We start from the raw sequence: 57671 nt of genomic DNA, 5'->3' as shown, positions 1-57671 counted from the left end.
TCGGTCAGGGGGTCGCCGTCGAGGGCGAGCTGCCAGTCGAAGCGGAGCAGTTCGCCGCTGTCGAAGAAGGCCGTGCCGTCCGTGGCGGAGCCGGGCGCGGGGCGGACCACGGCCGTGGCGGTGAGGGAGCGGGCCAGTTCGCGCGGCCAGTGGACGGTCACGCCGGCGGCGTCGAGGCGGGCGGCGGCGGGGCCGAGCAGCTCGTACAGCTCCTCCTCGGACAGGGCGAGGACGTCGGGCACCGGACGCTCCAGGAGGCGGGCGAGGGGCGGCCACACCCTGGCGGCGCGGCGCAGCGCCAGGACGGCGTCGACGCGGGCGCGCGGGCCGAGGTGCTCGTCCCCGCCGGGGGCCCACAGGGGCGCCGCGTCGACCACGAGGGCCGGGTCGGCGAGGCTGTGCACCTGCACGACGGCCGCGGCGGCCCGCCGCTCGGTGCCCGCGCCACGGCCGGAGCCGCCACCGTGGCCGTCGCCATCGCCGTCCGCGTCGCCGTGACCGTCTGCGTGGCCGTGGCTGTCCCTGTCGCCGTCGTCACCGGTGCGGTCGAAGAGGTCGTACGAGGAGAGGTCCAGGCGCAGCGAGACGCGGACGCCCGCGTCCATGCCGGCGGCGGCCTCCGCGGCCCAGGCGCGCGCCCCCGGCAGCCGCTGCGGCTCCCGGGCGGCGAACGGCGCACCCGCGGCGTACGCGGCGGCCGGCGTACGCGGGAGGGTGTCGGCGACGGCGTCGAGGAAGGCCCGGACGAGCGTCTCCGGCTCGGGCAGCCGGAGCGGGCGGCCCGGCAGGGGGACGGCGTACCCCTCGTGGGGCAGGGCGGCGGCGACGGCCCGCAGGTGGGCGATGTCCTCGGCGTCCAACGGCCCGGCCCGCCAGGCGTCCAGGTCGTCGGGGGTGAGCCCGGGCAGCAGGCGGCCGCGGGCGACGAGGTGCAGGCCGTGGAGGGCGGCGGCGCCCCAGCAGGCCGTCGCGGGGTGGGCGTGCGGGTCGTGGCGGGCGGCGGCGAGCAGGGGCAGGGCGTCCCCGACGGGCAGCAGCAGGGCCGGCACGTCGTGGCTGCGGGCACCGCCGCCCCGGGGCCGGACGACCGTGAGCGTGCCGGTCCGCGCGGCCGGCGCGGGGACCGGGCCGTCGGGCGGAGCCTGTGGCGCTCGCGCGCCGGCCTGCGGGGTCGGTTCCGTGGCCGGGGGGCCGGGGGCCTCCCGGGGGAGGGGGCCGCCGTCGGGGGACCAGAAGGCGACGCGTCCCTCCCGGGGCAGGGCCGCGGGGAGGAACACGGCGGCGAGGGCGCTCACCGCGTGCGCGCCCTGCCGGCCGGTCGTGTCCCGCATGCTCCCTCACCTCCCCCACCGGGTCCCCGTGGTCGTGGTCGTCTCCCCTGCCCACCGACCTTACGGCGGGGGTCTGACAACGGCGGCCGGCAGCGTGGCCGGCGGTGGGGTCGGGCGCGGCCGGGCGGGTACCCGCGTGACCGGAGGGTGATGACGATGCGCAGTGGAAACGAACCCGTCACCGCGCGCAGCCCGCTGCGGCTTCGCCTGGTGCTCGGGGTGTGGGGCCTGCTCTGGGCGGTGGGCGGCACGGTGGCGTTCGCGCTGCTGGGGCGGACCGGATGGGCGGTGGCCTGCGGGGTCCTGGCGCTCGTGGTCGCGACCGACCTGGTCCTGGTGGTGCGGCACCTGCGGCAGGGCGCGCGGTACCAGCCGGGCCGGGACGTGCCCCCGTACGAGCCGTACCGGCCGGAGCACCGTCCGCCGGGGACCTGAGCGGACTCCCGGACGCGGCGGGCGGCCGAGCGCGCGGGGCGACGGCGGGCTGGGCCGTGGACGCGGTGGGCCGTGGGCGGGGCCGCCGCGGCCGGGCATGCGTCAGTCGGCGGCGTCGAAGCGGGCGGCCTCGACGTACTCCGGCTTGGGGTCGAGGGCGGCGGCGAGCCGGAAGTGGCGCCGGGCGTGCTGCGGGCGGCCGGCGCGCTGGAGGGTGCGGGCGAGCCCGAAGTGGGCGAAGGCGTTGTCCGGCTCGCGCTCCAGCACCAGTTCGAACTCCAGCTCGGCGGGGCGCAGCTGGGCGGCGGCGAAGAAGGCGCGGGCCCGCAGCAGGCGCGCGGCGGTGTTCTCGGGGTGGGCCGCGATCACCGAGTCGAGCAGCTTGACCGCGCCGCGCGGGTCGCGCGCGGCGAGCAGCTGCTCGGCCGCCCGGTAGTCGATGACGTGGGTCTCGGGATTGCTGTCGGGCACGGTGAGATCCTTCCCCTCGCTCCGACCGTTCAACATCCCCGGCGGGGGGCCTATTCCTGGGCCGGGGCCGCGGCGCGTGCGGTCAGCTCCTCCCACAGCCTCCGCACCCGCGGTTCGAGGGCCTCGAAGGGGCCGTCGTTGTCGATGACGTGGTCGGCGACGGCGCGCCGCTGCTCGCGGGTGGCCTGGGCGGCCATCCGGGCGCGGGCCTCGTCCGGGGACATGCCCCGCAGCCGTACGAGCCGGTCGAGCTGGGTGGCGGGGGACGCGTCGACGACCACGACCACGTCGTAGAGGGGGGCGAGGCCGTTCTCCGTCAGGAGGGGCACGTCGTGGACGACCACGGCGTCGGGTGCGGCGGCCGCCTGGAGTTCGGCCGAACGGGCGCCGACGAGCGGGTGCACGATGCCGTTCAGCACGGCCAGGCGCTCGGCGTCGCCGAAGACGAGGGAGCCGAGCCGGGGGCGGTCCAGCGTGCCCTCGGGTGTGAGGATCCCGGGCCCGAACGCCTCCACGACGGCGGCGAGGCCGGGCGTGCCGGGCTCCACGACCTCGCGGGCGATCCGGTCGGCGTCGATGAGGACGGCGCCGTACGAGACGAGGAGGCGGGAGACCTCGCTTTTGCCGGCGCCGATTCCTCCGGTGAGACCTACGGTCAGCATGGGCGGAAGCTTAGGCGGCGCGCTCGGGCCGGCGCCCGCCGCCCCCACCGCGTCCGCGCTCGTACCGGTCCGGCACCGCGCCCGCGCTCGTACCGTCCCCGCCGCGCCCGCCCTCGTGCCCGCCGGGTGCGAGCCCGGCGTCGCCGCGCCCCCGGGGCCCGCCCGGACGCGCCGCTCCCCCGTGGCGCGGGGCGCGGCGGCCGGCCGGCGGGGTCACGGGTTGTCGCCCTCGCGCTCCGCCAGGAACCGTTCGAACTCGCGGCCGATCTCGTCGGCGGACGGGAGGTCCACCGGCTCCGCGACGAGGCTGCCGCGGGTCTCCACGCCGGCGATCGCGTCGTACTGGTGCTCCAGCCCCTTGACCAGGGCGACCAGTTCCTCGTCGCCCTCGCCGATCTGCCGCTCGATCTCCGTCTGGGTGCGCTGCGCCGCGGTGCGCAGGCCGTGCGCGACGGCCGGCAGCACCAGGCCCGTCGCTGCGGTGACCGCCTCGACGGCCGTGAGCGCGGCGTCCGGGTAGGCCGAGCGGGCCAGGTAGTGCGGGACGTGCGCGGCGATGCCGAGGACGTCGTGCCCCGCCTCGGACAGGCGGTACTCGATGAGCGCGGCGGCGCTGCCGGGCACCTGCGCCTCGTCGAACGGGCTGCGGTGGCCCGGGACGAGGTCGGCGCGGTTGCCGTGCGGGGTGAGGCCGACGGGCCGGGTGTGCGGCACGCCCATCGGGATGCCGTGGAAGTTGACGGAGAGGCGTACGCCGAGCCGCTCCACGACCTGGCGGACCGCGACGGCGAAGCGCTCCCACTCGACGTCGGGCTCCGGCCCGGACAGGAGCAGGAAGGGCGCTCCCGTGGCGTCCTGGACGATGCGGACCTCGATGGCCGGCGTCTCGTACGCGGTCCAGCGGTCGCGGCGGAAGGTCAGCAGCGGGCGGCGCGCCCGGTAGTCGACCAGCCGGTCGTGGTCGAAGCGGGCCACCACCTGGTGGGGCAGGGTCTCCAGCAGGCTCTCGACGATCTGCTCGCCGGTCTCGCCCGCGTCGATGTATCCGTCGAAGTGATAGAGCATGATCAGGCCGGCCGATTCCTGGGCGAGCGCCATGTCGGCGATCGCCAGGCCCTTCGGCTCCCATGCGTACAAATCCTGCGGATCAAGCACGATTACCGCTCCTCCTCGTGTCCTACCGGAGAACGTCGCACGGGCCACTGACATTCCCCGCGCCGCCCATGTCCCGGGCACGATCCGGCCTTTGGTCCAGACCTTGACATGCCCATAACCCGTCCATACCGTCTCGGGACACCGCGCGCGTGTTCAGCGCCCCGCCCGCCGTACACGCACGGGAACTCGACGGGAAGGCCCCCACCCATGCGCGTCTCGCCGCCGCTCCCCCGCCTGCTCGCGACCGCCCTCGCCCTGACGGCGACGGCGACGGCCACCGCGACCGCCGCACCCCCCGCGACCGCCCCCTCCTCCGCCGCCGCGCCGCGTGGCGGCGGCGCCGCGGCCGTCGTGGACGTCTCCACCGCCGCGCAGCTCAAGGCCGCGCTCACCGCCGCGCGCCCCGGCGACACGATCCGGCTCGCCGACGGCACGTACCGGGGCAACTTCAAGGTGACGGCCCCCGGCTCCCCCACGGCCCGGATCGTCCTCACCGGCTCCTCCCGCGCCGTGCTCACGGCGACAGGGGGCTACGGCCTGCACCTCGACGGCGCCTCGTACTGGACGGTGTACGGCCTGACCGTCACCGGCGGGCAGAAGGGGATCATGACGGACCGGGCGAGGGGCGTCGTCATCGACTCCGTCACCGTCCACGGGCTGACCATGGAGGGCGTCCACTTCCGCTCGTCCAGCACCGACGGCGTCATCCGCAACTCCCACATCCGCGACACGGGCCGTGACGGCCGGGGCATGGGCGAGGGCGTGTACGTGGGGACGGCGAACGACCTGTCGGACCGGAGCGACGACATCCGGATCGAGGGCAACACCATCGGTCCGGGCGTCGGCGGCGAGGGCGTCGACATCAAGGAGGGGACCACGGGCGCGCTGATCGTCGGGAACGTCTTCGACGGGCGCGGGATGACGGGCGTCCACTACGACGACTCGTGGGTGGACGTGAAGGGCAACGGCGTCCTCGTCGCGGGCAACACCGGCCGGTCCACCCTGAACAACGGCTTCGAGGTGCACAGCCAGCGGCCCGGCTGGGGGTGCGGCACGGTCTTCCGCGACAACCACGCGGACCTGACCGGTGCGACGGGCCCGGACCGGTACGCCGTCCACGCCCCGCACCACTCCTCGTCGTGCCGGACGACGGTGCACGCGGACAACACCCGCACCGGCGGGCGGGGGCTGGCCACACCGGGCGTCCCGGTCGTCGACTGATCCCGGCGGTACTCCGGAGGCGGCCCCGGGCGGAGGACGGCCAGCCGGACGAGTCCGCGGGCCCGGGCCGCGCACGGGCCCGGCCACCGACCGGAGACGCGTCGAGGCCCGTCCCTTCCGGGACGGGCCTCGATTCACCTGCTAGGAGCTAGCGGGTCGGTGCCGAGCCGTTCAGCTCTGGCCGCCGGCCAGCTTCTCGCGGAGGGCGGCCAGCGCCTCGTCCGACGCCAGGGCGCCGGAGTTGTCGTCCGACTCCGAGGAGTACGAACCACCGGAGACACCCGCGGGCGCGCCGGCCGGAGCGGCGGTGCCACCCTCGGCAGCGGCGGCCTCGTCGGCCTCGCGGGACTTGATGACCTGGGCCTGGTGCTGCTCGAAGCGCTGCTGCGCCTCGGCGTACTGGGTCTCCCACGCCTCGCGCTGGGTCTCGTAGCCCTCGAGCCAGTCGTTGGTCTCGGGGTCGAAGCCCTCGGGGTAGATGTAGTTCCCCTGGTCGTCGTACGACGCGGCCATGCCGTACAGCGTCGGGTCGAACTCGACCGACGCCGGGTCCGAGCCGAAGGACTCGTTGGCCTGCTTCAGCGAGAGGCTGATGCGGCGGCGCTCGAGGTCGATGTCGATGACCTTGACGAAGATCTCGTCGTTGACCTGGACGACCTGCTCCGGGATCTCCACGTGGCGCTCGGCCAGCTCGGAGATGTGGACCAGACCCTCGATGCCCTCGTCCACGCGGACGAACGCGCCGAACGGAACCAGCTTCGTGACCTTACCCGGGACGACCTGACCGATCTGGTGGGTCCGGGCGAACTGCTGCCACGGGTCCTCCTGCGTCGCCTTCAGCGACAGGGAGACACGCTCGCGGTCCATGTCGACGTCGAGGACCTCGACGGTGACCTCCTGGCCCACCTCGACGACCTCGGACGGGTGGTCGATGTGCTTCCAGGACAGCTCGGAGACGTGCACGAGACCGTCGACGCCACCCAGGTCCACGAAGGCACCGAAGTTGACGATCGAGGAGACGACGCCGGAGCGGACCTGACCCTTCTGCAGGGTGGTGAGGAACGTCTGGCGAACCTCGGACTGGGTCTGCTCGAGCCAGGCGCGGCGGGACAGGACCACGTTGTTGCGGTTCTTGTCCAGCTCGATGATCTTCGCCTCGAGCTCCTTGCCCACGTAGGGCTGGAGGTCGCGGACACGGCGCATCTCGACGAGGGAGGCCGGCAGGAAGCCACGGAGGCCGATGTCGAGGATGAGACCACCCTTGACGACCTCGATGACGGTACCGGTGACGATGCCGTCCTCTTCCTTGATCTTCTCGATCGTGCCCCAGGCACGCTCGTACTGAGCGCGCTTCTTGGACAGGATCAGGCGGCCTTCCTTGTCCTCCTTCTGGAGAACCAGGGCCTCGATCTCGTCGCCGACCTTGACGACCTCGTTCGGGTCGACGTCGTGCTTGATCGAGAGCTCGCGGCTCGGGATCACGCCTTCGGTCTTGTAACCGATGTCGAGCAGGACCTCGTCCCGGTCGACCTTCACGATGACGCCGTCGACGATGTCGCCGTCGTTGAAGTACTTGATCGTCTCGTCGATCGCGGCGAGGAAGGCTTCCTCGTTACCGATGTCGTTGACCGCAACCTGCGGGGTGGTGGCGGTGGTCTCGGTGCTGCTCGTCATGTGGGAAAGGGCTCCGGTTACGGACAGAAAGTCGTAGGTACTGCTACGCCGTGAGCCCGTATCGCAGCTGCAGAAGCCGGACAGCCAAGGAAGCGCCCGTTCCCGCCGACTGGGTCGGCCGGGTGGCGCCTCGACAACCGAGGGGACATACAACAGATGCGAGCGCGACCTGCTCCGTCTGAGGCGCGCAGGCCCGCAGCGCAACCTTTAGCATACGGGCGCGGCGGGGCAGGGTCAATGCGCGAAGACGCCCACCCGGGGCGGATCCCTCCATACCCGGCACAACTAAGCTTCGCCGAGGCCATCCTGGCCGCGGCGCGCCGGCGACACGCGGGGCGCGGCCTGCGGGCGGCACGCCCGGGACACCCGAAGCGATGTCCGCAAACTACAACGACGGACGAGATGAACCAAGACACCCGAGGCATCGAAGAGCCCGCGACGGAGCCGGACGCGACGCGCCGTGACGCGGACGACGCGGAGAGCAGCAGGGCCAGCCGGGGCTGGTGGGACCGGAACGCCGACGAGTACCAGAGCGAACACGGCGGGTTCCTCGGCGACGACCGGTTCGTGTGGGGGCCCGAGGGGCTGGACGAGGCGGACGCCGGGCTGCTGGGCCCGGCCGCCTCCCTGCGGGGCCTGGACGTCCTGGAGATCGGCGCGGGCGCGGCCCAGTGCTCGCGGTGGCTGGCGGCGCAGGGAGCGCGGCCGGTCGCGCTGGACCTCTCCCACCGGCAGCTCCAGCACGCGCTGCGCATCGGGGCGGACGGGCTGGCGCCGGTGCAGGCCGACGCCGGGGCGCTGCCCTTCCGGGACGGCTCCTTCGACCTGGCCTGCTCGGCGTACGGGGCGGTGCCCTTCGTCGCCGACCCGGTGCGGGTCTTCCGGGAGGTGCGGCGGGTGCTGCGGCCGGGCGGGCGCTGGGTGTTCTCCGTGACGCACCCCGTGCGGTGGGCGTTCCCGGACGAGCCGGGGCCCGAGGGGCTGACGGTGGCGTCCTCGTACTTCGACCGCACGCCCTACGTGGAGCAGGACGAGGAGGGCCGGGCGGTGTACGTGGAGCACCACCGCACGCTCGGCGACCGGGTGCGGGACGTCGTCGCGGGCGGCTTCCGGCTGGTGGACCTGGTGGAGCCGGAGTGGCCCGCCTGGAACGGCCAGGAGTGGGGCGGCTGGTCGCCGCTGCGCGGCAACCTCATCCCGGGCACGGCGATCTTCGTGTGCGAGCGCGCGTGATGCGGCTGCGGGAGGAGGCGTCGGCCCTCCCCGTGCGCACCGCCCTGCCCGCCCTGGAGCGGGCGCTCGACGGCCACGGGGCGGCGGTGCTGTGCGCGCCGCCCGGCACGGGCAAGACCACGCTGGTGCCGCTGGCGCTCGCCGGGCGCGGCGCGCGGGTCGTCGTGGCCGAGCCGCGGCGGATCGCGGCGCGGGCGGCGGCCCGGCGGATGGCGTGGCTGCTGGGCGAGCAGGTGGGCGGCCGGGTGGGCTTCACGGTGCGCGGCGAGCGGGTGGTGTCGCGCGGGACGGTCGTCGAGGTGGTGACCACGGGCGTGCTGCTCCAGCGGCTCCATCGGGACCAGGAGCTGCCCGGGGTGGACGTGGTGGTCCTGGACGAGTGCCACGAGCGGCACCTGGACGCCGACACCGCCGCCGCGTTCCTGCTGGACGTGCGTGCCGCGCTCCGGCCCGAGCTGCGGCTGGTGGCCGCCTCGGCGACGACCGACGCGGAGGGCTGGTCCCGGCTGCTGGGCGGTGCGCCGGTGGTGGAGGCCGAGGGGACGGCCCACCCGGTGGAGGCGGTGTGGGCCCCGCCGGCGTCGTCCGTGCGGCCGCCGCACGGGACGCGCGTGGATCCGGCGTTCCTGGCGCACGTGGCATCGGTGGTGCGGCGGGCGCTGGCGGAGCGCTCCGGCGACGTGCTGTGCTTCCTGCCCGGTGTCGGGGAGATCGCGCGGGTGGCGGGGCTCCTGGCGGGCCTCGCCGACGTGGAGGTGCTCCAGGTGCACGGCCGGGCCCCGGCCGCGGTGCAGGAGGCGGTGCTCTCCCCCGGCCGGGGCCGCCGGGTGGTGCTGGCGACGTCGGTGGCCGAGTCGTCGCTGACCGTGCCGGGCGTGCGGGTGGTGGTGGACTCGGGCCTGGCCCGCGAGCCGCGGGTGGACCACGCGCGGGGCCTCGGTTCGCTGACCACCGTACGGGCGTCGAGGGCGGCGGCCCGGCAGCGGGCGGGCCGGGCGGGACGCGAGGCGCCGGGTGTGGTGTACCGCTGCTGGACGGAGGCGGAGGACGGGCGCCTGCCGCGGTTCCCGTCGCCGGAGATCCAGGTGGCGGACCTGTCGGCGTTCGCCTTGCGGGCCGCCGTCTGGGGCGATCCGGACGCGTCGGGGCTGGCGCTGCTGGACGCGCCGCCCGCCGGTGCGCTGGCCGCCGCGCGATCGGTGCTGGCGGCGGTCGGCGCGGTGGACGGGGCGGGCCGGGCGACGGAGCGGGGCGTACGGATGTCCCGCCTCGGCCTGCACCCCCGGCTGGCCCGCGCGCTGCTCGACGGGGCGTCGGCGGTGGGGGCGCGGCGCGCGGCGGAGGTGGTGGCGCTGCTGAGCGAGGAGCCGCCGCGCGAGTACGGCGACGACCTGGCGGCGGCGTGGCGCGCGGCGCGTCGGGGCGGTGACGCGTACGGGGCGCGGTGGCGGCAGGAGGCGCGGCGGTTGGCGGGGCAGGACCTGGGCGGCTCCGGGACGCCGCCGGCCGACCTGCCGGACGACGCCGTCGTCGGGGCGGTCACGTCGCTGGCGTACCCGGAGCGGGTGGCGCGGGCCAGGGGCGCGGGGGCGTTCCTGATGGCGTCCGGCACGGGCGCCGAGCTGCGGGACGGCTCCCGGCTGCGGACGGCGCCCTGGCTGGCGGTCGCCGTCGCGGACCGGCCGCCGCACGCCGCGTCCGCGCGGGTGCGGCTCGCCGCGGTGGTGGACGAGGAGACCGCCCGGTCGGCCGCCCGGCACCTGCTCGCGTCGGGCGAGGAGGTGCGGTGGGAGGACGGTGACGTGGTCGCGCGGTCCGTGGAGCGGCTGGGCGCGATCGAGACGGCCGTGCGGCCGCTGCGGGACCCGGACCCGGCGCTGGTGCGCGCCGCCCTGCTGGAGGGGCTGCGGCGCGAGGGGCCGGGGCTGCTGCGCTGGTCGCGGGAGTCGCAGGAGCTGCGGCAGCGGCTGGCGTTCGTGCACCGCGAGGTGGGCCCGCCCTGGCCCGACGTGTCGGACGCCGCGCTGCTGGAGCGCGCGGAGGAGTGGCTGGAGCCCGAGTTGTCGCGGGCGCGGCGCCGGGCGGACCTGGGGCGGATCGACGCGGGGCAGGGCCTGCGGCGGCTGCTGCCGTGGACGGGCGGGGACGCCGCGCGCCTGGACGCGTTGGCGCCGGAGCGGATCGAGGTGCCGAGCGGCTCGCGGGTCCGCGTCGAGTACGGGGGTCCGCAGCCGGTGCTGGCGGTGAAGCTCCAGGAGCTGTTCGGGATGGCGCGGACGCCCCGGGTCGCGGGGGTGCCCGTCCTGGTGCACCTGCTGTCGCCGGCGGGCCGGCCGGCCGCCGTCACCGCCGACCTGGAGTCGTTCTGGCGGGAGGGCTACCGGGCGGTGCGCGCCGAGCTGCGCGGCCGCTACCCGCGGCACCCGTGGCCGGAGGACCCGGCCACGGCCGTGGCGACACGGCGCGTCAACCCGCGGCGCTGACCGCCCTGAGCGGCGGCGGGGCGTCGGGACGCGGTGGCGGCTCGGCGGGGCGTCGGGACGCGGTGGCGGCTCGACGCAGTGGCTCGGCGGCTTGCGGCTCGGCGGAGCGGGGCGGCTTGCGGCGGGACGGGGCGGTGCGGCCCGCCGTCCTGCCCGCGCGCCAGGCGCGTGCGGCGGCGGGCCGCGGGGCGCCGGTCAGGCGGCGGCGACCTGGAGTTCCACCGTCAGGGTCGCGCCGCCCTGCGCGGTGAGGCGCAGGTGGAACGTGCCGGCCAGGCCGTCGGCGTACAGCTTCGGCAGCCGCAGCACGCCGTCCGCGTCGGTCTCCAGACCGGCGAGGGCCCGCAGGGGCTCGCCGCGGCCGTCCTTGAAGAAGGGCCCTTCCTCGGCGGGCGCCAGGGTGCCGTCCGCGGCCTTCACCAGCACGGTGGCGGTGAGCGCGGCACCGGCCACGGGGGCGCCCTTGCGGGTGGCCTTCACGGTCAGCTGCTCGGCGAACTCGCCCTCGGGGACGGCCGACAGGGCCGCGCCGCCCGTACGGACGAGGGCGTCCGCCTGCCCGGTGGTGACCGTCGCCGCGAAGTCGGCGGGGCCGACGGCGGGGCGCTGCGGTACGGCCGCCCGGACGGTGAACTGCCCGGTCCGCTCGCCCGCGTCGAGGACGGGGGCGGTGGCGGTGCCGTCGGCGCGCGTGGTGACGGTGGCGACGGTCGTGCCGCCGGGGAAGCTCGCGTCGGTGTCGCCGATGACCTCGAAGCGGACCGGGACGCCGCCGAGCGCCTTGCCCCACGCGTCGCGGGCCGTGACCACGGGCCTCACCGGGAACTCGGTGCCGGCGGGGGCGGTCAGGGTGCCGGCGCCGGTGACCACGAGGCGGTGCAGCCGGTCGAGCGGGGTCGTCGGCGTGGGCGTCGGGGTCGGGGTCGGGGTGGGTGTCGGGGTGGGCGTCGGGGTCGGGGTGGGCGTCGGCTTGGTGGGCTGCGCCGGCTTGGACGGGGTCGGCTTGGGAGCCGGGGTGGACGGCGTCGGCTTCGGCGCCGGGGCGGGCTTCGGCGACGGGGTGGTGACCGGCGTGCTCGGGGCGGTGCCGGTGCCGCTCCCGACGGGCGTCGTGACGGGGTCGCTGAGGTCGCCGGGCTGCACGCCGCTGCCGTCGGGGACCTGGTGCGTGCCGCGCTTGTAGAACTCGAACCAGGACAGCACCGTGCGCAGGTACTCGCGGGACTGGTTGTAGCTGAGGATGGCGCGGTCCAGGTCCGCCTTGACCGCCAGGTCGCGGTTGTTGGCGCACAGGTACATGCCGGCGGCCCGCGCGGCGTCGAAGATGTTGTTGGGGTCCTTGCGGCCGTCGCCGTTGGCGTCCTGGCCCCACGACGCCCAGGTGGAGGGGATGAACTGCATCGGGCCGACCGCGCGGTCGTGCCGGGCGTCGCCGTCGTAGGCGCCGTCGTCGGTGTCGGTGATGTTGGCGAAGCCGTTGCCGTCGAGGACCGGGCCGAGGATCGGCGACGGCGTGGTGCCGTTGGCGTCGACGCGGCCGCCGCGGGCCTGGCCCGACTCCACCTTGCCGATGCCGGCGAGGAGCTGCCAGGGGAGGTTGCACCCCGGCTTGGTGGTCCTCAGGTGCTGCTCGGCCTGCTTGTAGGCGGCGAGGACGGTCGCCGGTATGCCGGCCTCCGCGGGGCCGGTGCCCAGCAGGCCGTCGGGGGAGCTGCCCGGCGGGAGGGGGTGGGGGGTCTTCAGCGGCGGCAGGTCGGTGTAGTAGGGCGAGTCTCCGGTGGCGGTGGCGCCCGAGGGGGGCGGCGGCGTGGAGCCGCCGGCCGTCTGGCCGCCCGCGACCGGAACGGCGCCCGGTGCCTGCGACGCGGAGAGCGCCGCCACCGCCGCGGCGGCCACCGCGGTGGTGGTGGCGCCCTTGCGCAGTCGACGGCCGATGTGCGCTGCCATGCTCGTTGTCCCTCCCCGATGGCGCCCGTCGGCGCCGAAGACCTCGGCCGCGCGCCCCGGTGCGCGGCTCAGGCGACCCTACGTCAACTCGGCACTCCGCCACACCGAGGACTGACCGCTTTTCACGCTTTCGTCACCGGTCGTCTGCGTACTGCCCCACACCGGTGCGCCGGATGTGACCACAGCATGATTGATACTGACCGCTGTTGCCGATTCTCATGTGCCGCGCCGGGGGGCCGCATTCATGCCGTTCACACTGAGCCATGCCGCCGCGGTGCTGCCGGGACTGCGGAGGTCCGGTGCCGCCCGGGGGCCGTTGGTGGCGTCGGCCCTCGTCACCGGGTCGTTCGCGCCGGATATGACCTACTACGCCGACAGTGTCCTACCCGGCGCCATGGCCTTCGGCGAGCTGACGCACGGTGTCCTCGGCGTCCTCACCGTCGACGCCGCCACCGCGGTGCTCCTGACGGCCCTGTGGCTGATGGTGCGTGAGCCGCTCGTCTCCCTGCTGCCCGTGCGGTGGCGGGGGCGGGTGTACGCGGTGCTGCGGGGCCGGCCCTGGCGCGGGCGGCACCCGGCGGCGCTGGCGGTGTGGTTCTACCTCTCGGCGGTGCTCGGCGCGGCGACCCACGTGGTGTGGGACCTGTTCACGCACCCCGACCGGTGGGGCACGCGCGTCCTGCCGGTGCTCGCCGAGGTGGTGGCGGGCTTCCCGGTGTACCTGTACGCGCAGTACGGCGGTTCGGCGCTGGCGCTGGTCGTGCTCGTGTGGTTCTGCCGGGGCGCCCTGCGCCGCGCGCCCGCGCCGGAGGCCGGTGCGGGAGTGCCGTGGCCGGCGCCGACCCGGAGCGGCCGGTGGCTGGCGGCCGGGGTGCTCGCCGGCTGCGCGGCGGCGGGGCTGCTCCACCGGTGCCTGCGCTGGTACGCGTACTGGGGGCGGATCGAGACGCCGCTCGACGTCATCCCCACGGCCTGCTTCGGCGCGGGTGCGGGGCTGGTCGCGGGCCTGGTCCTCTACGGCGCCGGGGCGCGGCTGCGGAGCGCGGCGCTCCGCCCCTGACCGGCGCCGCCGCACCGCCCGCCCACGGCGCGGGAGCCGCGCACGACCCCGGCGCAGCCCGCCGCACACAGCTCACCCTCGGCACGGGCCGTACGTACGGCGGCGCGGCCCCGGCAGCCCCGGGGCGCGGCCGTGACCGCCGCGCCCCGGGGCCGGCCGGTCAGTGCGCGGCGGACTCCCAGTCGGGGCCGACGCCCACGGAGACGTCGAGCGGCGCCCGCAGCTCGACCGCCGACGCCATCTCCCGGCGCACGATCTCCTCGACCCGCTCCCGCTCGCCCGGCACCAGCTCCAGCACGATCTCGTCGTGCACCTGGAGCAGCAACCGGGAGGCCAGGCCCGCCTCGGTGAGGGCGCGGTCCACGTTGAGCATGGCGACCTTCACGATGTCGGCGGCCGTGCCCTGGATCGGGGCGTTCAGCGCCATCCGCTCGGCCATCTCGCGGCGCTGGCGGTTGTCGCTGTTCAGGTCGGGCAGGTAGCGGCGGCGGCCGAGCATCGTCTCGGTGTACCCCGTCGCGCGGGCCTCGTCGACGACCCGGCGCAGGTAGTCCCGCACCCCGCCGAAGCGCTCGAAGTAGGTGTCCATCAGCCCGCGCGCCTCGGCGGCCTCGATGTTCAGCTGCTGCGAGAGGCCGAACGCCGACAGGCCGTACGCCAGCCCGTACGACATGGCCTTGATCTTGCGGCGCATCTCGGCGTCGACGGCGGACTTGTCCACGCCGAACACCTGTGAGGCGACCGTGGTGTGCAGGTCCTCGCCGGAGGTGAACGCCTCGATGAGGCCCTCGTCCTCCGAGAGGTGGGCCATCACGCGCAGCTCGATCTGGCTGTAGTCGGCCGTCATCAGGGCGTCGAAGCCCTCGCCGACGACGAAGCCCCGGCGGATGGCGCGGCCCTCGTCCGTGCGGACCGGGATGTTCTGCAGGTTCGGGTCGGTGGACGACAGCCGTCCCGTCGCGGCGACGGTCTGGTTGAACGTGGTGTGGATCCGGCCGTCCGCCGCGACCGTCTTGATCAGGCCCTCGACCGTCACGCGGAGCTTGGCCTGCTCGCGGTGGCGCAGCATGATCACCGGCAGTTCGTGCTCGGTCTGCGCGGCCAGCCACGCCAGGGCGTCGGCGTCCGTGGTGTAGCCGGTCTTCGTCTTCTTCGTCTTCGGCAGGTTCAGCTCGCCGAAGAGGACTTCCTGGAGCTGCTTGGGCGAGCCGAGGTTGAACTCGTGGCCCACCGAGGCGTGCGCCTCCTTCACGGCGTGCTGCACCGCGCCGGCGAACTGCTGCTCCATCGCCTCCAGGTGCGGCCGGTCGGCGGCGATGCCGTGCCGCTCCATCCGGGCGAGCAGCTCGGAGGTGGGCAGCTCGACCTCGTGCAGCAGGCGGGTCGCGCCCACCTCCTCCAGTCGCGCGGTGAAGGCGTCGCCCAGGTCGAGGACCGCGCGGGCCTGCGTCATCAGCGCGTCGGCCTCCGCCGTCTCGTCCGCGCCGAACGCCAGCTGGCCGTCGGCGGCCGACGCCGGGGCGAGCTCCCGGCCCAGGTACTCCACGGAGAGCGCGTCCAGCGCGAAGGAGCGGCGGCCCGGCTTCACCAGGTACGCCGCGAGCGCGGTGTCCATCGTGACGCCCGCCACGCTCCAGCCGTGCTCCGGCAGGACGCGCATGGCCGCCTTGGCGTTGTGCAGGACCTTCGGGCGGGCGGGGTCGGCGAGCCACGCGGCGAAGGCGCGCTCGTCGGCCTCGTCCAGCCCCGACGGGTCGAACCACGCCGCCGCGCCGTCCGCGGCGGCGAGGGCGACCTCCGCGACGCTGCCGACGCCGAGCGCCCAGCTGTCGACCGTGGCCATGCCGAGCGGTCCGTCCCCGTGGCGCTCCAGCCACGGCGCGACCTCGCCGGTGCCGAGGACCGCGCCGTCCAGCTCCACCCCGGCGGCCGGGGCCGGGGCGGACTCCTCCTCGGCGCCCGGGTCCACGGCGAGCAGCCGCTCGCGCAGACTGGGGTTGCGGATCTCCAGGACCTCCAGGAAGCCCTTGAGCGCCGTCCGGTCGTAGGGGGCGCGCTCCAGGTCGGCGACCGCCTTCGGCAGCTCCACGTCGCGCACCAGCTCGGTGAGGTGGCGGTTGAGCTTGACGGACTCCAGGTGGTCGCGCAGCGCCTGCCCGACCTTCCCCTTGACCTCGTCGGCGCGCTCGACCAGCTCCTGGAACGACCCGAACTGGGTGATCCACTTCGTGGCGGTCTTCTCGCCGACGCCGGGGATGCCCGGGAGGTTGTCCGACGGGTCGCCGCGCAGCGCGGCGAAGTCGGGGTACTGGCTCGGGGACAGGCCGTACTTCTCCTGCACCTTCTCGGGCGTGAAGCGGGTGAGCTCCGAGACGCCCTTCGTCGGGTAGAGCACCGTGACGTGGTCGGAGACCAGCTGGAAGGAGTCCCGGTCGCCGGTGACGACGAGGACCTCGAACCCGGCGGCCTCCGCCTGGGTGGCCAGGGTGGCGATGATGTCGTCCGCCTCGAAGCCCTCCACCGCGAAGCGGACGGCGTTCATCGTGTCGAGCAGCTCGCCGATCAGCTCCACCTGGCCCTTGAACTCGTCGGGGGTGGAGGAGCGGTTCGCCTTGTACTCCGGGAAGTCCTGCGAGCGCCACGTCTTGCGGGACACGTCGAACGCCACGGCGAAGTGCGTGGGCGCCTCGTCGCGCAGCGTGTTCGCCAGCATCGACGCGAAGCCGTACACGGCGTTGGTCGTCTGCCCGCTCGACGTGGTGAAGTTCTCCGCGGGCAGCGCGAAGAACGCCCGGTACGCCAGGGAGTGCCCGTCCATGAGGAGCAGGCGCGGACGGTCTTGCGCGGTCTTCTTCGATGCTGTCTCAGCCACGGACACGATCCTGCCACGCCGCACCGACAACGGCTGACGGGCGGGGTCGCGCCGTCGGTGCCGCGTGACAGGATCGGAGGGACACGGCACGTACGGCGAGACGAAGAGACGAAGACGAAGGAGCGCGCACCATGGTCAGCGAACCGCCCGCAGGTGACCCGGTACAGGACGCTCCGCGGGTGACCGGCGTCCGGCACTCGGCGGCCGGGCTGCCGGGCGTGGTGCACGGCCTGCGCGCCTCGCAGCGGCAGATGGGGCTCGGCCGCACCGCCCGCACGCTCCTCAAGGTCAACCAGAAGGACGGCTTCGACTGCCCCGGCTGCGCCTGGCCCGAGGGCGACAAGCGGCACGTCGCCGAGTTCTGCGAGAACGGCGCGAAGGCCGTCGCCGAGGAGGCGACGCTGCGCCGGGTGACGCCGGAGTTCTTCGCCGCCCACCCGCTGTCGGACCTGGCGGGCCGCAGCGGCTACTGGCTCGGCCAGCAGGGCCGCATCACCCACCCCGTGTACCTGCCTCAGGGGGCCGACCGGTACGAGGAGGTCAGCTGGGAGCGGGCCTTCGGGATCATCGCGGAGGAGCTCACCGCGCTGGACTCCCCGGACGAGGCCCTCTTCTACACCTCGGGCCGCACCAGCAACGAGGCCGCGTTCCTGTTCCAGCTCTTCGCCCGCGAGTTCGGCACCAACAACCTGCCGGACTGCTCGAACATGTGCCACGAGTCGTCCGGGTCCGCGCTCACCGAGACGCTCGGCGTCGGCAAGGGCAGCGTCTCCCTCGACGACCTCCACCAGGCCGACCTGATCATTGTCGCCGGGCAGAACCCCGGCACCAACCACCCGCGCATGCTGAGCGCCCTGGAGAAGGCCAAGGCGGCCGGTGCGCGGATCATCTCGGTGAATCCGCTGCCCGAGGCGGGCCTGGAGCGGTTCAAGAACCCCCAGACCCCGAAGGGGCTGCTGAAGGGCACCGTCCTCACCGACCTCTTCCTGCAGATCCGCATCGGCGGCGACCAGGCGCTCTTCCGCCTCCTCAACAAGCTCGTCATCGAGACCGGGGGCGCGGTGGACGAGGAGTTCGTCCGCGAGCACACCCACGGGTACGAGGAGTTCGCGGCGGCCGCGCGCGCCGCCGACTGGGACGAGACGCTGGCCGCCACGGGCCTGACCCGCGCCGAGATCGAGCGGGCGCTGCGCATGGTGCTCTCCTCGCGCCGCACCATCGTCTGCTGGGCGATGGGGCTCACCCAGCACAAGCACTCCGTGCCCACCATCCGGGAGGTCGTCAACCTCCTCCTGCTGCGCGGCGCCGTGGGGCGGCCCGGGGCGGGCGTGTGCCCGGTCCGCGGCCACTCCAACGTGCAGGGCGACCGGACCATGGGCATCTTCGAGCGCCCCTCCGACGCCTTCCTGGACGCCCTGGACGCTGAGTTCGGCATCACCTCCCCGCGCCACCACGGCTACGACGTGGTGCGGGCGATCCGGGCGCTGCGCGACGGGCGCGCCAAGGTGTTCTTCGCGATGGGCGGGAACTTCGTCGCCGCCACCCCGGACACGGAGGTCACCGAGGCCGCCATGCGGCGGGCCCGGCTGACGGTGCACGTCTCCACCAAGCTGAACCGGTCCCACGTGGTGACCGGCGCCCGCGCGCTGATCCTGCCCACGCTGGGCCGCACCGACCGGGACGTCCAGGCGTCGGGCCGGCAGTTCGTGACCGTCGAGGACTCGATGGGGCTGGTCCACGCCTCCCGCGGCAACCTCCCGCCGGCCGGCCCGCTCCTGCTCTCCGAGCCGGCCATCGTCGCGCGCATGGCGCGGGCCGTCCTCGGCCCGTCCTCCCGCACGCCGTGGGAGGAGTTCGAGAAGGACTACGCCGCCATCCGCGACCGCATCGCGCGCGTCGTCCCCGGCTTCGAGGACTTCAACGCCCGCCTCGCGGCGAACCCCGGCGGGTTCGCCCTCCCCCACGCCCCGCGCGACGAGCGGCGCTTCCCGACGGCGACGGGGAAGGCGAACTTCACCGCCGCGCCCGTCGAGTACCCGAAGGTGCCCGAGGGCCGGCTGCTGCTCCAGACCCTGCGCTCGCACGACCAGTACAACACCACCGTCTACGGCCTCGACGACCGCTACCGCGGCATCGAGGGCGGGCGGCGGGTCGTCCTGGTCCACCCGGACGACGCGGCGCGGCTCGGCCTCGCGGACGGGGCGTACGCGGACCTGGTCGGCGAGTGGACCGACGGCGTGGAGCGCCGCGCGCCGCGCTTCCGCGTCGTGCACTACCCGACGGCCCGCGGCTGCGCGGCCGCCTACTACCCCGAGACGAACGTCCTGGTGCCGCTCGACGCGACCGCGGACGTCAGCAACACCCCCGCCAGCAAGTCCGTCGTCGTCCGTCTGGAACAATCACCGGCCGACTGAGCGTTCGCTCAGCCACCGGCACCACCAGGACAGCCGTACGACGACGAACGGAGTTCGGGCCCCATGGGCGAGCAGACCGCAGTGAAGTTCCCGCAAGAGGTCATCGACGAGTACGCCGCGCTCGGCGTCGACCTGCCCGCCCTGTTCTCCGCGGGTCACCTCGGCGAGCGCATGGGGCTGCGGATCGTCGAGGCGGCGCCCGACCGCGTCGTCGGCACCATGCCCGTGGAGGGCAACACCCAGCCCTACGGCCTGCTCCACGGCGGGGCGTCGGCCGTGCTGGCCGAGACGCTCGGCTCGGTGGGCGCCATGCTGCACGGCGGCTCGAAGAAGATCGCGGTCGGCGTCGACCTCAACTGCACCCACCACCGCGGCGTCCGCCAGGGCCTGGTCACCGGCGTGGCGACCCCGGTGCACCGCGGGCGGACCACCGCCACGTACGAGATCGTCGTCACCGACGAGCAGGACAAGCGCGTGTGCACCGCGCGCCTGACGTGCCTGCTGCGGGAGGTCACCGCGCAGGACGCGGGGAGCGTCCCGGGCGTCGTCTGACGGCACGGGTGAGCGCCGGGCGCCCCGCGGAGGGGCCGCCCGACGCCGTCACGTGCCGCCGCCGGTCAGGCCGCGCCCTCGCCGAGGTAGGCGGCGCGGATGCGGGAGTCCGCGAGCAGTTCGCCCGCCGGGCCGGCCATGGCCACCGAGCCCGTCTCCAGGACGTACCCGCGGTGGGCGAGGCCCAGGGCCTGCGTGGCGTTCTGCTCGACCAGCAGCACCGTGGTGCCCTGCTCGTTGATCTCCTTCACGATCTCGAAGATCTGCTGGACGATCAGCGGCGCCAGGCCCATGGACGGCTCGTCCAGCAGGAGCAGCTCCGGCCGGCCCATCAGGGCGCGGCCGATGGCGAGCATCTGCTGCTCGCCGCCGGAGAGGGTGCCCGCCTGCTGCGAGCGCCGCTCGGCGAGCCGGGGGAAGAGCGTGAACACCCGGTCCAGGTCGCCGGCGTCCACCGACGAGAACCGGTACGCGCCCATCTCCAGGTTCTCCAGCACCGTCATCGTCGCGAACACCCGCCGGCCCTCGGGCACGTGCCCGATGCCGAAGCGGACCAGTTCGTGCGACTTGATGCCGTCGATCCGCTCGCCGCGCAGCAGCACCTCGCCGTGGCGGGGCTGGAGCATGCCGGAGATCGTCCGCAGCGTGGTCGTCTTGCCCGCGCCGTTGCCGCCGAGCAGGGCGACGATCTCGCCCTTGCCGACCGTCAGGTCGATGCCCTTCAGCGCCTCGATGGCGCCGTAGAAGACCCGCATCCCCTTCAGTTCGAGCAGCGTCCCGGCCGGGGCGCCGGTCCCGCCGGGCTCCGTCCGCGCCTGTGCCGTCGTGCTCACTGGCCGCTCTCCTCGTCGCTCCGCGCACGGCTCGCGCCGTCCGCCCGGACCTCGTCGCCACGCCTGCCGGCCGCACCGTCGGTGTCGTCCGCTCCGTCCGCTCCGCCCGCGTCATCCGCGTCGTCCGCGTCGTCGTCGTCGGCAGCGGCAGTGGTGTCAGTCGTGGTTCCCGCTTCGTCCGCGGCGCCGGCGTCGTCGCCGGTGGCGCCGGTGGTGGCGCCGGTGTCCGCGTCCCGCGCGGCGGCGGGCTCCCGCGCACCGGCGTCGTCAGCCGTACCGGTCCCGCCGTCGCCGGCCTCCTCCGCATCACCCCCGGTGGCCTCCGCGGCCCCGGTGGAGGCGGGGGCGGCGGCCGGGGCGGTCTCCGCGTGCCGGTCCTCGACCGCGTGCCGGACCGCCTCCGCGTCCTCCGCGGAGCTGCCCAGGTACGCCTCGACCACCGCCGGATGCTGCTGGACCTCGCTCGGCGTGCCCTCGGCGATCTTCTTGCCGAAGTTGAGGACCATCACGCGGTCGGCGACCGACATGACCAGCCGCATGTCGTGCTCGATCAGGAGCACGCTCACGCCCAGCTCGGTGTTGATCCGGCGGATCAGCCGCTCCAGCTCCAGCTTCTCCGTCGGGTTGGTGCCCGCCGCCGGCTCGTCCAGCAGCAGCACCTGCGGGTCGGTCGCGAGGGCACGGGCGATCTCCAGGCTCCGCTGGTCGCCGTAGCTGAGGCTGCCGGCGATCTCGTTGAGCTTGTCCTCCAGGCCGACGAACGTCAGCAGCCGGTGGGCGCGTTCGTCGCTCTGCCGCTCCGCCCGGCGCGCGCCGGGCAGGCCCAGCATGATCGACACGGGACCGGCCTTGAGCCGGGTCTCCGCCGCGATCTTCACGTTCTCCAGCGCCGTGAGCGCCGCGAACAGCCGGATGTTCTGGAAGGTACGGGCCACCCCCACCCGGTTCACCAGGTGGGGCTTGCTGCCGAGCAGGGACTTCCGCCCGCCGTCCTTCGAGACGAAGACGATCTTCCCTTCCTGCGGGGTGTAGGCGCCCGTCAGGGAGTTGAAGAAGGAGGTCTTGCCCGCGCCGTTCGGGCCGATCACGGCCAGGACCTCGCCCCGGCGCATCGACATGTCGACGTTGTCGAGGACCGTCAGCCCACCGAACCGCAGCGTCACGCCCGTCACCTGGAGCACCGGCTCCGCGGCCGGCGCACCCGTCACCTCAGGGCTCGTCACGTCAGTGCTCATCGGATCTTGCCTCCCGCCGGCTCGGACATCGCGTCGGCGTCGCCGAGGCCCTCCTCCGCCAGCTTCAGCTCCCGCTGACGCCGCCGGGACGGCCAGATGCCCTGGGGCCGGTAAATCATCATGATCACGAGCAGGGCGCCCAGGTACATGTACCGGTCGGACGGGTCCACGTAGTCCTTCAGCGCCTCGGGGAGCCACACCAGGGCGGCCGCGCCCATCAGCACGCCCGGGATCGACCCCATGCCGCCGAAGATCACGTACGCCAGGATCAGGATCGACTGGAGCAGCGGGAACACCTCGGGGTTGATGTAGCCGTACTTGCTGGTGAAGATCACGCCGGCGACGCCCGAGGTGGACGCGCCGATCGCGAAGGCCATCAGCTTGAACCGCACGGTGTCGACGCCGTTCGCGGCCGCCGCGATCTCGTCCTCGCGGATCGCGGTCCACGCCCGGCCGACCCGGGAGTGCTCCAGCCGCGAGAAGAGGATGATCACCAGCACGATGAAGAACACCAGCAGGTACCAGTACGGCAGCGGCTTGATCGACCACGAGTACTGGATGCCGGCGAAGTCGAACGAGAAGTCCGGGATGAGGCGGGCGCCCTGCGGGCCGCCCGTCACGCCGTCGGCGTTCTTCGCCACCAGGTAGATGATCTCGTGGAAGCCGAGCGTCACGATCGCCAGGTAGTCACCCCGCAGCCGGAGCGTCGGCGCGCCGAGCAGCAACCCGGTGACCAGGCAGGTGACCACCGCGATCGGGATGACCCAGAACGGGTTCAGCACGACGGGCGGTTCGATGGGCAGGCGCCCCGTCCAGAACGCCGTCGAGTAGGCGCCCACGGCGAAGAAGGCGAAGAAGCCCAGGTCCAGCAGGCCCGCCCAGCCGATCACGACGTTGAGGCCGATGGCCAGCAGCGCGAAGATCGCGATCTGGTCGACCAGGACCGTCTGCCACGTCCGCGACAGCGTCGACGGGACGACGAGGGCCAGCACCAGCGCGAGGCCCATCAGGCCCCAGCGCAACCGCCGGTCGCCCTGGAACCGCTCGCGCAGCGCGCCGACCGGACCGCCCGCGGCCGAACGGGCCTGGCCCACGGCGCCCCTGATGGGCTCGCCCGCGAACTCGCGCAAGCCCCACACGCCCACCGTGAGGGCGAGGCACACCCACAGGTGCGAGCCGGTCAGGGAGCTCTCGATCGAGAAGAAGATGTCCCGCGTGTTGCCCTGCTCACCGGTGACCAGCGCCAGCAGGACGCCGAGCGCGAGCAGCGTCCACAGCCGGGTGAACCGGGGCTGCTGGTACCACGCCGTACGACGGAGCCTGCTCGCCGCGGAAGCCACGTCCTTCGTGGAGGATTCCACCGTGCTCACGCCGCCCTCCCCACTTGCTTGCCGAGGATGCCCATCGGACGGAACATCAGCACGAGAATCAGGACGACCATGGCGGAGACGCTCCGCCACTCGTCGCCGAGGAGCGGCACGGTCATCGTCTCGACCACACCGATCAGCACCCCGCCGGCCATCGCGCCGCGGATGTTGCCGATGCCGCCGACGACGGCCGCCGCGAACGCCGTGATGCCGGGGATGAAGCCCATGGTGTACGAGACCTGGTTGAGGTTGGCGAAGAGGAAGCCGGCGACACCGCCGAGCACGCCGCCGATGACGAAGGTCCGGGAGATGACCCGGTCGATGTCCACGCCCATGAGGGAGGCGACCTCGGCGTCCTGGGCGACGGCCCGGATGCCCTTGCCGAGCTTCGTGCGGTTCACCAGCAGGTCGAGGCCGACCATCATCACGACGGCGGTGAGGAACTGGAGCAGCTGGGTGACGTTGACGCCGGCGCCGAAGAGGCTGAACACGGCGTGGTTGTCGTACATCTCCGGCAGCGTCACGGGGTCGCGCCCGAAGAGCTTGCCGGCGAGGTTGTAGAGGAAGAAGGAGGCGCCGATCGCGGTGATGAGGAAGATCAGGCGGGGCGCGCCCCGGCGGCGCAGCGGCCGGTAGGCCACCTTCTCCAGGCCGTAGGCGGTGACGCCGCCGAAGAGCGCGGAGCCGGCCATGGCCAGGGCGACGAAGCCGATGGAGGCCAGCGCCGAGGGGTTGTCCCCCGGGCTGACCAGCTGGAGGACGATGAGGCTGCCGTAGGCGCCGAGCATGAAGACCTCGCTGTGCGCGAAGTTGATCAGCTGGAGGACGCCGTAGACGAGGGTGTAGCCGATGGCGATGACGGCGTACAGCGAGCCGAGCATCACACCTAGGACGAGGTAGTCCCAGAAATCCTGGAGGGACATGGGAACGAACTTCCTTGTGGGAACCGGGCGGAGGCCGTGGCGCTCATGGCGGCAGCGGTCCGCGGCGGGACAGGCGAATCAGACACGTGCGGGGTGGGAGGGGGGACCCCGGTGCCGGACGGGGGCCGGGAGAAGCGCGCCTCCCGGCCCCCGTCACCCGGCGTCAAGCCGCTCGCGGCCTCAGCCGACCAGCTGGTTGACGTTGCCCTGGTAGGCGATCTTGCCGCCCTTCACCTGGTACAGGTACACGTCCGTACCCTTGAACTCGCCGTTCTCGTCGAAGGAGAAGGTCTTGGTCAGGCCCTTGTAGCTGGCCTTGGCCAGCGCGTCGCGCAGCGCCTGGCGCTGGACGTCGCCCTTCAGGCCCTTGATCTGCTCGATGATCATGTTGGTGATGTCGTACGACTCCGCGGAGTACGTACCGGGGGCCCGATTGAACGCCTTCTGGTAGTCGGCGGCGAACTTCTTCGTGCCGGCCTCGACGGTGGCGTCCGTGCAGGGGCAGGTGAGGAACCAGTTCTCCGACGCGTCGCCGGCCAGCTCGATGAACTTGGCGTCGTTGGTGCCGTCACCGGAGATCGCGGCGCCCTTGTAGCCGGCCTCCTTGAGCTTCTTGGCGAACGGCGCGGCGTCCTGGTAGTAGCCGGCGTAGATGAGGGCGTCGGCCTTGGAGTTGACGACGTCCTTCGCGGTGGCGCTGTAGTCCGGCGTCTTCTGCGGGACGGCCTTGCGGACGACCTGGACGCCGGCGGCCTTGAGGTTCTTCTCGGCGACGGCGGCGAGGCCGGTGCCGTAGTCCGTCTTGTCGTCGAGCAGGTAGACCTTCTTCGCCTGGAGCTTCTTGGCGTAGTAGGTCGCCATCGCGGCGCCCTGCTGGCTGTCGTTGGGGACGCCGCGCAACAGGCTCTCGAAGCCGTTCTTCGGGTCCGTGAGGTTCGGGTTGGTCGCCGACGGCGACACCGTCACCAGGCCCGCCTCGGTGTAGAGGGGGGAGGCGGTGTTCGTGGGGCCCGAGAAGGCGGGGCCGACGACGGCGACGACGCTCTCGTCGTCGATGGCCTTCTGCGCGGCGGCCGTGGCCTTGTCGGGAAGCCCCTGGTCGTCCGCGGCCACGTACTCCAGCTTGACGTCGAGGTCACCCTTGGCGTTCGCCTGGTCGATGGCCAGTTTCACACCGTTCTGCATGTTCTCGCCGAGGGCGACGTTGTCGCCGGACAGCGGCCCCTGGAAAGCGATCTTGAGGGTGTCACCGTCACTGCCCGAATCGCCGCAACCGGTCAACGCGAGGGCGCCGACGACCACTGGAACAGCAATTCTGACGAGGGTTCTGTTCAGCACAACGCACTCCCTGGAGCCGCCCGAACGATCTTGTGTGAGCTGGAAGTTCGAACAACTTCCTCACATGACACCGCTTGTCCGTGCGGTGTGCGGGGAATGTAATCGTCTGTTCGGCTCATCGGATAGGTGGCCGACCGATGTGTGATCCCCCTGTGACCTGGGTCATGTGCCGGAAACAGAACACTCCTTACCGGCCAGCGGACATCACGGCGACCGGCACATGATCTTCACAACCCCGCACGTCCCGGCTGAAAACCGCCCCTGAGCTGCGCCGGTCCGGGAACGGCGGAAGCCCCCGGCCCGTTGTCCACCTCCCACAGGAGCGGACGACGGGCCGGGGGCTTCCCCGGAACCCGGCCGACGGCCGTCGGCCCACCGCCGTACCGGGGCGGAGGCCCCGGTACGACCCTCACTGGCCCTTGGCGGCCTTCTTCTCCTCGCCGTCCTCGATGACGGCCTCCGCCACCTGCTGCATGGACATGCGGCGGTCCATCGACGTCTTCTGGATCCACCGGAACGCCGCCGGCTCCGACAGCCCGTACTGGGTCTGCAGGACACTCTTCGCGCGGTCCACCAGCTTGCGCGTCTCCAGCCGCTGCGCGAGGTCCGCGACCTCCTTCTCCAGCGCCCGCAGCTCCGCGAACCGCGACACCGCCATCTCGATCGCCGGGACGACGTCGCTCTTGCTGAACGGCTTCACGAGGTACGCCATCGCCCCCGCGTCCCGCGCCCGCTCCACCAGCTCCCGCTGGGAGAAGGCGGTCAGCATCAGCACCGGGGCGATCGACTCGCCGGCGATCTTCTCGGCGGCCGAGATCCCGTCGAGCACGGGCATCTTCACGTCGAGGATCACCAGGTCGGGGCGGTGCTCGCGGGCGAGCTCCACGGCCCGGGCGCCGTCCCCGGCCTCGCCGACGACGGAGTACCCCTCCTCCTCCAGCATCTCCTTGAGGTCGAGGCGGATGAGGGCCTCGTCCTCGGCGATGACGACGCGGGTCGTCAGCGGCGGGACGTGCGACGTGTCGTCGTCGGCGACGGGCGGCTGGGGCGACTCGGGGGCGGTCACGGAGGCTCCTCGTTACGGGGCGGTACAGCTCCCCATGAGCCTACCTAGCTGCGGTATGGTGGACTCGCAGCGGGTCGGGGGAAACCTTCGATTCTGCGAGCCCCGGTAGCCCAATTGGCAGCAGGCAACGGATTCAAAACCCGTACAGTGTCGGTTCGAGTCCGACCCGGGGCACTTTTCCTTTGTTTCCATGGTCACGCTACTGGCCTTTTCGCCGTTCGGCGCCCCTCCCCCGCAGCCCCCGCCGGGCGCCCCGCCGTCCGTGCGGCGGACGCCCGTCGAGCCGTGGCGTACGGACGGGTGGAACGCGCTCTCAGCGGACCGCCTCGCCGATGCGGTGCACGCGGACCAGGTTCGTGGACCCCGCCACCCCGGGCGGCGAACCCGCCGTGATCACCACGACGTCGCCCGGCCGGCAGCGGCCGATCTCCAGCAGGTGCTCGTCCACCTGCGCCACCATGGCGTCCGTCGACTCCACGTGCGGGCCGAGGAAGGTCTCGACCCCCCACGTCAGGGTGAGCTGCGAGCGCGTCGCCGGGTCGGGCGTGAAGGCCAGGAGCGGGATCGGCGACCGGTAGCGGCTCAGCCGCTGCACCGTGTCACCGGACTGGGTGAAGGCGACGAGGTACTTCGCGCCGAGGAAGTCCCCGATCTCCGCCGCCGCCCTGGCCACCGCGCCGCCCTGCGTCCGCGGCTTGTTGCGCTCGGTCAGGGGCGGCAGGCCCTTGGCGAGCACGTCCTCCTCGGCGGCGGCGACGATGCGGCTCATCGTGCGGACCGTCTCGACCGGGTGGCGGCCGACGCTGGTCTCGCCGGAGAGCATCACGGCGTCCGTGCCGTCGATGACGGCGTTGGCGACGTCGCTCGCCTCGGCGCGAGTGGGGCGGGAGTTGTCGATCATCGAGTCGAGCATCTGGGTGGCGACGATGACCGGCTTGGCGTTGCGCTTGGCGAGCTTGACGGCGCGCTTCTGGACGATCGGCACCTGCTCCAGCGGCATCTCCACGCCGAGGTCGCCGCGGGCCACCATGATGCCGTCGAAGGCGGCGACGATGTCGTCGATGCTCTCCACGGCCTGCGGCTTCTCGATCTTCGCGATGACCGGGACGCGGCGCCCCTCCTCGTCCATCACGCGGTGGACGTCCTCGATGTCGCGCCCACTGCGCACGAAGGAGAGCGCGATGACGTCGGCGCCGGTGCGCAGCGCCCAGCGCAGGTCCTCGACGTCCTTGTCGGAGAGGGCGGGGACGGAGACGGCGACTCCGGGGAGGTTGAGCCCCTTGTGGTCGGAGACCATGCCGCCCTCGAGCACCCGGGTGCGGACGCGGGGGCCGTCGACCGCGGTGACCTCCAGGGCGACCCGGCCGTCGTCGACGAGGATCCGCTCGCCGACGGTGACGTCCGCGGCGAGGCCGTCGTAGGTGGTGCCGCACAGGGCGCGGTCGCCCTCGACGGGCTCGGTGGTGATGGTGAACTCGTCGCCGCGTTCAAGGAGTACGGGCCCCTCGCGGAAGCGGCCGAGACGGATCTTCGGACCTTGAAGGTCGGCGAGGACCCCGACGCTGCGGCCGGTCTCGTCGGACGCCTTGCGGACGCGGGCGTAGCGTTCTTCGTGGTCGGCGTAGGTGCCGTGGCTGAGGTTGAAGCGGGCCACGTCCATCCCGGCCTCGACGAGGGCCTTGATCTGGTCGTACGAGTGGGTGGCGGGTCCCAGGGTGCAGACGATTTTCGCTCGGCGCATGGTGCGAGCCTAGGGCTTACCGATGGGTAGAGGTTTTGCTCCGGATGACGGGTCAACCTCCTCTGGGTGGCCGGGCGTTGACAAGTGTTGAAGTGGGCGGGGGGCCGCTCCGATGAGCGGGCCGGCGGGAGGTTCAGAGGGTCGGCGGGCGGAGCGTGAACCCGGCCGTGACGTGCGCGCTCACCGTCTGCCGCTGCGGCTGGAGGTCGAGGGGCGGCACGTCGGCCGCCTCGGCGGCGAAGGCCATGCGGGGGGCGCCCGCGCCGAAGGGGGCGAATCCGTCCGACGGCGTGTCGTCCAGCGTCAGCAAGGCGTCCAGGTCGGTGCCGAGGGCTCGGGCGTAGTCGCGGGCGCGCCGCACCGCGTCCGCCACGGCCTCCTCGCGGGCGCGGGCGTACGCGGGTGAGGTGGGGCGCAGCGACCACCACGGGCCGTCGACGCGGGTGAGGTCGAGGTCGGCGAGGCGGGTGACGAGTTCGCCCAGGGCCGTGAAGTCGGTGAGGGTGGCGGTGAGCTGGACGGTGCCGTGGTGGGTGCGGACGTGCTCGCCCCGCCCGCGGCGGCCCAGTTCGGGGGTGAGGACGAGGGCGCCGGTCTCCAGGCGGTCGAGGGCGTCCGCGTACCCCTTGACGAGGTCGACCGCGGCGGCGTTGCGGCGGGTGAGGTCGTCGAGGGTCGCGCGGCGGTCGGTGCCGCGGGCGGTGACGGTCACGGCGATGCGGGCGAGGTCCGGGTCGGTCTCGACGTGGGCTTCGCCGCGGACGGTGATGCGGGGCGCTTCGGGGGTGGCCATGTGGTGTCTTTTCGCACCCGGACACCGGATCGAAACCTCGCGGGGGTGTTCGAAGGCATGGCCCCTGGTCCAGAATCTACGCGCGTCGTGTCTACGCGCGTTGTACAGAAGGACGAAGGGGAGTACGCATGCCGCTGAACCGTAGGTCTTTCCTCGGGCGGTCCGCCGCCGTGGGAGCCGGTGTGACCGTGACGGCCGCGGCCACCACCGCCACCGCGCCCGCCGCGCAGGCGAAGCCCGCGCCGAAGCGGTACTCCTTCACCGTGATGGGCACGACGGACCTGCACGGCCACGTCTTCAACTGGGACTACTTCACCGACCGCGAGTTCGACGACAAGGCGCACAACGACGTCGGCCTGGCGAAGATCTCCACGCTGGTGGACCGGGTGCGCGCCGAGAAGGGCCGCCGCAACACGCTGCTGATCGACGCGGGCGACACCATCCAGGGCACCCAGCTGTCGTACTACTACGCCAAGGTCGACCCGATCACCGCCGCGCGCGGCCCCGTCCACCCGATGGCGCAGGCGATGAACGCCATCGGGTACGACGCCGCGGCGCTCGGCAACCACGAGTTCAACTACGGCATCCCGGTGCTGCGGAAGTTCGAGGAGCAGTGCGACTTCCCGCTGCTGGGGGCGAACGCGCTCGACGCGAGGACGCTGCGGCCCGCCTTCGCGCCGTACAGCATGCACCGGATGCGCACGCCGTGCGGGCGGGACGTGCGGGTGGCGGTGCTCGGGCTGACCAACCCGGGCATCGCCATCTGGGACAAGGCGAACGTCTCCGGCCGGATGGTCTTCCCCGGGCTGGAGGAGCAGGCGGCCCACTGGGTGCCGAAGCTGCGGTCGATGGGCGCGGACGTCGTCATCGTCTCCGCGCACTCCGGTTCGAGCGGAACCTCCTCGTACGGGGACCAGCTGCCGTACGTGGAGAACGCCGCGGCGCTCGTCGCGCAGCAGGTCCCCGGCATCGACGCGATCCTGGTCGGCCACGCGCACACGGAGATCGCCGAGTACCGGGTGAGGAACGAGCGGACCGGCCGCGACGTCGTCCTCTCCGAGCCGCTGAAGTGGGGCCAGCGGCTGACGCGGTTCGACTTCGAGCTGGTGTGGTCGAAGGGCCGCTGGCTGGTCGAGCGGGTCGGCGCCCGGGTGCTCGACGCCAACACGGTCGAGGAGGACCCCGCGATCGTGCGGCTGCTCGCCGACGAGCACGAGAAGGTCGTGGCCTACGTCAACCAGGTGATCGGCACCTCACCGGTGGAGATGTCGACCGCGCGGGCCCCGTGGCGGGACGAGCCGATCATCGACCTGATCAACCACGTGCAGGCCGAGACGGTGCGGGCGGCGCTCGCCGGCACGCAGCACGCGGCGCTCCCCGTGCTGTCCCAGGCGTCCTGCTTCTCCCGGTCGGCGGCCATCCCGGCGGGCGAGATCACCATCCGGGACGCGGCGGGCCTCTACCCGTTCGAGAACACCCTGGAGGCCCGGATCATGACGGGTGCCCAGCTGAAGGAGTACCTGGAGTACTCGGCGCGGTACTACGCGCGGACGGCCCCCGGCGAGCCGGTCGACACCGCGAAGCTCACCAACGCCGGGGGCACGCCGGACTACAACTACGACGCGGTGTACGGCCTGTCGTACGACATCGACATCGCGCAGCCGGTGGGCTCGCGTATCACGGGCCTGTCCTTCGAGGGCGCCCCGGTCGACCCCGCCGCGCGGTTCGTGCTGGCGGTGAACAACTACCGGGCGAGCGGCGGCGGCGCCTTCCCGCACGTGGCGGACGCGCAGCAGGTGTGGGCGGACTCGGACGAGATCCGCAACACCATCATCCAGTGGGTGAAGGCGAAGGGCACCGTGGACCCGGCGGAATTCGCCTCGGTCGGCTGGCGGCTGACGCGGGCGGGCACGCCCGTCTTCTGACGGCCGGCGGCCGGCCGGAGGGGCCGGTCCGGGACTTCCCGGACCGGTCCTACGGCCGGCCGCCGAGCGGGATCAGCCCGCGGTCGGGAGCGGGGACGGGGACGCGCGGCGGGCCGGCCGGCTCCAGGCCGAAGCCGGTGAAGGCGGTGCGGCCGGGCAGCGGGTAGGGCTCCTTGCCCGTCAGGTGGTTGAGGACGGCGGCGCTCCGCCAGGCCGTCAGGCCGGGGTCGGCGGCGCCCGGGCCGTGCGTGTGGGCCGCGGGGTTCACGACGTACACGCTGCCGGTGACCGACGGGTCGAGCACGAGCCGGTGGTGCTCGTCGACGCGCGGCCGGTCGCGGGCGTCGCGGCGCAGGTAGGGGTCGAGCGCGGCGAGCATGCGGTGCAGGGGGCTCGCCCGGTAGCCGGTGGCGAGGACGACCGCGTCGGTGGTCAGGCGCGAGCGGCTGCCCTGGCGGACGTGTTCGAGGTGGAGCTCCACCTTGGTGGTGGCCAGGCGGCCCGCCGTGCGGACGTGCACCCCGGGGGTGAGGACGGCGTCCGGCCAGCCGCCCCGGACGGTGCGGCGGTACAGCTCGTCGTGGATGGCGTCGAGGGTGTCCCGGCTGACGGCCCGGTGGCGCCGGCCGCCCGGGAGCAGGTCGTCGCGTGCCTGCTCGGGCAGGGCGTGGAAGTACCGGGCGTGGTCCGGGGTGAGGTGTTCGAGGCCGAGCCGGGCGCGCTCCGCGGAGGCGAAGGCGTCGGTGCGGGTGATCCAGTGCATCCCCTCGCGGCCCTGGGGGCGGTGGCGCAGGAGGTCGAGGAAGACGTCGGCGCCGGACTGCCCGGAGCCGACGACGGTGACGTGCCCGGCGGCGAGGAGCGCCTCGCGGTGGGCCGGGTAGTCGGCGGAGTGCAGCACGGGGACGGCGGGCGCCGCGACGAGGGGCTTGAGCGGTTCGGGGACGTCCGGCTCCGAGCCGACGCCGAGGGCGACATGGCGCGCGTACGCCCGGCCGAGGGCCTCCGTCTCCCCGTCGGCGTCGAGCCGGGCGTGGTCGACCTCGAACAGGTCCAGCTCGGGGTTCCACCGGACCGCGTCCACCTGGTGCCCGAAGTGCAGGCCGGGGAGGTGGTCGCTGACCCAGCGGCCGTAGGCGTCGTACTCCGCGCCGTGCACGTGGAGGCGCTCGGCGGCGTAGAAGGGCAGGAGCCGGTCGCGGACGCGCAGGTAGTTCAGGAACGTCCAGGGGCTGGTCGGGTCGGCCAGCGTGACCAGGTCGGCGAGGAACGGGGTGTGCGCGGTGGCGCCCTCGAAGGGCCGGCCCGGGTGGGAGTGGAAGGCGGGGGCCCGCTCGTAGAAGACGGTGTCGAGGCCGCCGGGGAACCCGTGGGCGAGCGCGGCGAGGGAGAGGTTGCCGGGGCCGATGCCGACGCCGACGAGGTCGTGCGGCCGCTCCGGCCCGGGGTGGCGCCGGGGCGCCGGGACCGGCTCGGGGGCGGTGGGGGTGGGGGTCATCCGGGGGCTGCCTTCCACGCGTGCGTGACATTGCGTGAGTCAGCGTGTACCGGTGGTGCGGGCCGCGTGCGGGGTGTGCGGGGATCGCTACCCGAACGGGGGACGGCGCGCCCGGGCGTACGGGCCGCGGCGTACGCGGCGTACGCGGCGGGAGACGCGCAACGCGGCGGGAGACGCGCAACGGGGCGGGGCGCGCGCGGGACGGCGTACGCGACGGGGCGGGGCGCGCCGGCGGGGCCGCCGGCGCGCCCGCGGGTCAGCCCTCCCGGACGCGCAGGGCGCGGCGCAGGTCGTCGAGGCGGTCGACGAGCTGGCGGCGCAGGGCCGGCGTCAGGTCGGGGCGGGCGAGCTGCTCCTCGCCGAGCTTGAGGTTCTCCGGGGTGACGGCGTACCCGGGGAACCCGTGGCGGCCGGCGGCGGTGGCGATGGCCGGGCCGCGCCGGGCGGCGAGGGCCGCGGCCTCCGGGTAGTAGCGCGCCACGTACGGGGCGAGGAGGTCGGTCTGCTCGGGCTGCCAGAAGCCCTCGGCGGTGGCGTTGAACAGGTAGTTGGAGAGGCCGTCGTCGTGGAACATCGCCTCCCAGGCGGCCTCCTTGGCGGCGGCCGAGGGCAGCGCGGCGCGGCAGCGGGCGGCGCCCTCCTGCCCGGTGGCGCTCGGGTCCCGGTCGAGCTCGGCGGCGATGGCCGCCTCGTCGGTGGCGCCGAGCACGGCGAGCCGCCGCAGGATCCGCCAGCGCAGCTCCGGGTCGAGGTCGGGCCCGCCGGGCACGGCGCCGTCGGCGAGCCAGCCGTCGAGGGTGCCGGTGCGGTCCGCGCAGTCGATGAAGTGGCGTACGGCGGTGAGGCGCAGGCCGGGGTTCTCGCCGTCCTCGGTGCGGCGGATCAGGTCGCGCGTGAGGTCGGTGAGCGTGGACCGGACGCCCGCGCGGTCGGCGGCGGGGACGTAGCGGTCGGCGATCTGGTGGATCGCGAAGCCGAGGACGCCGTCGACGATGGCGATGTCGGCCTCCTCCGGCAGGTGGGCGTGGGCGGTGGCGACGTAGTCGGCGGGGGCGAGGTCGCCGTCGCGGACCATGTCGCGCAGGGTGTTCCACAGGACGGCGCGGGTGAGCGGGTCCGGCACGCCCGACAGGCAGCGCAGGGTGGTCTCCAGGGAGTCCCCGTCGAGGCGCACCTTGGCGTAGGTGAGGTCGTGGTCGTTGGGCACGACGAGGGCGGGGCGGCGGCCCGGCCGGCTCCGGGGGGCGCCGTCCCCGGGGACGTCCGTCTCGTACCGCTCGCGCACGACGAGGCTCCCGCCGTCGGCGAGGTCGCGGTCGTAGACGCCGACGGTGGCCCGGTGGGGCCGGCTGCCGTCGCGCTGGAGGGCGAGGGTCCAGCGGCCCTGCTCGGCGGTGACGCCCGCGGTGAGGGTGTCGATGCCGGTGGTGCGCAGCCACGCCTCCGCCCAGGCGTGGACGTCGCGGTCGGTGGCGGAGGCGAGGTTGTCGATGAAGTCGGCGAGGGTGGCGTTGCCGAAGCGGTGGCGGGCGAAGTGGTTGTTGATGCCCGCGAGGAACTCCTTCTCCCCCATCCACGCGACGAGCTGGCGCAGCGCGGAGGCGCCCTTGGCGTAGGAGATGCCGTCGAAGTTGAGAAGGGCGGAGGCGGTGTCGGGCACCGCGTCCGGGTCGGGGGCGACGGCGTGGGTGGAGGGGCGCTGGTCGGCGTCGTACCCCCAGGACTTGCGGGCGATGCCGTAGCCGATCCAGGTGTCGGGGTAGCGGGTGGTCGCCTCGTTGACGGTCTGGTAGCCCATGTACTCGGCGAAGGACTCGTTGAGCCAGATGTCGTCCCACCACCTGAGGGTGACGAGGTCGCCGAACCACATGTGGGCCATCTCGTGGGCGATGACCATCGCGCGGGTCTGGCGTTCGGAGACGGTGACGGCCGAGCGGAAGACGAACTCGTCGCGGAAGGTGACGAGCCCCGGGTTCTCCATGGCGCCGGCGTTGAACTCGGGGACGAACGCCTGGTCGTATGAGTCGAAGGGGTAGGGCTCGGTGAACTTCTCGTGGTACCGGTCGAAGCAGCGGCGCGTCACGTCGAGGATCTCGTCGGCGTCCGCGTCGAGGTGGGGCGCGAGCGAGCGGCGGCAGTGGATGCCGAAGGGCAGCCCGGCGTGCTCGGTGCGCACGGAGTGCCAGGGGCCGGCGGCGACGGCGAGGAGGTAGGTGGAGATCGGGGGCGTGGTGGCGGCCTTCCAACGGCCGTCCTCCTGCCGGGTGGTGACGCCGTTGCCGAGGACGGTCCAGTGGTCCGGGGCGGTGACGGTGACGTCGAAGGCGGCCTTCAGGTCGGGCTGGTCGAAGGCGGCCAGGACGCGCTGGACGTCGTCGAGGAAGAGCTGGGTGTAGGTGTACGTCTCCCCGTCGGAGGGGTCGGTGAAGCGGTGCATGCCCTCGCCGGTGCGGGAGTACCGCATGGCGGCGTCGACGCGCAGGACGTGGGGGCCCTCGGTGAGGCCCGTCAGGGGGAGCCGGTTGTCGTCCAGTGCGGTGGGGTCGAGGGGCTGCCCGTCCAGGGTCGCGCCGCGCAGTTCCGCGGGCTTCAGCTCGACGAAGGTGTCACCGGCGGCGCGGGCGGTGAACTCGATGACGGTCGTCGAGTCGAAGGTGTCGTCGCCGGTGGTCAGGTCGAGGTCGATCGCATAGCGCTGGACGTCCAGCAGCCGGGCTCGGGTCTGCGCCTCTTCGCGCGTCAGTACGGGCATGGGCCCATGCTGCCCGATGGCGCCGGGGCGGGGCAGGGGGTTCCGCTGTAAGCGTCAGTCGTGCCGCCGGTTCACCCGGAGTGCGCTCCGGCGCCTCCGGCGCCCGCGTCGTCGCCGGTCCGGGGCTCGACCGCGATGCGCTCGTGGTGCCGGATGACCTCGGCGATGATGAAGTTCAGGAGCTTCTCGGCGAACGCCGGATCGAGGTTGGCGGCCTCGGCGAGTTCGCGGAGCCGGGCGATCTGGCGGGCCTCGCGGGCGGGGTCGGCGGGCGGCAGGTGGTGGCGGGCCTTGAGGAGGCCGACCTGCTGGGTGCACTTGAAGCGTTCCGCCAGCATGTGGACGACGGCCGCGTCGATGTTGTCGATGCTCTCGCGGAGGCGGGTCAGTTCCGCGACGACGGCGCCGTCGATGTCTCGCATGTCGCTCGTGCTCATGACCGCGAGCTTAGACGGCTCGCGGCGGACGGCGCAGAGGTGTTCGGGATGCGGTCGCCCGCAGGTGGGAGGGCAGGCCCGCGGTGCGGCGGGCCTGCCCGGGGGTCAGCGCGTCACAGGGTGGCGGCCGCCGACTTGATGGCGGAGGCGAAGGTCGACACCTCGGTGTAGACACCGGGGTAGTTCGGCCGGGCGCAGCCGTAGCCCCAGCTCACGATGCCGACCTGGATCCAGGCGCCGTTCGCGTCCCGGCGGAACATGGGGCCGCCGGAGTCGCCCTGGCAGGTGTCGGTGCCGCCGCTGGTGTAGCCGGCGCACAGCTCCTCGCTCGGGACCAGCTCGCGGTACGCCTGGCGGCAGGTGGCGTCGGAGACGAAGGGCACCTGGGCCTTGAGCAGGTAGCGCTGCTGGCTGCCGCCCTCGCGGTTCGCGCCCCACCCGGCGATGGTGAAGGTGCCGGAGTTGTACGCGGTGGTGGTGGCGATGTCGAGGGTGGGGAGGTTCATCGGCTGGGCCAGCTTGATCAGGGCCCAGTCCTTGCCGGTGCCGTTGTAGCCCGGGGCCTGGAGGACCTTGGTGGAGCGGACCTTGATGGCGGAGGAGCTCTGCAGGTCCACCACGCCGGCGGTGGCGGTGATGCCGGTGTTGTTGCCCGAGCCGCTCACGCAGTGGGCGGCGGTGAGGACGATCTGCTGGGTGAGCAGGGAGCCGCCGCAGCCCATGGAGAGCCGGACCATCCAGGGGAACTCGCCCTGGGCGGCGCGGGTACCGCCGACGACCGGCGCGGGGGCGGCCGAGGCGGAGGTGGGCTGGAGGCTGACCGCGGCGAGCACCACCGCGCCGGCCGCCGCGAATCTCTTGAGGGCACGAACGAGTGTCTTCTTCACGTCTCTGCCTTCCGTGGGGGGTAGGGCCTCGCGCACAACGACCGCACATCTGTATGACATGCGCCCGTCAAGGCATGGACGGGATTATCCGGAGGTCGCCGAGCACCCCACAAGGCCGTGTTTTCGGCCACGCGCACGCGCGGGCGGCCGCGCACGCGGGAGGAGGGCCGCCGGCCGTACTGTGGAGGAGGCTCCGGCGGACCCGCGAGCGGTCCACGCGCCCGCGGCGGTCCCCACGCGCTCGGCGGGCCGAGCGGACGCGGCGGGCCGAGCGGACGCGGCGGGCCGAGCGGACGCGGGCCCGGCACCGACCGGAAGGGGGCGGGGAGCATGGCGTACGGCAGGCCCCGCGGGGGCGGCGGCGACGTCGCCCACGGCTTCCCGCACCTCGCCACGGTCCACGCCGCCCTCACCGCCCTGTACCGGCGGGTCTCCCCCGAGGGGCTGTACGCGTACGCCGCCAGCGTCGCCCCCGGCGACGTGGCCTTCGCGGACGCCGACGACCTGCACCTGGGCGCGCACCGGGTGGCGGGCGCGCTGGTCCGGCAGCTGCGGCTGCCGGAGGCCCGGATGATCGTGGGCTTCCGGGCGATGGAGCACGCGGCCGCCGTCGAACTCGCCGCGGGTCCGGAGTACTTCGTCGAGCTGAACGACCGCTTCCGGACGCACCGGCGGGACATCGGCGCGGCCCTCGCCCACGAGATCACCCATGTGCTCCTGCACCGGTGGGGGCTGGCCTTCCCCGACACGCGCGACAACGAGATCCTCACCGACACGGTGACCACGTACCTGGGCGCCGGCTGGCTGCTGCTCGACGCGTACCGCGAGGACGCCCTGACGAGCCAGAAGCTCGGCTACCTGACCCCCGAGGAGTTCGGCTACGTGCTCGCCAAGCGGGCGCGCGTCTTCGGCGAGGACCCCTCCCCGTGGTTCAGCAGCCCGCAGGCGTACACGGCGTACGAGCGAGGCCGGGCCCAGGCGCTGCGCGACGAGCGCCGGCCGCCCCTCGCGGCGGCGGACCGCGCCGGGCGCCGCCGGTACGCCAGGGAGCGGCGCCGGTACGCGGAACCCGGCGGCGGCCCCGTTCCCGGCGGCGCGGCGGGCGGGGACGGGTACGCCTTCGAGGGCTCCGGGGCCGGGCTGCGGGTGTCGTTCCCCTGCCCCACCTGCCGGCAGCGCGTCCGGGTGCCGGTGCGCGGCCGGGTGCGGGCCCGGTGCCGGCTGTGCCGCACGGTGCTGGAGTGCGACACGTAAGGGGACTGTTTGCTTGCGGCCGGGCGGCCGGCGGGTGAGGGTCGGGGTATGACGATGGTGCCGGCGCCTGTATACGAGGATCTGTTCGAAGCCGTGCACGGCGGCGCGGAGGACGCCGTGGTGCGGCTGCTGCGGTCCGGTGCGCCCGCCGAGGCCACCGACGAGGACGGCGGTACCGCCCTGTACACCGCCGCCGTCAGCGGCCACACGGGGATCGTGCGGCTGCTGCTCGCCGCCGGGGCCGACCCCGGGCGCGGCAGCGGCGCGACCGGCGGCGACCTGCCGCTGTGCGGCGCCGCCTGCAACGGCCACACCGGCGCCGTCCGGGCCCTGCTGGCCGCGGGGGCGTGGCCGGACCAGCGCGAGGAGTTCGGGTACACGGCGCTGGCCTGGGCGGTGCGCCAGGGCTTCGCCGACACGGTGCGCGTCCTGCTGGAGCACGGCGCCGACCCGGGCGCGGCCGTACCGGACGGCGCGCCACCGCTGGTCGCCGCGGCCCGGCGCGGGTCGCTCCCCGTGGTGCGGGCGCTGCTGGAGTACGGGGCGCCCGGTCGGGCCGAGGCGCTGGCGGAGGCCCGGACGTGGCTCGGGCGGGACGCGGAGCAGGTGGTGCGCCAGGCGCTGGCGGAGGCGTACGGGGACGGCGTGGAGACCGTCACGCGGCGCGTCCGGGAGGAGGGCGGCGTGACCGTGGTGGTCGAGGTGGTGCGCGACGGGCTGCCGAGCGCCGGGCGGGAGCAGCAGACCGGCCACGCGGCGATCGCGACCCTGCTGGAGGAGGCGCTCGGTGAGCACCCGCCGTACGAGGAGCTGGCGGGGCGGGCGCTGCGGTGCGGCGACCCGACGCTGGACGACTGGACGGAGGCCGCCGACGCGCTGGGCCGGCGCGGGGACGAGGCGACGTTCACCGAGGCGCTCGGCGCGTGCGCGGACGCGGAACCACTGCGGCAGGCGTTCGGGGCCGACGTGCTGGCCCGGCTCACCGCGTCGCCCGGCGGGGGCGGGCCGTACGCGGTGCGGGCCCTGCCGGTGCTGCGGGAGCTGGCCCGCGAGGTGCGGGAGGCGGACGTGGTGCTGGCGGTGGTGCGGGCGCTGGGCGCACAGGGCGACCCGGCGGTCCTGCCGGACGTGCTGCGGCACGCCGTCCACCCGGACGCGCGGGTGCGGCGCGGCGTCGCCGTCGCCGTGACCGGGATCGTCCCGCCGGGGCAGCGCGAGGGCCTGGCGGCCCTGGTGGCGCTCGCCCGCGACGGGGACGCGGCGGTGCGCGCCGCGGCGGCGCACGCCCTGGCGGTGGCCCCGGAGGACTCCCCCACCGTGCGGGAGGCCCTGGCGGCCCGCCTCGACGACGACGCGCCGGATCCGACCGTGGCGGCGGAGGCGGCCCGCGGGCTGGCGATCCGCGGGGACCGGCGGGCCGTGGCCGCGCTGGAGCGGCTGCTCGCGACGGCGGACCCGGACGGACCCGCGTACGCCGTCGCCCGCGCGGCCGTGGAGCACGTACGCGACGAACCGACCCGCCGCCGCCTGGAGTGGACCCCGCCCCGCCGCCGCTGACCGGCACCCGGCGTCCGGCACCCGGCCGCCGCCCCGCGCGCCCCGCCCCCGGGCCGGCCCGCCCCCGGGGGCGGCCCCCGGGTCCGCCCCGGCCCCCCAAGCCGCACCGACACCCGCACCGACGCCCGGACCGGCCCGCCCTCGGCCGCACCGGCCGCGGGTCAGGCCGCGGTGGCCCCGGCCGCCCGCTCGGCGGCGCTGCGCTCCACGCAGAACTCGTTGCCCTCGACGTCCGCGAGGACGGCCCAGCCGGTCCCGTCGGGCCGGCGCCGGTCGGAGAGGAGGGTGGCGCCGAGCGCGAGCAGCCGCTCGACCTCCTCGTCGCGGGTGCGGTCCTGCGGCTGGAGGTCGAGGTGCAGCCGGTTCTTGACGCTCTTCCCCTCCGGCACCGCGATGAACAGCAGTGCCACCCCGGGGGCCAGCACCGTGGCCTCCGGGTCGCCGGGGTGGTCGTCGTCGGCGAGGGGCGCCCCCAGCGCGCCCGCCCAGAAGGAAGCCAGCCGGTAGGGGTCGGAACAGTCGATCGTCACATGTCGCACCAGAGAACTCATCCGCCCAGACTGCCACTTGAGGTGCTCGGGGCCGACCGGATTACGCCCGTGGCGCGCGCCGCGGCGAGCCAGCGCGGGAACCCGCCGACCAGCCGGTCGTACAGCACGTCGTCGGGCACCGCGCGGGGGTCGCGTCCCGCCGGGAAGAAGCCGGCGTTGTCGACGGGCCGCCTGGCGGGGACGGGGAGTTCGTCCAGACGCCGCAGGAAGTCGAACTGCCGGCCGGCCGGGTCCCCGAACCCGACGAACTGCCAGAACAGCGGGAGCCGTGCCGCCCTGCACAGGTACCTCTCGGCGGCGAGGCGGTCGGACGGGCCGCCGTCCGTCTGGAAGACGACGAGCGCCGGGTCGGTGGCGCCGCTGTCCAGGTAGTGGTCGATGACGGCGTCCATGGCGTGGTGGTACGCGGTCCGCCCCATGTGGCCGAGGCCGGCGGCTATCCGCTCGACGTACCCGCCGTGGTTCGCGAGGTCGATCTCGACGAGGGCGTCCACGTCGGTGGAGAAGAAGAGGACCGGCACCCGGCCGTCGTCGTCGAGGTGGGCGGCCAGGCCCGGCACCCGGTCGGCGAGGGCCTGGACGCTGCCGTCCCGGTGGAAGCGCCGCATGGAGCCGGAGTGGTCGACGACGAGGTGGACCGCCGCCCGTCGCCCCTCCAGCCCGTGCTTGCGGAGCGAGATGCCCGCCCGCTTGTACAGGTCGACCAGCGCCGGTGCCGTCCGCTGGACCTTCTGGAGGTCGATGGCCATGTGTGCTCCCCGGGTGACCGGCATGGTGCGCACGGACGTCGCCCGCGGCATGGCGCAGCGCCCGCCAGGTGTCCGGTCGGGGACGTGGCGGGCGCTGCTGTGTTCCGTACGCCGTTGTACGGGACGACTGTGGCACGGATGGCGCGCCGGCGGCAGAGGGCCTGCGCGGGCGCCCGCCCCTCCGGGGGCGGGCGCCCGGCGCGGGGCTCAGACCGTCAGCGCGCGGTCCGTGGGGCGGATCGGGGCCGGCAGGTCGCTGGCTCCGGTCAGGTAGCGGTCCACGCCGCGGGCGGCGGAGCGGCCCTCGGCGATGGCCCACACGATGAGCGACTGGCCGCGGCCCGCGTCGCCGGCGACGAACACGCCGGGGACGTTGGTCTGGTACTCGCCGTCGCGGGCGACGTTGCCGCGCTCGTCCAGGTCCAGGCCGAACTGCTCGACCAGGCCGTTCTCGCGGTCGGTGCCGGTGAAGCCCATCGCGAGGGTGACGAGCTGGGCGGGGATGCGCCGCTCGGTGCCGGGCTTCTGCGTCAGCTTGCCGTCGACGAACTCCACCTCGACCAGGTGCAGCCACTGGACGTTGCCGTCCTCGTCGCCCTCGAAGTGGGTGGTGGAGACGGAGTAGACCCGCTCGCCGCCCTCCTCGTGGGCGGAGGTGACCTTGTACAGCATGGGGAACGTCGGCCACGGCTGGTGCGGTGCGCGGTCCTCGCCCGGCCGGGGCATGATCTCCAGCTGGGTGACGGAGAGCGCGCCCTGGCGGTGGGCGGTGCCCACGCAGTCCGCGCCGGTGTCGCCGCCGCCGATGACGACGACGTGCTTGCCCTCGGCGGTGACGGGCGGGGCGACGAAGTCGCCCTCCTGGACCTTGTTGGCGAGGGGCAGGTACTCCATCGCCTGGTACACGCCGCGCAGTTCGCGGCCCGGCACGGGCAGGTCGCGGGCGGTGGTGGCGCCCGCGGCGATGACGACCGCGTCGTACCGCTTGCGCAGGTCCGTGGCCTTCAGGTCGCGGCCGATCTCCACGCCGGTGCGGAAGCGGGTGCCCTCCGCGCGCATCTGCTCGATGCGCCGGTTGATGTGGCGCTTCTCCATCTTGAACTCGGGGATGCCGTACCGCAGCAGCCCGCCGACGCGGTCGGCGCGCTCGTACACGGCGACGGTGTGGCCGGCCCGGGTCAGCTGCTGCGCGGCGGCGAGGCCCGCCGGGCCGGAGCCGATGACGGCGACGGTCTTGCCGGAGAGCCGCTCCGGGGGCTGGGGGGCCACGATGCCGGACTCCCACGCCTTGTCGATGATCGAGACCTCGACGTTCTTGATGGTGACGGCCGGCTGGTTGATGCCGAGCACGCACGCCGCCTCGCAGGGCGCGGGGCACAGCCGCCCGGTGAACTCCGGGAAGTTGTTGGTGGCGTGCAGCCGCTCGTACGCGGCGCCCCAGTCCTCGCGGTAGGCGAAGTCGTTCCACTCGGGGATGAGGTTTCCGAGCGGGCAGCCGTTGTGGCAGAAGGGGATGCCGCAGTCCATGCACCGCGACGCCTGCTTGCTGATGATCGGCAGCAGGGAGCCGGGGACGTAGACCTCGTTCCAGTCCTTGACGCGCTCCTCGACCGGACGGGTCCTCGCGCCTTCGCGGCCGGTGTTCAGGAAGCCCTTGGGATCAGCCATGGGTCGCCGCCTCCATCATCTTCTCGGTGGTCTCCCGCTCGGAGAGACCGGCGAGCTCAGCGGCGTCCTTGGCGGCGAGCACGGCCTTGTACGTGGTCGGGATGATCTTGCTGAATCGGTCCGCCGCGGCGGTCCAGTCGGCAAGGAGCTTCTCGGCTACGGTCGAGCCCGTCTCCTCGTGGTGGCGGCGCACGACGTCGTGCAGCCAGGCCCGGTCGGCGTCGTCGAGGGCCTCGACGGCGGCGAGGTTGCCGGCGTTGACGTTGTCCCGGTCGAGGTCGATGACGTACGCGACGCCGCCGGACATGCCGGCCGCGAAGTTGCGGCCCGTCTCGCCGAGCACCACCGCGTGGCCGCCGGTCATGTACTCGCAGCCGTGGTCGCCCACGCCCTCGGAGACGACGGTGGCGCCGGAGTTGCGGACGCAGAAGCGCTCGCCGGTGCGGCCGCGCAGGAACATCTCGCCGCCGGTCGCGCCGTAGCCGATGGTGTTGCCCGCGATGGTCGAGTACTCGGCCAGGTGGTCGGCGCCGCGGTCCGGGCGGACGACGATGCGGCCGCCGGAGAGGCCCTTGCCGACGTAGTCGTTGGCGTCGCCCTCCAGGCGGAGGGTCACGCCGCGCGGCAGGAACGCGCCGAAGGACTGGCCGGCGGAGCCGGTGAAGGTGATGTCGATGGTGTTCTCGGGCAGGCCGGCCCCGCCGAACCGCTTCGTCACCTCGTGGCCGAGCATGGTGCCGGCCGTGCGGTTGATGTTGCGGATGGGCAGCTGGGCGCGGACCGGCCGGGCGTCCTCGGCGGTCGCGGCGCCGAGCGCGTCGGCGGCCAGCTCGATGAGCTGGTTGTCCAGCGCCTTCTCCAGGCCGTGGTCCTGGGTGGTGACCTGGTGGCGGACGGCGCCCTCGGGCAGCTCGGGGACGTGGAAGAGCGGGGCGAGGTCGAGGCCCTGCGCCTTCCAGTGGTCCACGGCGCGCTCGGTGTCGAGGAGTTCGGCGTGGCCGACCGCCTCGTCGAGGGTGCGGAAGCCCAGCTCGGCGAGGAGCTCGCGCACCTCCTCCGCGATGAACCGGAAGAAGTTGACGACGTACTCGGCCTTGCCGGAGAACCGGTCGCGCAGCACCGGGTTCTGGGTGGCGATGCCCACCGGGCAGGTGTCGAGGTGGCAGACGCGCATCATGACGCAGCCGGAGACGACGAGCGGCGCGGTCGCGAAACCGAACTCCTCAGCGCCGAGCAGCGCGGCGATGACGACGTCGCGGCCGGTCTTGAGCTGGCCGTCGGTCTGGACGACGATCCGGTCGCGCAGACCGTTGAGCAGCAGGGTCTGCTGGGTCTCGGCGAGGCCGAGCTCCCAGGGGCCGCCGGCGTGCTTCAGCGACGTCAGCGGCGAGGCGCCGGTGCCGCCGTCGTGGCCGGAGATGAGCACGACGTCCGCATGGGCCTTGGACACGCCGGCCGCGACCGTCCCGACGCCGACCTCGGACACCAGCTTCACGTGGATGCGGGCGGCCGGGTTGGCGTTCTTGAGGTCGTGGATCAGCTGGGCCAGGTCCTCGATGGAGTAGATGTCGTGGTGCGGCGGGGGCGAGATGAGGCCGACGCCGGGCGTGGAGTGGCGGGTCTTGGCGACCCACGGGTAGACCTTGTGGCCGGGCAGCTGACCGCCCTCGCCGGGCTTGGCGCCCTGCGCCATCTTGATCTGGATGTCGTCCGCGTTGACCAGGTACTCGCTGGTGACGCCGAAGCGGCCGGAGGCGACCTGCTTGATCGCGGAGCGGCGCGCCGGGTCGTACAGGCGCTCCGGGTCCTCGCCGCCCTCACCGGTGTTGGACTTGGCGCCCAGCTGGTTCATGGCGATGGCGAGGGTCTCGTGCGCCTCCTGGGAGATGGAGCCGTACGACATGGCGCCGGTGGAGAACCGCTTGACGATCTCCGAGGCGGGCTCGACCTCGTCGAGGGGGATCGAGGGGCGGTCGGACCGGAAGCCGAACAGGCCGCGCAGCGTCATCAGCCGCTCGGACTGCTCGTTCACGCGCTCCGTGTACTGCTTGAAGATGTCGTAGCGCTTGGAGCGGGTGGCGTGCTGGAGGCGGAAGACCGTCTCCGGGTCGAAGAGGTGCGGCTCGCCCTCGCGGCGCCACTGGTACTCGCCGCCGATGTCCAGGGCGCGGTGGGCGGGCGCGATGCCGCTGGCCGGGTACGCCTTGGCGTGGCGGGCGGCGACCTCCTTGGCGATGACGTCGAGGTCGGCGCCGCCGATCTTGCTGGAGGTGCCGTTGAAGTAGGTGTCGACGAAGGTCTGGTCGAGGCCGACGGCCTCGAAGACCTGGGCGCCGCGGTAGGAGGCGACGGTGGAGATGCCCATCTTCGACATGACCTTCAGCACGCCCTTGCCGAGGGCGTGGATGAGGTTGCGGATGGCCGTCTCGGGCTCGACGCCCTCGATGAACGTGCCGGCGCGGGCGAGGTCCTCGACGCTCTCCATGGCCAGGTACGGGTTGACGGCGGCGGCGCCGTAGCCGATGAGCAGGGCGACGTGGTGGACCTCGCGGACGTCGCCGGCCTCGACCAGCAGGCCCACCTGGGTGCGCTGCTTGGTGCGGATGAGGTGGTGGTGGACGGCCGCGGTGAGCAGCAGCGAGGGGATCGGCGCGTGCTCGGCGTCGGAGTGCCGGTCGGAGAGGACGACGAGGCGGGCGCCGTCCTCGATGGCGGCGTCGGCCTCGGCGCAGATCTCCTCGATCCGGGCGGCCAGGGCGTCGCCGCCGCCGGAGACCCGGTAGAGGCCGGAGAGGGTGACGGCGGTCATGCCGGGCATGTCGCCGTCGGCGTTGACGTGGATGAGCTTGGCCAGCTCGTCGTTGTCGATGACCGGGAAGGGCAGGGTGACGCTGCGGCAGGACGCCGCGGTCGGCTCCAGCAGGTTGCCCTGGGGGCCGAGCGAGGAGAGCAGCGAGGTGACGAGCTCCTCGCGGATGGCGTCCAGCGGCGGGTTGGTGACCTGCGCGAACAGCTGGGTGAAGTAGTCGAAGAGCAGGCGCGGCCGGTCGGAGAGCGCGGCGATCGGCGAGTCGGTGCCCATGGAGCCGATCGGCTCGGCGCCGGCGCGGGCCATCGGCGCCAGGATGACGCGCAGTTCCTCCTCGGTGTAGCCGAAGGTCTGCTGGCGGCGGGTGACGGAGGCGTGGGTGTGGACGACGTGCTCGCGCTCGGGCAGGTCGCCGAGCGTGATGGTCCCGGTCTCCAGCCACTCCTGGTACGGGTGCTCGGCGGCGAGCTTCGCCTTGATCTCGTCGTCCTCGATGATGCGGTGCTCGGCGGTGTCCACGAGGAACATGCGGCCGGGCTGGAGGCGGCCCTTGCGGACGACCTTCGCCGGGTCGACGTCGACGACGCCGACCTCGGAGGAGAGGACGACGAGGCCGTCGTCGGTGACCCAGTAGCGGCCGGGGCGCAGGCCGTTGCGGTCGAGGACGGCGCCGATCTGGGTGCCGTCGGTGAAGGTGACGCAGGCGGGGCCGTCCCACGGCTCCATCATCGTCGCGTGGTACTGGTAGAACGCGCGCCGGGCGGGGTCCATGGAGTCGTGGTTCTCCCACGCCTCGGGGACCATCATCAGCACCGCGTGGGGCAGCGAGCGGCCGCCCAGGTGCAGCAGTTCCAGGACCTCGTCGAAGGAGGCGGAGTCGGAGGCGTCCGGGGTGCAGATCGGGAAGATCCGCTCCAGGCCGTTGTCGTCCCGCCGGTCGCCGGCGGGGGCGAACAGGTCCGAGGCGAGCTGCGACTCGCGGGCGCGCATCCAGTTGCGGTTGCCCTTGACCGTGTTGATCTCGCCGTTGTGCGCGACGAAGCGGTACGGGTGGGCGAGCGGCCAGCTCGGGAAGGTGTTGGTGGAGAACCGCGAGTGGACCAGGGCGAGGGCGCTGGCGATGCGCCGGTCGGAGAGGTCGGGGAAGAACGGCTCCAGCTGCCCGGTGGTGAGCATGCCCTTGTAGACCAGGGTGCGGGCGGAGAGCGAGGCGAAGTACACGCCCAGCTCCAGTTCGGCGCGCTTGCGCAGTACGAACGCCCTGCGGTCCAGCGCGATGCCCGTGCTGGTGCCGTCGGCGACGAAGAGCTGGCGGAAGGCCGGCATGGTCGAGCGGGCGGTGGCGCCGAGCAGCCCCGGGGTGACCGGGACCTCGCGCCAGCCGAGGACGGTGAGGCCCTCCTCGGCGGCGAGCGCCTCGACGCGCGAGACGGCCTCGTCCGCGGTGTCCTCGGGGAGGAAGGCGGTGCCGACGGCGTACGCGCCGGCGTCGGGGAGCGCGAATCCGGCGACCTCGCGCAGGAACGCGTCGGGGACCTGGATGAGGATGCCCGCGCCGTCACCGGAGTCGGGTTCGGAGCCGGTCGCGCCGCGGTGCTCCAGGTTGCGCAGTACGGTCAGCGCCTGCTCGACCAGCTCGTGGCTGGGGACACCGGTGAGGGTGGCGACCAGCCCGACGCCGCACGCGTCGTGTTCGTTGCGGGGGTCGTACATCCCCTGCGGAGCGGGGCGACTGTCCATGGGCGACCAGGCGTCGGAACGCATCGGCTCTCCCGTCGTCGTCGTGGCATGTTGCGAGTGCCGAAGGGACGACGTTGGCCCTCCAGGAAATTTCGTGCAGGTTACATGATGGAGCGTTTCTCGGGAACCGGATAGCGCATTCCAGCATGCGGACACTGCGGGCGGTGGCGCCGGCGGTGCCGGAGGGGGCTCCTCGTCGGTGGACGGGGCGGGACCGGGCACACGGATGGTGTTCGCCGGTCCGTCGGGGGGCGCGGGCCTCGTTGCCCGCGGCGTTCACGACTCATGCCCTGTGGCGAGGCAGCCGAAACCGCTGGATTCGGCCGGCACTGACTACCTATGTGGAGCCCCGCATAGTGTCCCACCCCACCGGCCGATCCGGCTAGCGGTCGTTCGTCACAGCGCCCTCCTCCGCAGCTCAGGGCGACGCCCCGAGCTGCGGAACGCCTCGCGGGCGGCCGGTGACCGGCCGCCCGCGAGGCGTGAACTCCGTGCGGGGGCCCGCGCGGGGCCGCCCGACGGCGAGGCACCGCCTAGAGCGCCGCGCCGAACGCCGCCCCCAGCGCGTAGGTGACGGCCGCCGCGGCGCCGCCGAGGACGAGCTGGCGCAGACCGCTGTACCACCAGCTGCGCGCCGTCACCCGGGCGACGAGCGCCCCGCAGGCGAACAGGCCGAGCAGCGCCAGCAGGACCGCGGGCCACAGCGTGGCGGCGCCCAGCAGGTACGGCAGGACGGGCAGCAGCGCGCCCAGGGCGAAGGAGCCGAACGACGACGCGGCGGCCACCAGCGGCGACGGCAGGTCGTCGGGGTCGATGCCCAGCTCCTCGCGAGCGTGGATCTCCAGCGCCTGCTCCGGGTCGCGGGACAGCTGCATCGCCACCTCGCGGGCGAGCGCGGGCTCGACACCGCGGGCCGCGTAGAGCGCGGCCAGCTCCTCCATCTCGTCGACCGGGTGGCGGCGCAGCTCGCGGCGCTCCACGTCCAGCTCCGCCTGGACCAGCTCACGCTGCGAGGCGACCGAGGTGTACTCTCCCGCGGCCATCGAGAAGGCTCCGGCCGCGAGGCCCGCCAGACCGGTGATGACGATGGTCTGCTGCGAGACGGAACCGCCCGCCACACCGGTCATCAGCGCCAGGTTGGAGACGAGGCCGTCCATCGCGCCGAACACGGCCGGACGCAGCCAGCCGCCGTTGACGTCGCGGTGCGTGTGGTTGTCCCGGTGCGCCACGTGCAGCGCGGCCTCGGTCTCGATGATGGACACAGCTCTCCCCTTGCTCTGCGCGGGTCCCGCCCGGGCCCCTCGTCTCCCTTCGAAACTACGCTCGATGTAAGGGTCGCGCCAGCAAGCCAGGCTTTACTAAGTTAGGCCCTCCTCACCTGCGACGGCACCCTCGGAACGCTCCACCGGGCGCCCCTTACAGGCTGCCGCCCCATATGACGAAGCGGCCGCCCCGGCCGTGGTGGCCGGGGCGGCCGCTCGCGTGCGGCGGTCGCCGCTACGGCTTCTTCGTCGCCCCGGCCCCGGCGGCGTCGGTCTTCCCGGTGGTCGGGGTCTCCCCCGCGGCGTCGGTCTTCCCGGCGGCGGTCTTCCCGGCGTCGGAAGCCTCGGCGGCCGTGCCGGGCTTCTGCGCGCCGGCGTCCGTACCCGGCTCGTCCGCGCCGGCGTCCGTACCGGGCCTGTCCGCGCCGGCGTCCGTGCCGGGCTTCTCCGCCGTGGCGTCGGCGGTCTTCGCGGTGGCCTTCGTCGTGGTCCTCGCGGGCTCCACGACCTCCTCGCGACCCGGCCGCTTCCGCGCCGACACCACGATGTAGGTCACGGCCAGGAGGAAGACGAGGATCGCGGTCCACACGTTCAGGCGCAGCCCCAGGATGTGGTGCGCGTCGTCGACACGCATGTACTCGATCCAGCCGCGCCCCGCGCAGTACGCGGCGACGTACAGGGCGAACGCCCGCCCGTGGCCGAGGGTGAACCGGCGGTCGGCCCAGACCACCAGCACGGCCACCCCGACGCACCACAGCGACTCGTACAGGAAGGTCGGGTGGTAGAGCCCGGCCTCGCGGTTCACGCCCCCGCTGATCTCCAGCGCCCACGGCAGGTCGGTCGGGCGGCCGTACAGCTCCTGGTTGAACCAGTTGCCCCAGCGGCCGATCGCCTGGGCGAGGACGATGCCGGGCGCGATGGCGTCGGCGTACGCGGGGAGGGGGATGCCCCGGCGGCGGCAGCCGATCCAGGCGCCCACCGCGCCGAGCGCGATGGCGCCCCAGATGCCGAGGCCGCCCTCCCAGATCTTGAACGCGTCGACCCAGTTCCGGCCCTCGCTGAAGTACAGCTGGTAGTCCGTGACGACGTGGTAGAGACGGCCGCCGACGAGTCCGAAGGGGACCGCCCAGACGGCGATGTCGGCCACGGTGCCGGCGGTGCCGCCCCGGGCGATCCACCGCCTGTTGCCGTACCAGACGGCGACGAAGACACCGATGATGATGCAGAAGGCGTAGCCGCGCAGCGGGACCGGTCCGAGGTGGAGGACACCGGTCGACGGGCTGGGAATGTAGGCAAGGTCCATGGCACCACCGACGCTACCCTGCCGGACCGGGGGCGGGGCCACCCGCCCGGCAAAGACTGCATAACGCCCTCCACCCGCCCCCGCCGTGCCCCGCACCGGGCGGACGGGCCGGGCTGGGGGGCCGGGCGGGGGCGCGGACGGGGCGGAGGCGGGGCGTCAGCGGGCGGCGTCCAACCCGGAGGCGGGTCCGAAGGCGTCCTGCGGGTCGGCCCCGCGGACGCCGCTCGGGGAGGCCGGGCCCGCCTCGGAACCGGCGTCGGAACCCGAGTCGGTGCCGGACTCCGCACCCGAGTCGGTGCCGGTGCCGGAACCGGAGTCCGAGGTCGAGCCGGAACCGGACGCGGAGGCGGAGGCGGAGGCGGAGGCGGAGGACGCGGAGGTCGGGGTCGCCGTGCCGGGCTTCTTGCCCTTGTTCGCCTCGGCGACCCACTTCTTCAGGTTCGCCGGGGAGATCTGCTCGTTCCCCTTCGTCGGGAAGATCGACTCGCCGTTCAGCAGGATCGTCGGCGTACCGCGGAAGTCGCCGGCGCGGAAGGCCTCGTTCGACGCGTTCACCCAACTGTTGTGCGTACCGTCGGCGACGCAGCTGCGGAAGGCCGGGGTGTCGAGGCCCGGCACCTTGCGGGCCAGCTCGAAGAGCTTCTCGTCCTTCGCGAAGGCGTCGTCCGTCTCCTCCGGCTGGTTCATGTAGAGGACGTCGTGGTAGGCGGTGAACTTCCCGGCGTCCTGTGCGCAGGCCGCGGCGTTCGCCGCGTCGAGCGAGCCGCTGCCGCCCATGTTCCCGTCGATGATCGTGGCGAGCCGGTACTCCGTGCGCAGCTGCCCGGCGGCCTCCAGCTCGTGGATGGTGTCGCGGAAGGTGTTCTCGAACATGGCGCAGGCCGGGCAGCGGAAGTCCTCCCACACGGTGAGCGTGGAGGGGGCGTCGGCGGCGCCGGTCGGGATGACGAGCTGGTCCTCGCCGGTGGCGCCGGACGGCGCGGTGACCGGGCCCTTGCCCGACTCCTCCCCCTTGCCCCCGGTGTTGGCGGCGATGACGCCGACGACGGCGGCGAGGCCGAGCACGCCGACGACGGCCGACGCCACGAGCAGTAGCCTGCGTCGCTTCTCGCGGGCCTTCTCGCGCTCGCGTTCCTGCTGGAGCCGCTCGCGGGCGCTCCGGTTCCCTGCGCTGTTCTTCTCGTTCACGCCCAAGCAACGAACCGGGGAGGCGCGTGCGCTCCTCCCCGGTTCCACATCCACCCGTACGAGCTACCCGCCCGTCCTCGCCCCCTGGACGCCGCGGGCCAGTTCGCCCGCCAGTTCCCGTACGGCGGCCAGCCCGGCCGCCTCGTCGGGGGCGTCGAGGATGCGCTTGACGAAGGCGGAGCCGACGATCACGCCGTCGGCGAAGCCGGCCACCTGCGCGGCCTGGGCGGCGTCGGAGACGCCTAGCCCCACGCAGACCGGCAGGTCCGTGGTGGCCCGGGTGCGCCGGACCAGGTCCGCGGCCTGCTCGCCGACGGATTCGCGGGTCCCGGTGACGCCCATGAGCGACGCCGCGTAGACGAAGCCGGAGCCCGCCGCGGTGATCTCGGCGAGCCGGGCGTCCCGGCTGCTGGGGGCGACCACGAAGACCGTGGCGAGGCCGTGCTTCTCGGCGTGCTCGCGCCACAGCGCGGACTCCTGCACGGGCAGGTCGGGCAGGATGCACCCGGCGCCGCCCGCCTCGGCCAGCTCGGCGGTGAACCGCTCGACGCCGTACCGGTCGATGGGGTTCCAGTACGTCATGACGAGGACCGGCTTGCCGGTCGCCGCGAACGCCTCGCGGACCGTGCGCATGACGTCGGCGATCCGGACGCCGCCGCGCAGGGCGATGTCGTCGGCGGTCTGGATGACGGGGCCGTCCAGCACCGGGTCGCTGTGCGGCAGTCCGACCTCGACGACGTCCGCGCCGCCGTCCAGGACGGCCTTGACGGCGGCGATGCCGCCCTCGACCGTCGGGAACCCGGCCGGGAGGTAGGCGATGAGCGCGGACCGGTCCTGCGCCTTCGCCGCGGCGAGCGTGTCGGTCAGCAGCCGGATGTTCCCGCTCACTTGGCGTCCCCCTCGATCTCCGCGACGTCCGTCTCCGCGTCGGCGGCCACGGCGGCGTCGGTGTCGTACAGCCCGAAGTACCGGGCGGCGGTGTCCATGTCCTTGTCGCCGCGGCCCGAGAGGTTGACGAGGATCAGCCCCTCGGGGCCGAGCTCCCGGCCCACCTCCAGGGCGCCGGCCAGCGCGTGCGCCGACTCGATCGCCGGGATGATGCCCTCGGTGCGCGACAGCAGGCGCAGGGCCCGCATGGCCGCGTCGTCGGTGACGGCGCGGTACTCGCCGCGGCCGCTGTCCTTGAGGTGGGCGTGCTCCGGGCCGATGCCCGGGTAGTCCAGGCCGGCCGAGATGGAGTACGGCTCGGTGATCTGGCCCTCGTCGTCCTGGAGGACGTACGAGCGCGACCCGTGCAGGATGCCCGGCTCGCCCGCGGTGAGGGTGGCGGCGTGCTCGCCGGTCTCGACGCCGTGCCCGGCCGGCTCGCAGCCGACGAGGCGGACGGAGGCGTCGGGGATGAAGGCGTGGAAGAGGCCGATGGCGTTCGACCCGCCGCCGACGCAGGCGACGGCGGCGTCGGGCAGCCGCCCGGTCCGCTCCAGGACCTGGCGGCGCGCCTCCACGCCGATGACCCGGTGGAAGTCGCGGACCATGGCGGGGAAGGGGTGCGGGCCGGCGACGGTGCCGAACAGGTAGTGGGTGGTGTCGACGTTGGCGACCCAGTCGCGGAACGCCTCGTTGATGGCGTCCTTCAGGGTGCGGCTGCCGGACTTCACCGCGATGACCTCGGCGCCGAGCATGCGCATGCGGGCGACGTTGAGGGCCTGGCGCTGCGTGTCGATCTCGCCCATGTAGATGGTGCAGTCGAGTCCGAAGAGGGCGCAGGCGGTCGCGGTCGCGACGCCGTGCTGGCCGGCGCCGGTCTCGGCGATGACGCGGGTCTTGCCCATGCGCCGGGTCAGCAGGGCCTGCCCCAGCACGTTGTTGATCTTGTGTGAGCCGGTGTGGTTGAGGTCCTCGCGCTTGAGGAGGATCCGGGCGCCGCCGGCGTGCTCCGCGAAGCGGGGCACCTCGGTCAGCGCGCTGGGCCGGCCGGTGTAGTGCTTGAGCAGGTCGTCGAGCTCGGCGGCGAACGCCGGGTCGGTCTTGGCCTTGTCGTACTCGACGGCGACCTCGTCGACGGCGGCGACGAGCGCCTCCGGGATGAACTTGCCGCCGAACGCGCCGAAGTACCCCCGGGCGTCGGGGACCTGTCCTGCGGGGTCGGGAACGAAGAACTCGCTGGGCATACGGATGACTCCTACGGGGGCGCTCGCCCCCGGCGTGTCCGGGATGACGTGGTGGGAACGTGGTGGTGACACACGTGTGCGCCGCGTCGGCCGGGGAGCCCCGGGACCGCCTCGGCGGCGGCCCGGTGGAGGGTTCTCAGTGCTCCCCGCGGCGCGGGGCGCGCCATCGCATGCCGTTGACCTGGCCCGGCTCGTCACCGATGACGTACCGCACGCGGCGGCCGTGGACGCGCCGTGCCGGGGCGCGGCAGCCGCGGGGGCGACAGCCGGGCGCGAGCCGGGCGTACGCCCCGGAGGGTGCCCGCACCGCCGTCACGCGCGCACGCGCGGCCAGGCCCGGGAGGGGCCGGGCCGCGGGGCGGGTGGCGGCGGCGGACACGGCGGGTCAGTCCCGTCCGTGCCGCAGGGCCGGGTGGGCGCCGGCGGCGACCAGGTCGGCCACGGCGGCCTTGGGGTCGCGTCCGGTGACGAGGGACTCGCCGACGAGCACGGCGTCGGCGCCCGTGTTGGCGTAGGCGATGAGGTCGTGCGGGCCGCGGACGCCGGACTCGGCGACCTTGACGATGCCGGCCGGGATCTCCGGGACGACCCGCTCGAACGTGGAGCGGTCCACCTTGAGCGTCTTGAGGTCGCGGGCGTTGACGCCGATGATGCGGGCGCCGGCGTCGACGGCGCGCTCGACCTCCTCCTCGTCGTGGACCTCGACGAGGGGGGTCAGGCCGATGGACTCGGCCCGCTCGATGAGCGAGACCAGCGCGGGCTGGTCGAGGGCGGCGACGATCAACAGGGCGAGGTCGGCGCCGTAGGCGCGGGCCTCCCACAGCTGGTAGGCCGTGACGATGAAGTCCTTGCGCAGGACGGGGATGTCCACGCGGGCGCGGACGGCTTCCAGGTCGGCCAGGGAGCCGCCGAAGCGCCGCTCCTCGGTGAGGACGGAGATGACGGCGGCGCCGCCCGCCTCGTAGTCCGCGGCGAGCGCGGCGGGGTCGGCGATCGCGGCCAGCGCGCCCTTGGACGGGCTGGAGCGCTTGACCTCGCAGATGACCTGGACGCCCTCGCCCCGCAGGGCGGCGGCGCCGTCCCGGGCCTGGGGGGCCTTGGCGGCCCGCTCCTTGAGCTCGTCGAGGGAGACCCGCGCCTGTCGCTCTGCGAGGTCGGCGCGGACGCCTTCGATGATCTCGTCGAGCACACTCACGCGAGAGGCCCCCTTCCGGGAGGGTGGTGATTGATCAAGCCGGACACCTCGATGGTATCCGCAGGAGGGGCCCACGTCCGCATCCGGTCCGCACCACGACGCTGACCAGCCTCTTCACCAGGTCCGTCCGAGGGCTTCACAGGTCGTGCGGCGGCTTTCACGAGTCCTGCGGCGGCCGCGCGGGCCGTTTGGCGCCTCACGGGGCGAGCGCGGAGCCGAAGGGCAGGTTGCGGACCACGGTGAAGACGGCCCACACACCGCCGAGGAGCCACAGCTGCCAGGGCGCCGGGTCGAGCCGGAAGGGCCGTCCGCGCACCGCCCGGACCAGCCACCACACCAGGAGCGCCGCGAAGGCGACGTAGCCGGCGACGGCCATGGCGTTGGCCCCGAGGGCCCCCGCGAGGTCGCCGTGGACGAAGGCGTGGGCGCTGCGCAGTCCGCCGCAGCCGGGGCAGAACAGACCGGTGTACCGCAGGAGCGGGCAGGCCGGGTAGTGGCCCGGTTCGTTGGGGTCGACGGCACCGACGTACGCGAACGCCCCGGCCACCCCGGCGAGGGCGCCCAGCGGCGGCAGGAGCCGGCGCGGGAGCGGCGGCGGGGGCCCCGCCGGGCGCGGGGCGCGGGCCGGGCGCGTCGGGTCGGCGGGCGGGGGCGGCACCTCGGCGTGCCGCGGGTGCGGCCCACCGTCGCCCGCGTGCCCGGCGTCCGGCGCGTGCCCGCCGTCCGGGGCGTGCGGTCGGCCGGGGCGTGGCGGGCCGTGCGGGTCGGCGGGGTGGGGCGGGGGCGAGCCGGGCGGGTGCGTCCCGGCCGGGAGCGGGGGTGTCGTGGCGTCCACGCGCCGATTGTCACCGCTCGTACGGGACGGCGCAGCCCGGCCGGGGCCGGGCCGCGCCCCGTGTCGGACCGGGCCGGGCCGGACGGCTCAGGCGTCGGCCGCCGCGCGGCGGCGCGCCTCGGCGTGCTGCTGCGTCTCCTTGGGCATCCCGAGGCCGGCGGCCTTCATCACGGCACCGACGACACCGCCGAGCAGGACGACGCCGATACCGGCCCAGAAGCCGAGCGGGTTGGCCGCCACCATGAAGGCACCGGCGATGCAGAAACCGATGAAGGAGATGGTGACGCCGGTCCAGGCGGCCGGGGTGTGTCCGTGGGCGCTGCCCGCCATGAGTTGCTCCTCGTTGCTGTCGCTCTGTGGTGAGGCCCCGCCGGGTGCGGACGCTCGCCGCCATTCTTCCGCACGCGCGCCCACCGGGTGACCCGGGGGTGGGCCGCACGCGCCGACCGGCGAGGTCAGGTGCCGTCGGTGGGGTCCTCGCCCCGGTCCAGGGCCTTCCACAGCTCCTCGGGCCGCTCGGGGTCGGCCGCGCGCCGGGCGCTCCGCGCGCCGGGGCCGCCGTCGCGCTCGTACCGGCCGGACATCGCCGGCCAGGAGGAGCCGTGGCGCAGGGCGAGGAGCCCCGCGGCGAGGATCAGCAGGGCGGCGACGGCCGTGACGTAGGGCCAGGCCGTCTGGGTGAGGGCGGCGGCGCGCGCGGCGGTGTCGCCGGTGGCGCGGGCGGCCGCCTCGTCGAGCGCCGCGCGGTCGTACGCGCCGGCGACGGCCGCGGCGGCGGCGCCCGCGCCGCTCAGGGCCAGCAGCAGGGCGACGAGGCGCCGGCCGGTCCCGCGCGCGGCGAGGACGGCGACCAGCGCGGCGAGCCCGACGACGGCCAGGGCGGTGGGCGCCCCGGTGATGTCACCGCCGGCCGCCTCCAGGGTGACGGTCCCGCCGGGGCCGGCGACCCGCCCCTCGGTCCAGGTCCGGCCGGAGGCCAGCAGCACGACGGCGGCCCCGGCACCGCCGAGGAGCAGGGCCGCGGCGAGGCTGCGGCGGGCGCCGGCGGGCGCCTCGCCCTGGCCGGTGGCACGGGGCTGGGGTTCGGGTGCGGCACTCACGTACCCCACTATCCCCCATGCCCTCGGACGTGGTTCATCCGGTTGGCCGTGTGCACGGCGCGGAGCACCGCCGCCGCCTTGTTGCGGCACTCGGTGTCCTCCGCGACCGGGTCGGAGTCGGCGACGACGCCGGCGCCCGCCTGCACGTAGGCGGTGCCGTCGCGCAGCAGCGCGGTGCGGATCGCGATGGCGGTGTCCGAGTCGCCGGCGAAGTCGAGGTAGCCCACGGCCCCGCCGTACAGGCCGCGCCGGCTGGGCTCCAGCTCCTCGATGATCTGCATGGCGCGCGGCTTGGGCGCGCCGGAGAGGGTGCCCGCGGGGAAGCAGGCGGTGAGCACGTCGAAGGCGGTGCGGCCCTCGGCGACCCGGCCGGTCACGGTGGAGACGATGTGCATGACGTGCGAGTACCGCTCGATGGACATGAAGTCGACGACCTCGACGGAGCCCGGCTCGCACACCCGGCCCAGGTCGTTGCGGCCGAGGTCGACGAGCATGAGGTGCTCGGCGCGCTCCTTCGGGTCGGCGACGAGCTCGTCGGCGAGGGCCTGGTCCTCCTGCGGGGTGGCGCCGCGCGGCCGGGTGCCGGCGATGGGGTGGACCATGGCCCGCCCGTCCTCGACCTTGACCAGGGCCTCGGGGCTGGAGCCGACGACGTCGAAGCCGTCGAAGCGGAACAGGTACATGTACGGGGAGGGGTTGGTGGCGCGCAGCACCCGGTAGACGTCCAGGGCGCTCGCCGTGCACGGCGTCTCGAACCGCTGCGAGGGCACCACCTGGAACGCCTCGCCGGCGCGGATGCGCTCCTTCACGTCGTCGACGGCCCGCTGGTACGCCTCGCCGCCCCACAGGGCGGTGTACTCGGGGAGCTCCGACGGCGGCAGGGCGGCGGGGGCGGACTCGGCCGGCCCGGTCAGGTCGGCCTGCATGGCGTCGAGCCGGGCGACGGCGTCCGCGTACGCCTCGTCGACGCCGGTCTCCAGGTCGTTGTGGTTGATCGCGTTGGCGATCAACAGCACCGTGCCGTCCCAGTGGTCGAGCACCGCGAGGTCGGAGGTGAGGAGCATGGTCAGCTCGGGCAGCCGCAGGTCGTCCGTGCCGTGGTCGCCGATGCGCTCCAGGCGGCGCACCACGTCGTAGCCGAGGTAGCCGACCATGCCGCCGGTGAAGGGCGGCATCCCCGAGGCCAGGTCGCGGGGGGTGTGCAGGGCCTCGACGGTGGCGCGCAGGGCCGTCAGCGGGTCGCCGTCGACGGGGACGCCGACGGGCGGGGTGCCCAGCCAGTGGGCCTCGCCGTCCCGCGCGGTCAGGGTGGCCGAGCTGCGCACGCCGACGAACGAGTAACGGGACCAGGAGCGGCCGTTCTCGGCGGACTCCAGGAGGAAGGTGCCGGGGCGCTCGGCGGCGAGCTTGCGGTACAGCCCGACCGGGGTGTCGCCGTCCGCGAGCAGGCGGCGGCTGACGGGGATCACTCGGCGGTCGGCCGCCAGCTTGCGGAAGGTCTCGAGGTCCATGGCGCCCGACCCTACTCGCCCAGCGGCAGCACGTCGGCGTCGAAGCACGTGCGGGCGCCGGTGTGGCAGGCGGCGCCCACCTGGTCGACCTTGACGAGGAGGGTGTCGGCGTCGCAGTCGAGCGCGACGGACCTGACGTGCTGGACGTGGCCGGAGGTGTCGCCCTTGACCCAGTACTCCCGGCGGCTGCGCGACCAGTAGGTGCAGCGGCCGGTGGTGAGGGTGCGGTGCAGGGCCTCGTCGTCCATCCAGCCGAGCATGAGCACCTCGCCGGTGTCGTACTGCTGGGCGATGGCCGGGACCAGCCCGTCGGGGCTGCGCTTGAGGCGGGCGGCGATGGCCGGGTCAAGGTTGCTGGTCATGCGGCCATTGTGCCGCGCGGCGGGGGCCGGTTCCGGCCTCGTCCACTGGGCGGACCGGGGGCGGTCCCCTTACCCTTGCGGACATGTCCACCCATGCCAAGCGCGAACGAC

At 74.0% G+C, this 57671-nt stretch carries 45 protein-coding genes, 1 tRNA gene and 1 pseudogene (2 of these 47 running past the window's edge); 12 read left to right on the top strand and 35 right to left on the bottom strand.

Annotation, left to right across the window (positions count from 1 at the left end):
- Positions 1 to 1331 carry the beginning of a DEAD/DEAH box helicase gene (locus tag LPA54_RS15480; protein ID WP_228977942.1) on the bottom strand. It extends 1669 nt beyond the left edge of the window, so only the first 1331 of its 3000 coding nucleotides appear in the window; its start codon is at positions 1329 to 1331; its stop codon lies off the left edge, out of view.
- Between the two features lie 156 nt (positions 1332 to 1487).
- Here LPA54_RS15480 and LPA54_RS15475 point away from each other — a divergent pair, with 156 nt between their 5' ends.
- A complete protein-coding gene (locus tag LPA54_RS15475) occupies positions 1488 to 1766 on the top strand; it encodes a DUF6343 family protein (protein ID WP_228977940.1) in 279 nt (92 codons plus the stop codon).
- A gap of 102 nt (positions 1767 to 1868) precedes the next feature.
- On the opposite strand, the gene LPA54_RS15470 is transcribed toward LPA54_RS15475, so the two are convergent.
- The 3 genes from LPA54_RS15470 to LPA54_RS15460 form a co-directional block, all read right to left on the bottom strand.
- On the bottom strand, positions 1869 to 2237 hold the full coding sequence (locus tag LPA54_RS15470) for a tetratricopeptide repeat protein (protein ID WP_228977938.1): 369 nt from the start codon (positions 2235 to 2237) through the stop codon (positions 1869 to 1871).
- 50 nt (positions 2238 to 2287) lie between these two features.
- Positions 2288 to 2899 (bottom strand): dephospho-CoA kinase, encoded by a 612-nt coding sequence (coaE, locus tag LPA54_RS15465; RefSeq protein ID WP_228977937.1) that lies wholly within the window; start codon positions 2897 to 2899, stop codon positions 2288 to 2290.
- Between the two features lie 213 nt (positions 2900 to 3112).
- The gene (locus LPA54_RS15460) at positions 3113 to 4054 is read right to left on the bottom strand and encodes a PAC2 family protein (protein ID WP_228977935.1); all 942 of its coding nucleotides are present in this window, start codon (positions 4052 to 4054) and stop codon (positions 3113 to 3115) included.
- 207 nt (positions 4055 to 4261) lie between these two features.
- Between LPA54_RS15460 and LPA54_RS15455 the strand changes: the two genes are divergently transcribed.
- Entirely contained in the window at positions 4262 to 5275 is a 1014-nt protein-coding gene (locus LPA54_RS15455; protein ID WP_228977933.1) for a right-handed parallel beta-helix repeat-containing protein, read from the top strand.
- Positions 5276 to 5446: 171 nt separating this feature from the next.
- Here the strand turns inward: LPA54_RS15455 and rpsA are convergent, their stop codons facing one another.
- Complete coding sequence (gene rpsA / locus LPA54_RS15450) at positions 5447 to 6949, bottom strand: 30S ribosomal protein S1 (RefSeq protein ID WP_228977930.1); 1503 nt, start codon at positions 6947 to 6949, stop codon at positions 5447 to 5449.
- 402 nt (positions 6950 to 7351) lie between these two features.
- Between rpsA and LPA54_RS15445 the strand changes: the two genes are divergently transcribed.
- Both LPA54_RS15445 and hrpB read left to right on the top strand, forming a co-directional pair.
- Positions 7352 to 8182 (top strand): class I SAM-dependent methyltransferase, encoded by an 831-nt coding sequence (locus LPA54_RS15445; RefSeq protein ID WP_228977929.1) that lies wholly within the window; start codon positions 7352 to 7354, stop codon positions 8180 to 8182.
- Entirely contained in the window at positions 8182 to 10665 is a 2484-nt protein-coding gene (hrpB, locus tag LPA54_RS15440) for an ATP-dependent helicase HrpB (protein ID WP_228978008.1), read from the top strand. The genes LPA54_RS15445 and hrpB overlap by 1 nt, the downstream gene beginning before the upstream one ends.
- A 195-nt stretch (positions 10666 to 10860) precedes the next feature.
- On the opposite strand, the gene LPA54_RS15435 is transcribed toward hrpB, so the two are convergent.
- Positions 10861 to 12612, bottom strand: a complete 1752-nt coding sequence (locus LPA54_RS15435) for a lytic transglycosylase domain-containing protein (RefSeq protein WP_228977927.1) — start codon at positions 12610 to 12612, stop codon at positions 10861 to 10863.
- 244 nt (positions 12613 to 12856) lie between these two features.
- Here LPA54_RS15435 and LPA54_RS15430 point away from each other — a divergent pair, with 244 nt between their 5' ends.
- Positions 12857 to 13672: a DUF4184 family protein gene (locus LPA54_RS15430; RefSeq protein WP_228977925.1), complete on the top strand. Its 816-nt coding sequence runs from the start codon at positions 12857 to 12859 to the stop codon at positions 13670 to 13672.
- A 160-nt stretch (positions 13673 to 13832) separates the two neighbouring features.
- Here LPA54_RS15430 and polA read toward each other — a convergent pair whose 3' ends face one another.
- Entirely contained in the window at positions 13833 to 16490 is a 2658-nt protein-coding gene (polA, locus tag LPA54_RS15425) for a DNA polymerase I (RefSeq protein ID WP_228978005.1), read from the bottom strand.
- A gap of 185 nt (positions 16491 to 16675) precedes the next feature.
- On the opposite strand from polA, the gene LPA54_RS15420 reads away from it, so the two are divergent.
- Both LPA54_RS15420 and LPA54_RS15415 read left to right on the top strand, forming a co-directional pair.
- Entirely contained in the window at positions 16676 to 18958 is a 2283-nt protein-coding gene (locus LPA54_RS15420; RefSeq protein ID WP_228977923.1) for an FdhF/YdeP family oxidoreductase, read from the top strand.
- A gap of 63 nt (positions 18959 to 19021) precedes the next feature.
- Positions 19022 to 19510 (top strand): PaaI family thioesterase, encoded by a 489-nt coding sequence (locus LPA54_RS15415; RefSeq protein WP_228977920.1) that lies wholly within the window; start codon positions 19022 to 19024, stop codon positions 19508 to 19510.
- A gap of 65 nt (positions 19511 to 19575) precedes the next feature.
- Here LPA54_RS15415 and LPA54_RS15410 read toward each other — a convergent pair whose 3' ends face one another.
- The 6 genes from LPA54_RS15410 to LPA54_RS15385 all read right to left on the bottom strand — a co-directional run bounded on the left by LPA54_RS15410 (position 19576) and on the right by LPA54_RS15385 (position 26272).
- Positions 19576 to 20265, bottom strand: coding sequence for an ABC transporter ATP-binding protein (locus LPA54_RS15410; protein WP_228978002.1), 690 nt, complete (start codon positions 20263 to 20265; stop codon positions 19576 to 19578).
- A 74-nt stretch (positions 20266 to 20339) separates the two neighbouring features.
- The gene (locus tag LPA54_RS15405) at positions 20340 to 21578 is read right to left on the bottom strand and encodes an ABC transporter ATP-binding protein (protein WP_228977918.1); all 1239 of its coding nucleotides are present in this window, start codon (positions 21576 to 21578) and stop codon (positions 20340 to 20342) included.
- Complete coding sequence (locus LPA54_RS15400) at positions 21575 to 22948, bottom strand: branched-chain amino acid ABC transporter permease (RefSeq protein ID WP_228977916.1); 1374 nt, start codon at positions 22946 to 22948, stop codon at positions 21575 to 21577. Before LPA54_RS15400 ends, LPA54_RS15405 begins: the two co-directional genes overlap by 4 nt.
- Positions 22945 to 23868: a branched-chain amino acid ABC transporter permease gene (locus tag LPA54_RS15395; RefSeq protein WP_228977913.1), complete on the bottom strand. Its 924-nt coding sequence runs from the start codon at positions 23866 to 23868 to the stop codon at positions 22945 to 22947. The genes LPA54_RS15400 and LPA54_RS15395 overlap by 4 nt, the downstream gene beginning before the upstream one ends.
- A 180-nt stretch (positions 23869 to 24048) precedes the next feature.
- A complete protein-coding gene (locus LPA54_RS15390; protein WP_228977911.1) occupies positions 24049 to 25206 on the bottom strand; it encodes a branched-chain amino acid ABC transporter substrate-binding protein in 1158 nt (385 codons plus the stop codon).
- A 409-nt stretch (positions 25207 to 25615) separates the two neighbouring features.
- Positions 25616 to 26272, bottom strand: a complete 657-nt coding sequence (locus LPA54_RS15385; RefSeq protein ID WP_228977908.1) for an ANTAR domain-containing response regulator — start codon at positions 26270 to 26272, stop codon at positions 25616 to 25618.
- Between the two features lie 99 nt (positions 26273 to 26371).
- Between LPA54_RS15385 and LPA54_RS15380 the strand changes: the two genes are divergently transcribed.
- Positions 26372 to 26446 (top strand) — tRNA-Leu (locus LPA54_RS15380).
- 139 nt (positions 26447 to 26585) lie between these two features.
- On the opposite strand, the gene pyk is transcribed toward LPA54_RS15380, so the two are convergent.
- Together pyk and LPA54_RS15370 are read right to left on the bottom strand one after the other, a co-directional pair.
- A complete protein-coding gene (gene pyk, locus LPA54_RS15375; protein WP_228977906.1) occupies positions 26586 to 28013 on the bottom strand; it encodes a pyruvate kinase in 1428 nt (475 codons plus the stop codon).
- Positions 28014 to 28146: 133 nt separating this feature from the next.
- Complete coding sequence (locus LPA54_RS15370) at positions 28147 to 28806, bottom strand: SIMPL domain-containing protein (RefSeq protein WP_228977903.1); 660 nt, start codon at positions 28804 to 28806, stop codon at positions 28147 to 28149.
- A gap of 128 nt (positions 28807 to 28934) precedes the next feature.
- Between LPA54_RS15370 and LPA54_RS15365 the strand changes: the two genes are divergently transcribed.
- Positions 28935 to 30731 carry a bifunctional UDP-sugar hydrolase/5'-nucleotidase gene (locus LPA54_RS15365; protein ID WP_228977900.1) on the top strand — a complete coding sequence of 599 codons (1797 nt, stop codon included), beginning with the start codon at positions 28935 to 28937 and terminating at the stop codon, positions 30729 to 30731.
- 49 nt (positions 30732 to 30780) lie between these two features.
- On the opposite strand, the gene LPA54_RS15360 is transcribed toward LPA54_RS15365, so the two are convergent.
- The 4 genes from LPA54_RS15360 to LPA54_RS15345 form a co-directional block, all read right to left on the bottom strand.
- On the bottom strand, positions 30781 to 32229 hold the full coding sequence (locus tag LPA54_RS15360; protein WP_228977898.1) for a lysine N(6)-hydroxylase/L-ornithine N(5)-oxygenase family protein: 1449 nt from the start codon (positions 32227 to 32229) through the stop codon (positions 30781 to 30783).
- Between the two features lie 256 nt (positions 32230 to 32485).
- A complete protein-coding gene (gene pepN, locus LPA54_RS15355) occupies positions 32486 to 34981 on the bottom strand; it encodes an aminopeptidase N (protein ID WP_228977895.1) in 2496 nt (831 codons plus the stop codon).
- A gap of 71 nt (positions 34982 to 35052) precedes the next feature.
- Positions 35053 to 35418 carry a chorismate mutase gene (locus LPA54_RS15350; RefSeq protein ID WP_228977893.1) on the bottom strand — a complete coding sequence of 122 codons (366 nt, stop codon included), beginning with the start codon at positions 35416 to 35418 and terminating at the stop codon, positions 35053 to 35055.
- A gap of 113 nt (positions 35419 to 35531) precedes the next feature.
- A complete protein-coding gene (locus LPA54_RS15345; RefSeq protein WP_228977889.1) occupies positions 35532 to 36305 on the bottom strand; it encodes a trypsin-like serine protease in 774 nt (257 codons plus the stop codon).
- A 330-nt stretch (positions 36306 to 36635) separates the two neighbouring features.
- Between LPA54_RS15345 and LPA54_RS15340 the strand changes: the two genes are divergently transcribed.
- Together LPA54_RS15340 and LPA54_RS15335 are read left to right on the top strand one after the other, a co-directional pair.
- Positions 36636 to 37559 (top strand): hypothetical protein, encoded by a 924-nt coding sequence (locus LPA54_RS15340; RefSeq protein ID WP_228977886.1) that lies wholly within the window; start codon positions 36636 to 36638, stop codon positions 37557 to 37559.
- Positions 37560 to 37607: 48 nt separating this feature from the next.
- Positions 37608 to 39116: an ankyrin repeat domain-containing protein gene (locus LPA54_RS15335; RefSeq protein ID WP_228977885.1), complete on the top strand. Its 1509-nt coding sequence runs from the start codon at positions 37608 to 37610 to the stop codon at positions 39114 to 39116.
- 161 nt (positions 39117 to 39277) lie between these two features.
- On the opposite strand, the gene LPA54_RS15330 is transcribed toward LPA54_RS15335, so the two are convergent.
- From LPA54_RS15330 to hisI, 16 genes and pseudogenes are all read right to left on the bottom strand, one after another.
- On the bottom strand, positions 39278 to 39667 hold the full coding sequence (locus tag LPA54_RS15330; protein ID WP_228977882.1) for a VOC family protein: 390 nt from the start codon (positions 39665 to 39667) through the stop codon (positions 39278 to 39280).
- Positions 39664 to 40416 (bottom strand): VWA domain-containing protein, encoded by a 753-nt coding sequence (locus LPA54_RS15325; protein ID WP_228977880.1) that lies wholly within the window; start codon positions 40414 to 40416, stop codon positions 39664 to 39666. Before LPA54_RS15325 ends, LPA54_RS15330 begins: the two co-directional genes overlap by 4 nt.
- Positions 40417 to 40623: 207 nt before the next feature.
- Complete coding sequence (locus LPA54_RS15320; protein ID WP_228977879.1) at positions 40624 to 42084, bottom strand: glutamate synthase subunit beta; 1461 nt, start codon at positions 42082 to 42084, stop codon at positions 40624 to 40626.
- Positions 42077 to 46657: a glutamate synthase large subunit gene (gene gltB, locus LPA54_RS15315; RefSeq protein WP_228977876.1), complete on the bottom strand. Its 4581-nt coding sequence runs from the start codon at positions 46655 to 46657 to the stop codon at positions 42077 to 42079. The genes LPA54_RS15320 and gltB overlap by 8 nt, the downstream gene beginning before the upstream one ends.
- A gap of 509 nt (positions 46658 to 47166) precedes the next feature.
- Complete coding sequence (locus LPA54_RS15310; RefSeq protein WP_228977873.1) at positions 47167 to 47895, bottom strand: VIT1/CCC1 transporter family protein; 729 nt, start codon at positions 47893 to 47895, stop codon at positions 47167 to 47169.
- A gap of 235 nt (positions 47896 to 48130) precedes the next feature.
- Complete coding sequence (gene lgt, locus LPA54_RS15305) at positions 48131 to 49198, bottom strand: prolipoprotein diacylglyceryl transferase (protein ID WP_228977870.1); 1068 nt, start codon at positions 49196 to 49198, stop codon at positions 48131 to 48133.
- Positions 49199 to 49576: 378 nt separating this feature from the next.
- Positions 49577 to 50386, bottom strand: a pseudogene (locus tag LPA54_RS15300) (DsbA family protein); the annotation flags it as partial.
- A gap of 63 nt (positions 50387 to 50449) precedes the next feature.
- Complete coding sequence (gene trpA / locus LPA54_RS15295; protein WP_228977866.1) at positions 50450 to 51274, bottom strand: tryptophan synthase subunit alpha; 825 nt, start codon at positions 51272 to 51274, stop codon at positions 50450 to 50452.
- A complete protein-coding gene (gene trpB / locus LPA54_RS15290) occupies positions 51271 to 52557 on the bottom strand; it encodes a tryptophan synthase subunit beta (RefSeq protein WP_228977864.1) in 1287 nt (428 codons plus the stop codon). The genes trpA and trpB overlap by 4 nt, the downstream gene beginning before the upstream one ends.
- 136 nt (positions 52558 to 52693) lie before the next feature.
- On the bottom strand, positions 52694 to 52891 hold the full coding sequence (gene trpM / locus LPA54_RS15285) for a tryptophan biosynthesis modulator TrpM (RefSeq protein ID WP_228978000.1): 198 nt from the start codon (positions 52889 to 52891) through the stop codon (positions 52694 to 52696).
- 51 nt (positions 52892 to 52942) lie between these two features.
- Entirely contained in the window at positions 52943 to 53752 is an 810-nt protein-coding gene (gene trpC, locus LPA54_RS15280) for an indole-3-glycerol phosphate synthase TrpC (protein WP_228977861.1), read from the bottom strand.
- A gap of 196 nt (positions 53753 to 53948) precedes the next feature.
- Positions 53949 to 54410: a DUF2752 domain-containing protein gene (locus LPA54_RS15275; protein WP_228977998.1), complete on the bottom strand. Its 462-nt coding sequence runs from the start codon at positions 54408 to 54410 to the stop codon at positions 53949 to 53951.
- Positions 54411 to 54674: 264 nt separating this feature from the next.
- On the bottom strand, positions 54675 to 54917 hold the full coding sequence (locus LPA54_RS15270; protein ID WP_228977855.1) for an HGxxPAAW family protein: 243 nt from the start codon (positions 54915 to 54917) through the stop codon (positions 54675 to 54677).
- 125 nt (positions 54918 to 55042) lie between these two features.
- On the bottom strand, positions 55043 to 55696 hold the full coding sequence (locus LPA54_RS15265; protein ID WP_228977854.1) for a TIGR02234 family membrane protein: 654 nt from the start codon (positions 55694 to 55696) through the stop codon (positions 55043 to 55045).
- Positions 55696 to 57198: an anthranilate synthase component I gene (locus LPA54_RS15260; RefSeq protein ID WP_228977848.1), complete on the bottom strand. Its 1503-nt coding sequence runs from the start codon at positions 57196 to 57198 to the stop codon at positions 55696 to 55698. Before LPA54_RS15260 ends, LPA54_RS15265 begins: the two co-directional genes overlap by 1 nt.
- Positions 57199 to 57209: 11 nt before the next feature.
- On the bottom strand, positions 57210 to 57560 hold the full coding sequence (gene hisI / locus LPA54_RS15255) for a phosphoribosyl-AMP cyclohydrolase (RefSeq protein WP_228977846.1): 351 nt from the start codon (positions 57558 to 57560) through the stop codon (positions 57210 to 57212).
- An 83-nt stretch (positions 57561 to 57643) separates the two neighbouring features.
- Here hisI and LPA54_RS15250 point away from each other — a divergent pair, with 83 nt between their 5' ends.
- Positions 57644 to 57671, top strand: the 5' end (the start) of a protein-coding gene (locus tag LPA54_RS15250) for a TIGR03085 family metal-binding protein (RefSeq protein ID WP_228977844.1). The gene runs 605 nt beyond the window's last position; only the first 28 of its 633 coding nucleotides appear in the window; it begins with the start codon at positions 57644 to 57646; its stop codon lies beyond the right edge, outside the window.

This window comes from Streptomyces sp. DH12, assembly GCF_020873895.1.
In the GTDB taxonomy this organism is placed as follows: domain Bacteria; phylum Actinomycetota; class Actinomycetes; order Streptomycetales; family Streptomycetaceae; genus Streptomyces.
The sequence above is the reverse complement of the archived record's forward strand: the minus strand, read 5'-3'. Positions and strand labels throughout refer to the sequence as shown.

Excerpts from the sequence above, each read along its gene's own strand:
- LPA54_RS15340 (WP_228977886.1), top strand. The coding sequence starts at position 36,636 with ATGGCGTACGGCAGGCCCCGCGGGGGCGGCGGCGACGTCGCCCACGGC.
- LPA54_RS15320 (WP_228977879.1), bottom strand. The coding sequence starts at position 42,084 with ATGGCTGATCCCAAGGGCTTCCTGAACACCGGCCGCGAAGGCGCGAGG.
- LPA54_RS15350 (WP_228977893.1), bottom strand. The coding sequence starts at position 35,418 with ATGAGCACGAGCGACATGCGAGACATCGACGGCGCCGTCGTCGCGGAA.
- hrpB (WP_228978008.1), top strand. The coding sequence starts at position 8,182 with ATGCGGCTGCGGGAGGAGGCGTCGGCCCTCCCCGTGCGCACCGCCCTG.
- lgt (WP_228977870.1), bottom strand. The coding sequence starts at position 49,198 with ATGGACCTTGCCTACATTCCCAGCCCGTCGACCGGTGTCCTCCACCTC.
- LPA54_RS15420 (WP_228977923.1), top strand. The coding sequence starts at position 16,676 with ATGGTCAGCGAACCGCCCGCAGGTGACCCGGTACAGGACGCTCCGCGG.
- pepN (WP_228977895.1), bottom strand. The coding sequence starts at position 34,981 with ATGCCCGTACTGACGCGCGAAGAGGCGCAGACCCGAGCCCGGCTGCTG.
- coaE (WP_228977937.1), bottom strand. The coding sequence starts at position 2,899 with ATGCTGACCGTAGGTCTCACCGGAGGAATCGGCGCCGGCAAAAGCGAG.
- pyk (WP_228977906.1), bottom strand. The coding sequence starts at position 28,013 with ATGCGCCGAGCGAAAATCGTCTGCACCCTGGGACCCGCCACCCACTCG.
- LPA54_RS15395 (WP_228977913.1), bottom strand. The coding sequence starts at position 23,868 with ATGTCCCTCCAGGATTTCTGGGACTACCTCGTCCTAGGTGTGATGCTC.
- LPA54_RS15430 (WP_228977925.1), top strand. The coding sequence starts at position 12,857 with ATGCCGTTCACACTGAGCCATGCCGCCGCGGTGCTGCCGGGACTGCGG.
- LPA54_RS15270 (WP_228977855.1), bottom strand. The coding sequence starts at position 54,917 with ATGGCGGGCAGCGCCCACGGACACACCCCGGCCGCCTGGACCGGCGTC.
- LPA54_RS15325 (WP_228977880.1), bottom strand. The coding sequence starts at position 40,416 with ATGGCCATCGACCTCCAGAAGGTCCAGCGGACGGCACCGGCGCTGGTC.
- LPA54_RS15330 (WP_228977882.1), bottom strand. The coding sequence starts at position 39,667 with ATGAGTTCTCTGGTGCGACATGTGACGATCGACTGTTCCGACCCCTAC.
- gltB (WP_228977876.1), bottom strand. The coding sequence starts at position 46,657 with ATGCGTTCCGACGCCTGGTCGCCCATGGACAGTCGCCCCGCTCCGCAG.
- LPA54_RS15405 (WP_228977918.1), bottom strand. The coding sequence starts at position 21,578 with ATGAGCACTGACGTGACGAGCCCTGAGGTGACGGGTGCGCCGGCCGCG.
- polA (WP_228978005.1), bottom strand. The coding sequence starts at position 16,490 with ATGGACGGGCACTCCCTGGCGTACCGGGCGTTCTTCGCGCTGCCCGCG.
- LPA54_RS15435 (WP_228977927.1), bottom strand. The coding sequence starts at position 12,612 with ATGGCAGCGCACATCGGCCGTCGACTGCGCAAGGGCGCCACCACCACC.
- hisI (WP_228977846.1), bottom strand. The coding sequence starts at position 57,560 with ATGACCAGCAACCTTGACCCGGCCATCGCCGCCCGCCTCAAGCGCAGC.
- LPA54_RS15370 (WP_228977903.1), bottom strand. The coding sequence starts at position 28,806 with ATGGCCACCCCCGAAGCGCCCCGCATCACCGTCCGCGGCGAAGCCCAC.
- LPA54_RS15260 (WP_228977848.1), bottom strand. The coding sequence starts at position 57,198 with ATGGACCTCGAGACCTTCCGCAAGCTGGCGGCCGACCGCCGAGTGATC.
- LPA54_RS15415 (WP_228977920.1), top strand. The coding sequence starts at position 19,022 with ATGGGCGAGCAGACCGCAGTGAAGTTCCCGCAAGAGGTCATCGACGAG.
- LPA54_RS15365 (WP_228977900.1), top strand. The coding sequence starts at position 28,935 with ATGCCGCTGAACCGTAGGTCTTTCCTCGGGCGGTCCGCCGCCGTGGGA.
- trpB (WP_228977864.1), bottom strand. The coding sequence starts at position 52,557 with ATGCCCAGCGAGTTCTTCGTTCCCGACCCCGCAGGACAGGTCCCCGAC.
- rpsA (WP_228977930.1), bottom strand. The coding sequence starts at position 6,949 with ATGACGAGCAGCACCGAGACCACCGCCACCACCCCGCAGGTTGCGGTC.
- LPA54_RS15475 (WP_228977940.1), top strand. The coding sequence starts at position 1,488 with ATGCGCAGTGGAAACGAACCCGTCACCGCGCGCAGCCCGCTGCGGCTT.
- LPA54_RS15335 (WP_228977885.1), top strand. The coding sequence starts at position 37,608 with ATGACGATGGTGCCGGCGCCTGTATACGAGGATCTGTTCGAAGCCGTG.
- LPA54_RS15410 (WP_228978002.1), bottom strand. The coding sequence starts at position 20,265 with ATGCGGGTCTTCTACGGCGCCATCGAGGCGCTGAAGGGCATCGACCTG.
- LPA54_RS15455 (WP_228977933.1), top strand. The coding sequence starts at position 4,262 with ATGCGCGTCTCGCCGCCGCTCCCCCGCCTGCTCGCGACCGCCCTCGCC.
- LPA54_RS15360 (WP_228977898.1), bottom strand. The coding sequence starts at position 32,229 with ATGACCCCCACCCCCACCGCCCCCGAGCCGGTCCCGGCGCCCCGGCGC.
- LPA54_RS15445 (WP_228977929.1), top strand. The coding sequence starts at position 7,352 with ATGAACCAAGACACCCGAGGCATCGAAGAGCCCGCGACGGAGCCGGAC.